Source organism: Serratia sp. CY55921 (assembly GCF_052167655.1).
Taxonomy (GTDB): Bacteria; Pseudomonadota; Gammaproteobacteria; order Enterobacterales; family Enterobacteriaceae; genus Serratia; species Serratia ureilytica.
In genome coordinates this window covers 505,870-563,540 of sequence record NZ_JBJNMU010000002.1, presented here as the reverse complement: position 1 = coordinate 563,540, position 57,671 = coordinate 505,870, and the positions used below count along the sequence as shown (strand labels likewise).

At 59.2% G+C, this 57,671-nt stretch carries 50 protein-coding genes and 1 tRNA gene (2 of these 51 only partly in view); 34 read left to right on the top strand and 17 right to left on the bottom strand.

What is annotated here, in order from left to right; genetic code table 11:
* From ACJ8M3_RS16490 to ACJ8M3_RS16480, 3 genes are all read left to right on the top strand, one after another.
* Window positions 1-1,678, top strand: partial view of a TonB-dependent receptor gene (locus ACJ8M3_RS16490; protein WP_033641581.1) — the 3' portion only. 416 nt of this gene lie to the left of the window's left edge; the window shows 1,678 of its 2,094 coding nt (coding positions 417-2,094); the start codon falls outside the window, past its left edge; its stop codon occupies window positions 1,676-1,678.
* 78 nt (window positions 1,679-1,756) lie between these two features.
* Window positions 1,757-4,666: a condensation domain-containing protein gene (locus ACJ8M3_RS16485; RefSeq protein WP_089197593.1), complete on the top strand. Its 2,910-nt coding sequence runs from the start codon at window positions 1,757-1,759 to the stop codon at window positions 4,664-4,666.
* 47 nt (window positions 4,667-4,713) lie between these two features.
* A complete protein-coding gene (locus ACJ8M3_RS16480; protein ID WP_089195371.1) occupies window positions 4,714-5,946 on the top strand; it encodes a YncE family protein in 1,233 nt (410 codons plus the stop codon).
* 220 nt (window positions 5,947-6,166) lie between these two features.
* Here ACJ8M3_RS16480 and ACJ8M3_RS16475 read toward each other — a convergent pair whose 3' ends face one another.
* Window positions 6,167-8,449 carry a TonB-dependent siderophore receptor gene (locus tag ACJ8M3_RS16475; protein ID WP_047573056.1) on the bottom strand — a complete coding sequence of 761 codons (2,283 nt, stop codon included), beginning with the start codon at window positions 8,447-8,449 and terminating at the stop codon, window positions 6,167-6,169.
* A 282-nt stretch (window positions 8,450-8,731) separates the two neighbouring features.
* Here ACJ8M3_RS16475 and fes point away from each other — a divergent pair, with 282 nt between their 5' ends.
* From fes to ACJ8M3_RS16420, 11 genes are all read left to right on the top strand, one after another.
* On the top strand, window positions 8,732-10,111 hold the full coding sequence (gene fes / locus ACJ8M3_RS16470; RefSeq protein WP_089197594.1) for an enterochelin esterase: 1,380 nt from the start codon (window positions 8,732-8,734) through the stop codon (window positions 10,109-10,111).
* Window positions 10,086-10,292 carry an MbtH family protein gene (locus tag ACJ8M3_RS16465; protein WP_033644173.1) on the top strand — a complete coding sequence of 69 codons (207 nt, stop codon included), beginning with the start codon at window positions 10,086-10,088 and terminating at the stop codon, window positions 10,290-10,292. Before fes ends, ACJ8M3_RS16465 begins: the two co-directional genes overlap by 26 nt.
* A 32-nt stretch (window positions 10,293-10,324) precedes the next feature.
* On the top strand, window positions 10,325-14,269 hold the full coding sequence (locus ACJ8M3_RS16460) for an enterobactin synthase subunit F (protein ID WP_089197595.1): 3,945 nt from the start codon (window positions 10,325-10,327) through the stop codon (window positions 14,267-14,269).
* Window positions 14,270-14,445: 176 nt separating this feature from the next.
* A complete protein-coding gene (gene entS / locus ACJ8M3_RS16455) occupies window positions 14,446-15,702 on the top strand; it encodes an enterobactin transporter EntS (RefSeq protein ID WP_033641586.1) in 1,257 nt (418 codons plus the stop codon).
* Window positions 15,703-15,914: 212 nt separating this feature from the next.
* The gene (locus tag ACJ8M3_RS16450) at window positions 15,915-17,120 is read left to right on the top strand and encodes an isochorismate synthase (protein ID WP_046688082.1); all 1,206 of its coding nucleotides are present in this window, start codon (window positions 15,915-15,917) and stop codon (window positions 17,118-17,120) included.
* Between the two features lie 7 nt (window positions 17,121-17,127).
* Complete coding sequence (locus tag ACJ8M3_RS16445) at window positions 17,128-18,756, top strand: (2,3-dihydroxybenzoyl)adenylate synthase (protein ID WP_089197596.1); 1,629 nt, start codon at window positions 17,128-17,130, stop codon at window positions 18,754-18,756.
* A gap of 3 nt (window positions 18,757-18,759) precedes the next feature.
* The gene (locus ACJ8M3_RS16440) at window positions 18,760-19,620 is read left to right on the top strand and encodes an isochorismatase (protein ID WP_033641590.1); all 861 of its coding nucleotides are present in this window, start codon (window positions 18,760-18,762) and stop codon (window positions 19,618-19,620) included.
* Window positions 19,621-19,726: 106 nt separating this feature from the next.
* Complete coding sequence (gene yncE, locus ACJ8M3_RS16435; RefSeq protein ID WP_407028795.1) at window positions 19,727-20,746, top strand: 7-bladed beta-propeller protein YncE; 1,020 nt, start codon at window positions 19,727-19,729, stop codon at window positions 20,744-20,746.
* 120 nt (window positions 20,747-20,866) lie between these two features.
* Window positions 20,867-21,487 (top strand): DUF2238 domain-containing protein, encoded by a 621-nt coding sequence (locus ACJ8M3_RS16430; protein ID WP_089197598.1) that lies wholly within the window; start codon window positions 20,867-20,869, stop codon window positions 21,485-21,487.
* A gap of 326 nt (window positions 21,488-21,813) precedes the next feature.
* A complete protein-coding gene (locus ACJ8M3_RS16425) occupies window positions 21,814-22,548 on the top strand; it encodes a winged helix-turn-helix domain-containing protein (RefSeq protein WP_233503934.1) in 735 nt (244 codons plus the stop codon).
* Window positions 22,529-23,020, top strand: a complete 492-nt coding sequence (locus tag ACJ8M3_RS16420; protein WP_089197600.1) for a hypothetical protein — start codon at window positions 22,529-22,531, stop codon at window positions 23,018-23,020. The genes ACJ8M3_RS16425 and ACJ8M3_RS16420 overlap by 20 nt, the downstream gene beginning before the upstream one ends.
* 67 nt (window positions 23,021-23,087) lie before the next feature.
* Here the strand turns inward: ACJ8M3_RS16420 and ACJ8M3_RS16415 are convergent, their stop codons facing one another.
* Window positions 23,088-23,843, bottom strand: coding sequence for a winged helix-turn-helix domain-containing protein (locus ACJ8M3_RS16415; RefSeq protein ID WP_089197601.1), 756 nt, complete (start codon window positions 23,841-23,843; stop codon window positions 23,088-23,090).
* Window positions 23,844-24,258: 415 nt separating this feature from the next.
* Here ACJ8M3_RS16415 and ACJ8M3_RS16410 point away from each other — a divergent pair, with 415 nt between their 5' ends.
* From ACJ8M3_RS16410 to ACJ8M3_RS16365, 10 genes are all read left to right on the top strand, one after another.
* Window positions 24,259-24,819 carry a fimbrial protein gene (locus ACJ8M3_RS16410; RefSeq protein WP_033641595.1) on the top strand — a complete coding sequence of 187 codons (561 nt, stop codon included), beginning with the start codon at window positions 24,259-24,261 and terminating at the stop codon, window positions 24,817-24,819.
* An 85-nt stretch (window positions 24,820-24,904) separates the two neighbouring features.
* A complete protein-coding gene (locus ACJ8M3_RS16405; RefSeq protein WP_033641596.1) occupies window positions 24,905-25,450 on the top strand; it encodes a fimbrial protein in 546 nt (181 codons plus the stop codon).
* Between the two features lie 29 nt (window positions 25,451-25,479).
* Window positions 25,480-28,011, top strand: a complete 2,532-nt coding sequence (locus ACJ8M3_RS16400) for an outer membrane usher protein (RefSeq protein ID WP_046688089.1) — start codon at window positions 25,480-25,482, stop codon at window positions 28,009-28,011.
* A gap of 57 nt (window positions 28,012-28,068) precedes the next feature.
* Window positions 28,069-28,818, top strand: coding sequence for a fimbria/pilus periplasmic chaperone (locus ACJ8M3_RS16395; protein WP_046688090.1), 750 nt, complete (start codon window positions 28,069-28,071; stop codon window positions 28,816-28,818).
* Window positions 28,819-28,867: 49 nt separating this feature from the next.
* Window positions 28,868-29,482 (top strand): fimbrial protein, encoded by a 615-nt coding sequence (locus ACJ8M3_RS16390; protein WP_033641599.1) that lies wholly within the window; start codon window positions 28,868-28,870, stop codon window positions 29,480-29,482.
* A 127-nt stretch (window positions 29,483-29,609) separates the two neighbouring features.
* Window positions 29,610-30,062 (top strand): fimbrial protein, encoded by a 453-nt coding sequence (locus tag ACJ8M3_RS16385; protein ID WP_233500873.1) that lies wholly within the window; start codon window positions 29,610-29,612, stop codon window positions 30,060-30,062.
* Window positions 30,063-30,073: 11 nt separating this feature from the next.
* A complete protein-coding gene (locus ACJ8M3_RS16380) occupies window positions 30,074-30,601 on the top strand; it encodes a fimbrial protein (RefSeq protein ID WP_033641600.1) in 528 nt (175 codons plus the stop codon).
* Window positions 30,602-30,886: 285 nt separating this feature from the next.
* A complete protein-coding gene (locus tag ACJ8M3_RS16375; RefSeq protein ID WP_442514708.1) occupies window positions 30,887-31,789 on the top strand; it encodes an MrpH family fimbial adhesin in 903 nt (300 codons plus the stop codon).
* A gap of 138 nt (window positions 31,790-31,927) precedes the next feature.
* Window positions 31,928-32,473, top strand: coding sequence for a helix-turn-helix transcriptional regulator (locus ACJ8M3_RS16370; RefSeq protein ID WP_071845104.1), 546 nt, complete (start codon window positions 31,928-31,930; stop codon window positions 32,471-32,473).
* 137 nt (window positions 32,474-32,610) lie between these two features.
* Window positions 32,611-32,841 carry a hypothetical protein gene (locus tag ACJ8M3_RS16365; protein ID WP_442514707.1) on the top strand — a complete coding sequence of 77 codons (231 nt, stop codon included), beginning with the start codon at window positions 32,611-32,613 and terminating at the stop codon, window positions 32,839-32,841.
* A gap of 858 nt (window positions 32,842-33,699) precedes the next feature.
* Here ACJ8M3_RS16365 and ACJ8M3_RS16360 read toward each other — a convergent pair.
* The 6 genes from ACJ8M3_RS16360 to aspA all read right to left on the bottom strand — a co-directional run bounded on the left by ACJ8M3_RS16360 (window position 33,700) and on the right by aspA (window position 39,665).
* Window positions 33,700-33,775: transfer RNA gene (locus tag ACJ8M3_RS16360), tRNA-Phe, on the bottom strand.
* A gap of 160 nt (window positions 33,776-33,935) precedes the next feature.
* Window positions 33,936-34,511, bottom strand: coding sequence for a division control transcriptional repressor DicD (gene dicD / locus ACJ8M3_RS16355; RefSeq protein ID WP_015376374.1), 576 nt, complete (start codon window positions 34,509-34,511; stop codon window positions 33,936-33,938).
* A gap of 42 nt (window positions 34,512-34,553) precedes the next feature.
* Complete coding sequence (locus ACJ8M3_RS16350) at window positions 34,554-36,269, bottom strand: protein-disulfide reductase DsbD (RefSeq protein WP_442514706.1); 1,716 nt, start codon at window positions 36,267-36,269, stop codon at window positions 34,554-34,556.
* Window positions 36,245-36,568, bottom strand: coding sequence for a divalent cation tolerance protein CutA (gene cutA / locus ACJ8M3_RS16345; protein ID WP_333550451.1), 324 nt, complete (start codon window positions 36,566-36,568; stop codon window positions 36,245-36,247). The genes ACJ8M3_RS16350 and cutA overlap by 25 nt, the downstream gene beginning before the upstream one ends.
* A 109-nt stretch (window positions 36,569-36,677) precedes the next feature.
* On the bottom strand, window positions 36,678-37,979 hold the full coding sequence (locus ACJ8M3_RS16340; protein ID WP_033641606.1) for an anaerobic C4-dicarboxylate transporter: 1,302 nt from the start codon (window positions 37,977-37,979) through the stop codon (window positions 36,678-36,680).
* A 249-nt stretch (window positions 37,980-38,228) separates the two neighbouring features.
* Window positions 38,229-39,665, bottom strand: a complete 1,437-nt coding sequence (gene aspA / locus ACJ8M3_RS16335) for an aspartate ammonia-lyase (protein WP_089197604.1) — start codon at window positions 39,663-39,665, stop codon at window positions 38,229-38,231.
* 369 nt (window positions 39,666-40,034) lie between these two features.
* On the opposite strand from aspA, the gene ACJ8M3_RS16330 reads away from it, so the two are divergent.
* From ACJ8M3_RS16330 to ACJ8M3_RS16310, 5 genes are all read left to right on the top strand, one after another.
* Entirely contained in the window at window positions 40,035-40,523 is a 489-nt protein-coding gene (locus ACJ8M3_RS16330; RefSeq protein WP_004929660.1) for an FxsA family protein, read from the top strand.
* Between the two features lie 190 nt (window positions 40,524-40,713).
* A complete protein-coding gene (locus ACJ8M3_RS16325) occupies window positions 40,714-41,007 on the top strand; it encodes a co-chaperone GroES (RefSeq protein ID WP_004929661.1) in 294 nt (97 codons plus the stop codon).
* A 44-nt stretch (window positions 41,008-41,051) separates the two neighbouring features.
* Entirely contained in the window at window positions 41,052-42,698 is a 1,647-nt protein-coding gene (gene groL, locus ACJ8M3_RS16320) for a chaperonin GroEL (protein ID WP_004929662.1), read from the top strand.
* A gap of 225 nt (window positions 42,699-42,923) precedes the next feature.
* The gene (locus ACJ8M3_RS16315; RefSeq protein WP_089197605.1) at window positions 42,924-44,549 is read left to right on the top strand and encodes a methyl-accepting chemotaxis protein; all 1,626 of its coding nucleotides are present in this window, start codon (window positions 42,924-42,926) and stop codon (window positions 44,547-44,549) included.
* A 303-nt stretch (window positions 44,550-44,852) separates the two neighbouring features.
* Window positions 44,853-45,197, top strand: coding sequence for a DUF4156 domain-containing protein (locus ACJ8M3_RS16310; RefSeq protein ID WP_025305007.1), 345 nt, complete (start codon window positions 44,853-44,855; stop codon window positions 45,195-45,197).
* Between the two features lie 87 nt (window positions 45,198-45,284).
* On the opposite strand, the gene epmB is transcribed toward ACJ8M3_RS16310, so the two are convergent.
* Window positions 45,285-46,313: an EF-P beta-lysylation protein EpmB gene (epmB, locus tag ACJ8M3_RS16305; RefSeq protein WP_042783506.1), complete on the bottom strand. Its 1,029-nt coding sequence runs from the start codon at window positions 46,311-46,313 to the stop codon at window positions 45,285-45,287.
* A gap of 42 nt (window positions 46,314-46,355) precedes the next feature.
* Between epmB and efp the strand changes: the two genes are divergently transcribed.
* From efp to sugE, 4 genes are all read left to right on the top strand, one after another.
* Window positions 46,356-46,922 carry an elongation factor P gene (gene efp, locus ACJ8M3_RS16300; RefSeq protein WP_004929666.1) on the top strand — a complete coding sequence of 189 codons (567 nt, stop codon included), beginning with the start codon at window positions 46,356-46,358 and terminating at the stop codon, window positions 46,920-46,922.
* Window positions 46,923-46,992: 70 nt separating this feature from the next.
* Window positions 46,993-47,124, top strand: a complete 132-nt coding sequence (locus ACJ8M3_RS16295) for an entericidin A/B family lipoprotein (protein ID WP_004929667.1) — start codon at window positions 46,993-46,995, stop codon at window positions 47,122-47,124.
* A 120-nt stretch (window positions 47,125-47,244) separates the two neighbouring features.
* The gene (locus ACJ8M3_RS16290; RefSeq protein WP_004929668.1) at window positions 47,245-47,376 is read left to right on the top strand and encodes an entericidin A/B family lipoprotein; all 132 of its coding nucleotides are present in this window, start codon (window positions 47,245-47,247) and stop codon (window positions 47,374-47,376) included.
* Between the two features lie 192 nt (window positions 47,377-47,568).
* Entirely contained in the window at window positions 47,569-47,886 is a 318-nt protein-coding gene (sugE, locus tag ACJ8M3_RS16285) for a quaternary ammonium compound efflux SMR transporter SugE (RefSeq protein WP_033641610.1), read from the top strand.
* On the opposite strand, the gene blc is transcribed toward sugE, so the two are convergent.
* From blc to frdA, 5 genes are all read right to left on the bottom strand, one after another.
* Entirely contained in the window at window positions 47,880-48,413 is a 534-nt protein-coding gene (blc, locus tag ACJ8M3_RS16280) for an outer membrane lipoprotein Blc (RefSeq protein WP_033641611.1), read from the bottom strand. The two genes, sugE and blc, sit on opposite strands and share 7 nt — an antisense overlap.
* A gap of 84 nt (window positions 48,414-48,497) precedes the next feature.
* Window positions 48,498-48,857, bottom strand: coding sequence for a fumarate reductase subunit FrdD (gene frdD / locus ACJ8M3_RS16275; RefSeq protein ID WP_004929672.1), 360 nt, complete (start codon window positions 48,855-48,857; stop codon window positions 48,498-48,500).
* Window positions 48,858-48,869: 12 nt separating this feature from the next.
* Window positions 48,870-49,262 carry a fumarate reductase subunit FrdC gene (gene frdC / locus ACJ8M3_RS16270; RefSeq protein WP_025305010.1) on the bottom strand — a complete coding sequence of 131 codons (393 nt, stop codon included), beginning with the start codon at window positions 49,260-49,262 and terminating at the stop codon, window positions 48,870-48,872.
* 14 nt (window positions 49,263-49,276) lie between these two features.
* Entirely contained in the window at window positions 49,277-50,011 is a 735-nt protein-coding gene (locus tag ACJ8M3_RS16265; protein WP_033648713.1) for a succinate dehydrogenase/fumarate reductase iron-sulfur subunit, read from the bottom strand.
* Complete coding sequence (gene frdA / locus ACJ8M3_RS16260; protein WP_047573004.1) at window positions 50,004-51,800, bottom strand: fumarate reductase (quinol) flavoprotein subunit; 1,797 nt, start codon at window positions 51,798-51,800, stop codon at window positions 50,004-50,006. The genes ACJ8M3_RS16265 and frdA overlap by 8 nt, the downstream gene beginning before the upstream one ends.
* Window positions 51,801-52,185: 385 nt before the next feature.
* Here frdA and epmA point away from each other — a divergent pair, with 385 nt between their 5' ends.
* The gene (gene epmA, locus ACJ8M3_RS16255; protein ID WP_004929681.1) at window positions 52,186-53,163 is read left to right on the top strand and encodes an elongation factor P--(R)-beta-lysine ligase; all 978 of its coding nucleotides are present in this window, start codon (window positions 52,186-52,188) and stop codon (window positions 53,161-53,163) included.
* A gap of 71 nt (window positions 53,164-53,234) precedes the next feature.
* Here the strand turns inward: epmA and mscM are convergent, their stop codons facing one another.
* The 3 genes from mscM to rsgA form a co-directional block, all read right to left on the bottom strand.
* Window positions 53,235-56,582 carry a miniconductance mechanosensitive channel MscM gene (gene mscM, locus ACJ8M3_RS16250; RefSeq protein ID WP_042783512.1) on the bottom strand — a complete coding sequence of 1,116 codons (3,348 nt, stop codon included), beginning with the start codon at window positions 56,580-56,582 and terminating at the stop codon, window positions 53,235-53,237.
* A gap of 13 nt (window positions 56,583-56,595) precedes the next feature.
* Complete coding sequence (asd, locus tag ACJ8M3_RS16245; protein ID WP_033641616.1) at window positions 56,596-57,489, bottom strand: archaetidylserine decarboxylase; 894 nt, start codon at window positions 57,487-57,489, stop codon at window positions 56,596-56,598.
* A 76-nt stretch (window positions 57,490-57,565) separates the two neighbouring features.
* A protein-coding gene (rsgA, locus tag ACJ8M3_RS16240) for a small ribosomal subunit biogenesis GTPase RsgA (RefSeq protein ID WP_033641617.1) crosses the window boundary here: on the bottom strand, window positions 57,566-57,671 show its 3' portion. The gene runs 944 nt beyond the window's last position; 106 of the gene's 1,050 nt are visible here — the last part of the coding sequence; its start codon lies beyond the right edge, outside the window; the stop codon is at window positions 57,566-57,568.

Genomic DNA, 57,671 nt, shown 5'->3' with positions numbered 1-57,671 from the left:
CAATCTGTCATTGGACGGCCGTTCGCTGACTTATAACGAACAGGCGTTCGGTCCGCAGTCGCTGTGGGATCTGGATCGCGTCGAAGTGTTCCTCGGCCCGCAAAGCTACATCCAGGGGCGCAACGCCATCGCCGGCGCCATCGTCATGGCCAGTAAGGATCCGACCTTCGAGTGGGAAAGCGCCTTCAAGGGCGGGGCCGGCAACCAGCACTCTTCACAGTTGGCGGCCATGGCGTCCGGCCCGCTGGTGGAAGATCAGCTGGCGTTCCGCGTCAGCGTCGATCGCCAGCGCCGCCGCAGCGAAGCCGATCTGCCGGCCTATGCGCCGGTGGGCGATCCGCGCGAAGTGGAAGCCACCACCGCCCGCGCCAAGCTGTTGTTCAACCCGGCCGGCCTGCGCGATCTGACCACCAAGCTGACCTTCAACCACTTCGGCAGCACCGCGCCGCAGAACGAAAGCCTCAACCCGCAGCCGCATCCGACCAACCCGCGCCACGATCCGCGCCGCGCCGTGTTCAAAAGCAACATGAACAGCACCATCTGGGATCTGGCCTGGGAGCAGTCCGACGCACTGACGTTGGAAAACCGCGTTATCTACACCGACTTCAACATCAACCGTCCGACCGCATACAACATCCAATACGCCGAGATCGACGGCCAGGAAGTTCACGTGGAGCCGGTAGTGCGCTTCGGCGGCGCGGACAGCCGCCTGCACGGGCTGGCGGGGCTGCGTTACTTCCACGGCACGCAGGATGAGTTCGTCAACATCTTCGGCGGCTCGACCTTCAAGGATAAGACCGATACCCATTCGGCGTTCGCCGAGCTGACCTATGCGCTGACGCCGCAGGTGGACGTGACCGCCGCCAGCCGTCTGGAGCGCGAACATCGTCGCCGAGACGGCGGCAGCCAGGCGGTGCGCATCGATTTCGATGAAACCTACACCGTGTTCCTGCCGAAGCTGGACGTGGCCTGGAAACCGACGGATACCCAAACCTACGGCGCCAAGATCGCACGCGGCTATAACGCCGGCGGCGGCGGCATCACGATCGGCACGCCGGTGGTCAGCTACACCTACGGTTCCGAGTATGTCTGGAACTACGAGCTGTACACCCGCCATCACCTGAAAGACGCCAATGTGGTGCTGACGGGTAACATCTTCTACAACGATTACAAGGATATGCAGCTGCCGTACTCGCTGGGCGAGAACTCCAGCGTGATCCGCAACGCCGACAAGGTGGAAACCTACGGCGCGGAAATCGGCGCTACCTGGCAGCCGCGCTGGGATTTCGAACTGTTCGGCAACCTCGGCCTGTTGAAAACCGACATCAAGAAGTTCTCGGGCAGCGGCGTGGAAGGGCATGAGCTGGCGCGCGCGCCGGCTTACACCGCCAACATGGGCGCCAAATATCAGTTCCTGAAAGGGTGGGAGCTGAGCAGCAATGTGGCGTTTACCGACTCCTACTATTCGCAATACGACAACGACTCGCGCGGGCGCATCGGCTCCTATTGGACGGCCAACGCCCAGCTGGCTTACACCTTCGACTACGGTCGCGCCACGCTGTATGCGAAAAACCTGTTTGATTCCGACCGCCGCGAGATGGTCAGAAGCAATGACATTTACACGGCGACGCTCCAGCGAGGCCGCCTGGTCGGCGCAGCGGTTGAGCTGACTTTCTAACGCTATCGCGGTGACGGGGGACGAATGTCCCACGTTTTATGCGCTATCCCGGCACGGCCGGGCAAAGGAGATAACGCAGTGATCGGTGATTTTGACAGCATTCTGAGCGATGAAGAGGCCCAGCGGCTGGAGAGCGCGTTTCAGGCGCTGGGCGCGGGGGCGGCGAACGGCGAGCGGCCGGTAAGCGAAGCCGAAGAGCGGGCATGGTTTGCCCATCTGCAGCAGGGTGACGCACGCGGGCAGCGGGCGCTAGCCTGGCGCCTGACGGGAGAGGTGGATATCGCCCAACTGACGGCGGCGCTGCAGGCGCTGGTGCGGGAAACGCCGGGCGTGAACGTGCATTACGTTTTTGATGACGAAAACGGTCTGATTAAACGCGCCGCCGATTCGGCGCCGTTGCCGGTGAGCCTGCGTCAGGTGGCGGATGAACAACACGCCATGGATTGCCTGCTGCAGGCGCAGGCGGCGCCGTTTGAACTGGAAAGCGAAGCGCCGCTGCGCTTCTTGCTGTTGCTCACGCCGGGCGGTGATGTGATGTTGGGCGCGGTATTGCATGACATCCTGGCGGAAACGCTGCCGTGGCGCCACCTGCCGGCGATGTTGTCCGCCCGTTATAACGGAGATGCGATGCCTCTGCCTTTCGCGGCGGAGCCGGTCGAGCCGCCGGAAACCCCGGAGCCACAGCTGCCCTGGGCGCGCCAGGCGGTCGCGCTGCAGGATTATCGCAGCCCGGCGCAGCGTGTTGAAGCGTTGCCACCGGTGGGCGCGCGCGTGGTCACGCGCATTGCGCGCTCGCTGTTGCCCGCCAACGACACGCCGCGGGCGTTGATGGCGGCGGTGGCGGCGCGTTTTGCCGAGTTCGTCGCCGCGCAGGCCGGCGGCCAAGCGGTGCAGCTGTGCGTGCCGGCGGCAGAAACTGCGGAGTGCGTCGGCCTGGAGTTGGGCCTGACGGCAGCGCCGCTGATGCGCCTGACCGTACAACATGGCGAGGGCGACATCGGGCAGCGGCTGCTGGCGCAGGCCGTGGCTGAACAGCCGGATCCGCAGCGGGCGCAGCTGCTGGTGGCCTGGCGCGACGATCTGGCTGCAGAGTGGCGGTTGGAAGGCGTTCACGCCGAACGCCTGTTGCTGCCGCCGCTGCATACGCCGTTTGAACTGGCGCTGCTGTTGAGCTCGCCCGAGGCGGAAACGCTGACGCTGGAGCTGGTCACCGATCCGCGTCTGTCTCCGCACGCGGCGCCTTTCCTGCTGGAGCAGTTCAGCGCGTTCCTGGCCGGGCAGCGGATTGCCGTCGCATTGCCGGCGGCTGAGGCCGTTTCCCCGGCGATGGCCGCGCCGGCGGCGAACGGCGACGCGGACGAAAGCATTGCATCACTGATTTTGCAGGCGTTCCGTGAGGCGCTGGCGGCGCCGGAAATGACCCTGGATGAAGACTTCTTCGATCGCGGCGGCCATTCGCTGGTCGCCACCCGGGTGATCGGCCGCTTGCTGAGCCTGCATCAGATCGAAATCAACATTAACGATCTGTTCAGCCATCCCACGGCGCGCGGGCTGGCGGGGTACGCCAAACGCCTGAACGTCGCGCAGCCGAATGCCGCACCGACGACCGCCGACGATCATGATCGGGCGCAGGCGCCGCTGTCGTTGGCGCAGGAATCGTTGTGGAAGGTGTATGAAGCCTTTGGTCATGACGAGATCTTCAACCTGCCGTTCTCTCTGCGTTTCTTCGATGAGGTGGATGAAACGGCGCTGCGTCAGGCGTTTATCGACGTCATGACTCGCCATACCGTGCTGCGTTCACGCTTCGTCGAGCAGCAGGGCGAGGTGGTGCAGGTGGTGGTGCCGGCTGCCGAACTGTCAGATTACCAATGGTTCCGTTTCTCTCAGGAAACGCCGGCGGGCAACGCCGCCGCCCTGTTGGCCGACGCCGGCCAGCACCGTTTCGATCTGGCCGCCGAGCTGCCGCTGCGCGTCACGCTGCTGCGCGATGCGGACAACGGCCAGCAGCTGCTGTCGCTGCTGTTCCACCACGTGGTATTGGATGAATGGTCGCTCAACCTGATGATGGATGAGCTGGGCGTCGCCTATCGCCATCGCGTCGTCGGCCAGGCGCCGCAGTGGAGCGGACAGCCGCCGCAGTTCCACACCTTCGCCCGGCAGCAGCGGGCCTCCGGGGTGCAGCAGCAACATCTGGATTACTGGCTCGACGCGCTGCGCGGCGCGCCGGTCGGCCAGCCGATCTTCCGGCAAGAACCGTCCACCCATCCGGCGGTGCCGGCGCCGGCGGACGTCAACGGCGGCTGGCTGGAGTTCGAGGTCGATCCCGCCGTGGCGGAAGGCCTGTATCAGCTCGCTCGCCGCAACAACGCTTCGTTGTTTAACGTAGTGTATGCCGGGATTACCTCGGCGCTGCGCCTGCTGGGCGGCCCGGCGGATCTGCTGGTGGGCACCTCGACCTCCGGCCGTAACGACGCCGAGTTCTTCGATACCGTCGGCTACTTCACCACCGTGGTGGTGCACCGCGTGCGCTTCGACGAAGGGCTGACGGTCGCCGGGTTGGTCAGTCAGGTGAAAAACACCATCAATGGCTCGCTGCCATACACCGACATTCCGATCGACCTGGTGGAAGAAGGGCTGTTCGGCGTGGATGCCGACCGCAAAAACCACATGTTCGAAGTGTTCATCCAGATCCACAGCCGCATCAAGCTGAACGGCGAGTTCCGGCTGCAGGACGGCCGTGCGATCGCCTACCGTCAGGTGGAGCCGGAGAAAGCCGAATCGCTGCTCGGCCTGCAGTTTGAGGTGATGGAAGACGATCTGGCCGGGAAGAAATCCCTGCGGGTGATGATGACCTATCGCCAGGATCACTACAGCAGGGAGCAGGCCACTCTGATCGCCGACGGCGTTCAGCATGTCTTTACCCAGTTTGCGCAGCACATCGCTGGTGATATCGCTCTGGCGGCGCTGCCGCCCGGGCCGCAGGCATGACGTTGTTTCACTCTAACCGAAAGCATGATTTTCAAGGAGATAAAAGGATGTCTGGAACCCTAGCAACCCCGCGCGCGTTACTGTCGCTGCTGGTGGCGGCCTCTCTGGTGGTCGCCGGCGCCGCGCAGGCGGACGATGCCGGCATCAAACCGCAGGACATCAAGCGCCAGGCGCTGTCGTCGGCGGTGGTGGAGATGGCCTACAGCACCTCGCAGCAGGCGCTGTTCGTCAGCGCGCCGGACTGGAAGGAAGAAGCGCGCTCCCGCGTGCTGCGGCTGGATCCCAACACCCTGGCGATCAAGGCGGAGATCCCGCTGAAGGTGAAAGGCTTCGGCGTGGCGCTGAACGATGCGGGCAACCGTTTGTACCTGACGCAGGCCTTCAACGGCGAAGTCGGGGTGGTGGACACCACCACCAACCATGCGCTCGACAGCATCAAGCTGCTGGATAAAGCGGTGCTGGAGCAGGCCTACAAGCAGGCGGGCATCAGCGGCAAGCGCCTGGATTTCCTGCTGGCGGAGCTGAAGAAGTTCAAGATCACTGAGGACTACCTGTACCGCATCCGCGAGATTAAATATGACGCGCAAAGCGGCCGCCTGTTCCTGCCGGGGCTGGGCTTCGGCGTCGACAGCGTGCTGTACGTGGTCGATACCAAGGCCGGCAAGCTGGAGAAAGTGATCCCGGGCTTCGGTTACAACGCGGTGGGCATCACGCTGGATGAGAAGGGCCGCAGGGTGTTCGTCTCCAATATGCAGGGGCAGGTGATCACCCTGAACGCCGACACGCTGGCGATCGCCGCCACGCACGAGGTGCAGGCCGATCAGTTGCTGAACCTGGTGTATGACCCGGCGAGCAACCGCCTGTTGGGCGTCGATCAGGGCATCGACCGCGACGACTACCGCAACCATCATCTGGGGCGCGACTACGTGAAGCGCAGCAGCGGCCACCGGGTGTTTGCGCTGGATGCGGACAGCGGCAAGGTGCTGGCCAGCGAACTGACGGATGAAGTGCCGATCGGTCTGCTGCTCGACGAGCGCAGCCAGCGGCTGTATGTCGCCAACCGCAAGGGCGTGCGCGTGGATCACGGCGCCGGGACGCTGACGGTGTTCGACGCCAAGACCCTCAAGCGCCTGCAAACCGTAGACCTGCCGCCGCACCCTAACAGCCTGGCGTTGGATCCGAAAGGCGATGCGCTGTTCGTAACGGTGAAAAACGACGGCGCTGCCACCAAGGCCGGCAAACCCGAAAGCGTGGTGCGCATTCAGCTACACACCAAATAACTGAATGGAAAGATAAAAAAAGGGCGCCGCGGCGCCCTTTCTCGTGGCTGACAAAGGAGGAAAAAGCGTGGTTTTTCCTCCTTTGTGGTTATCAGCCGAAAATCAATGAATTGATTTTCCTTGTTTTCTATCTGTCGCCTAATGAAAGCCCGGCAACGTCATCCGCTTTGTCATTTACCTCAAGGGGTGCAGAGCACCCCTTTGTCGTTGGTTCATGTCATCAGAAGTGGGTGTTGATGCTCATGTAGTAGGTGCGGCCCGGTTCGTTGTAGGTGGCCGCGCCCGCACCGGCGATGTTGATCGCACCGGTGTTCGGGTCGCCGACGTTCTGCGCGTTGCCGGCGCGGAACTGGCGTTTATCGAACAGGTTGTCGATGCCGGCGGTGAGGCTGACGTTTTTGGTCAGATCATAGGTCGCGCTGGCGCCGACGACGGCGTAAGGGCTAACCTCGCGGGTTTCGCCGCCGGTGGCCGGTTTACCCTGGTAGTTGTACTTCTTCGGCTTCTGACGGCCGTACCAGGTCAGGGTGGACTGCATCGACAGATCCTGCGTGGCCTGCCAGCTGAGGGTCGAGTTGACGGTGAACTTCGGGATCACCGACAGGTAATCGCCGGTGGTCTTGTTCTTGTTCTCGATCATGTAGGTGGCGTTGTTGCTCCAGGTGACGGTCTCGCTGACCGGCACGTTCAGCGAGCCTTCCAGCCCTTGCACCACCGCCTTCGGCACGTTTTCCCACTGATAGACCGCCGTGCCGGTGCTGCTGGTGGCGATGCGGGAGTTACCCGCTTCAATCTTGTTGTGGTAATCGTTGCGGAAGTAGGTCACGCCGGCCAGCCAGCCGTCGTTATGGAACTCCAGCCCGATCTCTTTGTTGACGCTGGTTTCCGCCTTCAGATCGTCGTTGCCGAGCAGGTAGCAGCCGTTTCTGGTATCGCTACCGGCGCATCCCTGGCCTTTGCTGTACAGCAGATAGTTGCCGTTGGTCTGGAACAGGGTCGGGGCTTTATAGGAACGCGCGATGCCCATCTTCAGCGTGAAGTAGTCGCCCAGTTCCTGCGACAGGTTCAGCGCCGGGCTCCAGTTGTTGCCGGATTCCGAATGCAGATCGTAGCGCAGACCCGGCGTCAGCATGGTGGTGTCGGTCAGTTCAATGTTGTCTTCGGCGAACAGCGAGAAGATATGCGCGGAAGCGTAAGGGCTGCGCGTACCGGCCGTCATGCCGGGAATGGTGCCGCCCATCAGCGTTTGGCTGGTGGAGGTGCCGTCCTTCATGCGTTGTTGGCTCCACTCGGTGCCCAGCGTAGCGGTTTGCGCGACGCCCAGCTCGAACGGCACGCTGACTTCGCTGTGCGCCAGGAAGTCATCCAGCTTGGTGGTGCCGAAACCGGTGTTCTTGGTATCGAAGATGCCTTCGGTGCCGCCGGCCAAGCCTTCGTTCAGGCGGGTGTTGCGGGTGCGTTCGAACTGCACGTAGTTGTTGGTGCTCACGCCGTTGTCCCAGGCGCCGCGGTGGGTCAGGCCGAAGGTTTCACGGTAGATGCGGTTGGTCTCTTTGCCGTAGTTGCTCTGCACCAGGGCGTTGGTGTTGGTGTTCTGAGTATCGCCGGCGTACAGGTTGCCCTGGCGGCCATAGGCGTATTCGAACTCCAGCGACTGCAGATGAGCGAAATCCCAGTGCAGCAGGGCGTCGATGTTTTTATCGACCACCCCTTCGCGCCCGGCGGGCACGCTGTTGGCGTAGGCGCCGACGCGTTCGGATTTGTGCGATTCGTTAATGTCCCAGGCATCGGCCTGCGTTTTGCTGTAGCCGCCGAACAGGCGGAAGCTCAGGGAATCGCTCAGCGGGCCGGACAGGCTGAAATCGGTACGCTTGGTGGCGCCTTCCTGCTTGTGCTGCGGCACGTTGAAGTAGCCGTTCAGCGAGCCGTGCAGCGCATCGCCGGCCTTCTTGGTGATGATGTTGACCACGCCGCCCGCGGCGCCGTTGCCATAGCGCGCCGCAGCCGGGCCGCGCAGCACTTCGATGCGTTCGATCATTTCCGGCGGCACCCAGGCGGTATCGCCGCGTGAGTCACGTTCGCCGCGCCAGCCCTGACGCACCGAGTTGCGGCTGGAGGCCGGTTTGCCGTCGATCAGAATCAGGGTGTTTTCCGGGCCCATGCCGCGGATATCGATCTGGCGGTTGTTGCCGCGCTGGCCGCTGGTGGAGTTGCCGGTCAGGTTAACCCCGGGCATGGTGCGGATCAGCTCGCTGATGTCGCGCGCCGGCGGGCGTTTCTTGATCTCGTCGGCGGTGATGGTGGATACCCCCGGCGCCTGTAGGTTCTGCCGGGCGGCGGTCACGACGATGGTGTCTTCGCCGCGCGGCTTTTTATCCGCTGTGCCGCTGTTTTCTTCCGTGGTGGGGGTGTCGGTCTGCTGCGCGGCGTTGGCGAACGCGGACGCGCCCAATCCCAAGCCGATAAGAGTGGCCAAAGAATAACGTGATAGCTTGCTTTTCATTTGAGTGCCCTACCTTGCTGCCCTCCCTCGCCGAATGGGGGAAAGGCGGTTGTAGTTTTTGTGTAGTCGGAATAGAAAATCGGCTGCGGCAAGGGATGCCATTGATGTATCCCCGATCCCTGTCCGTTGCGCGCAATACCAGCACGATCTCCAAGCCTTACACACTATTGCAAATGCAAATTATTATCAATAGTATTTGGCCTACAGTGTGTTCGGGCGGTGGCCGGCGATAGGGAAAAGTCGACGTTCCCGGTGCCGCCAACTACAAAATGGGTAGGCGTTGTGAATACAGAACTAGAGTCAGAAAGCAGCAGATTATTGGCCAGCAGCAATGCGGGCAGTCCAGGGTGGTGGTTGACGGTGGCACGACGCGGTACGCCATGGGTAGAACCGGCGGGTAACGGCCGGTGGCGAACCACCTTTTTCTGGCGCGATCCGCAGGGATGCGAATTGACTTCCGCCTACCGCCGGGTGTGGATCAACATCAACTGCCTGACCGACCATCATCAGCCGAATCCGCCGCAAAGCCTGCTGCGTTTGGCCGGTACCGACGTATGGTACTGGCAGACCGAGCTGAACGGCGCCTGGCGCGGCAGCTACTGCTTTATTCCTTGTTTTGACGAGCGGCCGCCGGCGTTCAGCGACGACGACGCGCACGCCAACATGCACAACCTGCGTCACTGGTGGCACCAGGTGTTCGCCTGCGCCACTCCCGATCTGCTCAACCCCTATCGCTCCTGGCAAAGCACCAGCGGCCACAGCGTTTCCGGTCTGCACATGCCGGATGCGCCGCCGCAGCCGGTGTGGCGCTCGTTCGATGAGTATGAGATCGCCAGCGGGCGCTGCACGCCGCCGCTGCCGGCGCGTTTGCAGCGCCATACCTGGCAGAGCGAGCGTCTGGGCAACAGCCGCGATGTCTGGATCTACACCACCGGCGACAGCAAGCCGGCCGAACGCCCGCTCGCGATCCTGCTCGACGGCCAGTTCTGGGCGAAGCAAATGCCGGTCTGGGCGCCGTTGATGCAACTGACCCGCGAGGGGGCGTTGCCGGAAGCGGTGTATGTGCTGATCGACATTATCGATCTGCCGCACCGGGCGCGTGAGCTGACCTGCAAGGACGATTTCTGGCTGGCGGTGCAGGAAGAACTGATGCCGCAACTGGCCGAATGGGCGCCGCACAGCGACAATCCGACCGAGACGGTGGTGGCGGGGCAAAGCTTTGGCGGCCTGGCCTCTCTGTACGCCGGGCTGCGCTGGCCGCAGCGCTTCGGCGCGGTGATCACCCAGTCCGGCTCCTATTGGTGGCCGCGGCGCGACATGCTGCAGCTGCCGAGCATTCCCGACGACGCCTGCTGGCTGATGCAACAGGTCGAACGCCACGGCCTGGGCAACCACGGCGCGCTGAAGGTATTTATGGAAGCCGGTACGCAGGAAAAGCTGGTGCATCAGGTCAGCGGGCAAATGGCGGCGCGCCTGAGCGAAGCCGGCCATCGGGTGCACTACCGGGTGGTGGAAGGCGGGCACGACGCGCTGTGCTGGCGCAGCGGCCTGACCGACGGGCTGCAGGCGGTGTGGGCTTCCGCTTTCGCTACCGCTTATCCGGCATCGGTAACGACAGCGGCACAAGGAACGCAGGATGGAAAGCCTGAATCCGTTCGATGATCAACAGCAGCGCAGCCTGGTGCTGCGCAACGTACAACAACAATACAGTTTGTGGCCGGATTTCCGCGCCATTCCACCCGATTGGACGATCGTATTTGGCCCGGCGGCGCGCACCGAGTGCGCCGAGTGGCTGGAACAGCATTGGCAAGATATTCTGCCGGTCGCAGCACGCAAGGCGTGACCGGCGCCTGGTAATCACGGGAGCAATAAGCAGTGTCACACACCCCTAACTCTCTCAGCGGCCCGGCGCTTGCGGGCGAATGGCCGCTGGTCGCGGCGCAACCCGGCATTTGGGTCGCCGATCAAATCTCCCCGCATCGCAATGCTTACGCGGTGGCGCATGCCATCGAACTCAACGGCCCCGTCGCCGTGGAGCCCCTGCTGCAGGCCATCACCCAGGGCCTCGGCGAGGTGGACATGCTGCGGCTGCGTTTTGCGGAACGCGACGGCGTGCCGGTGCAATGGCTGGACGACGCGCTGGCGGTGCACGCGCCGGAACGGGTCGATCTGACGACGTCGCCGGATCCCGAAGCCGCCGCTCGCGCGCTGATGGACATCGATCTGGCGAGCGATCTGCGCGCCGGCAGCGGCGCACCGCTGTATCGCCATGTGGTGATGCGCCTGGCGGACGATCGCTGGTTCTGGTATCAGCGCTATCACCATCTGTTGGTGGACGGTTTCAGCTTCACCGCCATCGCTCGCCGCGTGGCGGCGATTTATACCCATCTTTGCCGCGGCGACGCGCTGGAGCCGACGCCTTTCACGGCGTTCAGCGACGTGGTGGCGGAATACCAGGCTTACCGGCAGGCACCGGCCTGGCAACGCGACGCCGATTTCTGGCGCGAAAAAGCGCGGCAGCTGCCGCCGCCGGCCACGATCTGCCCGCAGCCGCTGGCCGGGCAAACGCCCACGCCGCGCATCCACCGGCTGGAACAGCGCTGCGATCCGCAGGCCTTCGCCGAACTGGTGCAGCGTGGCGCGCAGCAGAAGCTGAACGCCGCCGATATGGCGGTGGCGCTGGTGGCGCTGTGGGTATCGCGCCTGAGCGGCCAACCGAGCTTCAGCGCCGGTTTTATCTTCATGCGTCGTACCGGCTCGGCCGCCTTGTGCGCCGCCGGCCCGGTGATCAACGTGCTGCCGATGGAGATGCATCTCGAGCCGCAGGCCACGCTGTATGAGGCCGCCGCCCGCATCAGCCGCGAGCTGAAAACGGTGCGCCGTCATCAGCGCTACGACGCCGAACAGGTGCAGCGCGATCTGGGGCGCATCGGCGACGGCGAACCGCTGTACGGCACGGTCTTCAACTTCAAAATGTTCGATTACCAGCTGGATTTCGCCGGCATCGAGGGCATTACCCACGATCTGGCCTCCGGGCCGGTGCGCGATCTGGAGATTGCGCTGTTTATCGATGAACACCACCAATTGAAGGTGGAGCTGCTGGCCAATGCCGAACGTTACAGCCGCCAGGAGCTGCAGGCGCACCTGCAACGGTTGCCGCTGCTGCTGGCGCAGTTCGCCGCGCAGGCAACGTTGCCGATCGGCGAGGCCGATATGCTGACCGCCGACGATCGCGCGCTGCTGGCGCGGATCAACGACACGGCGCATGCGGTGCCGGCGACCACGCTGAGCCAATTGCTGGCGCAGCAGGCGCAAGCCACGCCGGACGCGCCGGCGTTGGCGGATGCGCATTTCAGCTTCACCTACCGCGAAACGCGCGAGCAGGTCACGGCGCTGGCGCGCCAGCTGGTGGCGCAGGGCGTGCGGCCGGGCGACATCGTGGCGGTGGCGCTGCCGCGCTCGGTGTTCCTGTCGCTGGCGTTGATGGCGATCGTCGAAGCGGGCGCCGCCTACCTGCCGCTGGACACCGGTTATCCGGACGAGCGGCTGGCGATGATGCTGGAAGACGCCGCGCCCCGCTTGCTCATCACTCACCCGGCGCAGCAGGCGCGTTTCGCCGACAAGGGTGACATGTTGCTGTATGACGCGCCGCTGGCGGCCGATCACGCCGCCGGGGTGGCGATCGCGGGCCCGACGCCGGACCATGCGGCCTATATCATCTTTACCTCCGGCTCCACCGGGCGCCCGAAAGGCGTGCTGGTCGGCCATCAGGCGATCGTCAACCGCCTGCTGTGGATGCAACACCAGTATCCGCTGGGGGCGGACGACGCGGTGCTGCAGAAAACGCCGTGCAGTTTCGATGTCTCGGTGTGGGAATTCTTCTGGCCATTGATGGTCGGCGCCCGGCTGGTGATGGCGCCGCCGGAGGCGCACCGCGATCCGCAGCAGCTGCAACAGCTGATCGCTCAACACCGCATTACCACGATGCACTTCGTACCGTCGATGCTGGCGGCTTTCGTTGCCGCCCTGGACGACGACGCGGCGGTGGCGAGCTGCGCCGCGCTGCGCCAGGTGTTCTGCAGCGGCGAAGCGCTGCCGGCGGAGCTGTGCCGCCTGTGGCAAAGCCGCACGGCGGTGCCGCTGCACAACCTCTACGGCCCGACCGAAGCGGCGGTGGACGTGACCTGGCATCCGGCCTACGGCGAGGCGCTGGCGAAGGTGACCGGCGCCAACGTGCCGATTGGCCTGCCGGTGTGGAACACCGGGCTGCGCATTCTGGACGCGCGTCTGCGGCCGGTGCCGCCGGGCGTGGCGGGCGATCTGTATCTGACCGGCGTCCAGTTGGCGCACGGCTACCTTGGCCGGCCGGATCTGACCGCCAGCCGCTTTGTCGCCGATCCGTTCGGTGAGGGCGGGCGCATGTACCGCACCGGCGACGTGGCGCGCTGGCTGCCGGACGGCGCGGTGGAATATTTGGGCCGCAGCGACGATCAGCTGAAGATCCGCGGGCAGCGTATCGAGCTGAGTGAAATCGACCACGCCCTGCTGTCGCTGCCGGGCGTGCGCCAGGCGGTGACGCACGCGCGGGTGCTGCAGGGCACGCCGGTGGACGCCGGCGGCGATGCGCGCCAGCTGGTGGGTTATCTGGTGATGCAGCCTGGCGCGAGCTGGGATGCGGAAGCCCTGCGCGCGGCGCTGGCCGACCGTCTGCCGCCGCACATGGTGCCGGTGGCGTTGGTGGAAATGCGCGATTTGCCGCTGAGCGCCAACGGCAAGCTGGATCGCAAGGCCCTGCCGCAGCCGCAGGGCGGTGAGCGCAAGGCAGGGCGTCCGCCGCAGGCCGGGTTGGAAAGCGAGATCGCCGCAGTATTTGCCCGCTTGCTGCAGCGCGAGCAGGTGTTCGCCGACGACGATTTCTTCGCGCTGGGCGGCCATTCGCTGCTGGCGATGCGTCTGGCGGCCGAGCTGCGCCGCGATCTGGGCAAGGCGGTGTCCGTCGGCCAGGTGATGGTGGCGTCGCGCGTCGAGCAACTGGCCGCCTTGCTGGCGGAAGATCGCACGCAGGAAGAGGCCGATCGCAGTGGCTTCGACAGCGTATTGCCGCTGCGCGTCACCGAGGGGCCGACGCTGTTCTGTCTGCATCCGGCGTCCGGTTTCTCCTGGCAGTTCAGCGTATTGCCGCGCTATCTCGATCAGCACTGGTCGCTGGTCGGCATTCAGTCGCCGCGGCCGGACGGCCCGCTGGCGCTGAGCGAAGACATGGACCAGGTGGTGGAGGCGCACCTGCAGACGGTGCTGCAGGTGCAGCCGCACGGGCCGTACCACTTCATCGGCTACTCGCTGGGCGGCACGCTGGCCCAGGGCATCGCCGCCCGGCTGCAGGCGCGCGGCGAGCAGGTGGCGTTCCTCGGCCTGCTGGATACCTATCCGCCGGAGACCCAAAACTGGGACGTAATGCTGGACGACAACGTGTTGAAGGAAGTGCAGCGCGAGCGCGAACAGTTCCTGGCGGTGTCGCAGGATACGCTCGATCCGGCGCTGGGCGAGACGCGCACCATGATGTTCGACAACATCGAAGCCAACTACGCCGATTCGGTGCGGTTGCTGTCGCACACGCGGACCGCCCGCTTCCACGGCCAGGCGACGCTGTTCGTCGCCAAACGCACGCTGCAGGCAGGGATGGACGTGCAGCAGACCTGGTCGCAGTACGTCGATGCGCTGCAGGCGCACGAACTCGACTGCGCGCATGTCGATATCGTTTCGCCGGCGTCGTTCAAAGTGCTGGGGCCGCTGCTGAACCGGATTTTGCGCACGCTGTAATGACGCCCGTCATCTCGCCGCCAGGCACGGGGATTGCCCCGCGTTTGGCGGCGTTTCTTGCGTCCGCTCACAATTGAATATCAATGATTTCTATTATCATTATTGATTTCGTTATCTGTGCTAGCATAGCGCTCCGCAACTGCAGAATCCCCGTTTAAAGATGTGGTGAACAACCGATGAGTAGCAAACCCTCCATCCTGCTTGATTTTAGCCTGCTGAAAACCCACCGGGCCTTTCGCGCGGTATTCTGCGCGCGTTTCATCTCCATTGTGGCGCTGGGGCTGATGGCGATCGCCATCCCGGTGCAGATCCAGGCGCTGACCGGTTCCACCCTGCAGGTCGGGTTGGCGGTGACGCTGGCCGGCGGCGGCATGTTCGCCGGGCTGCTGATGGGCGGCGTATTGGCCGATCGCTATGAGCGGCGCCGGCTGATCCTGTTCGCGCGCTCCACTTGCGGCATCGGGTTCGTCGGCCTGTGCCTCAACGCCCTGTTGCCGTCACCTTCGCTGGCGGCCATTTATCTGCTGGCGGTGTGGGACGGTTTCTTCGGCGCCGTGGGGGTGACGGCGCTGCTGGCGGCCACGCCGGCGCTGGTGGGCCGCGAAAACATCGTGCAGGCGGGCGCCATCAGCATGCTGACGGTGCGCTTCGGCTCGATTCTTTCCCCGGCCATCGGCGGCCTGGTGATCGCCCATATGGGCATCGCCTGGAACTACGGCCTGGCGGCGTTCGGCACCCTGCTGACGTTGCTGCCGCTGCTGAGCCTGCCGCAGCTGATGCCGCCGCCGCAGCCGCGGGAACATCCGCTGCGCGCGCTGGCGGGCGGTTTCGCCTTCCTGTTCCAGAACAAGGTGATCGGCATGGTGGCGCTGATCGGCGCGTTGCTGACCATGGCCAGCGCGGTGCGCGTGCTGTACCCGGCGATGGCGGAAAGCTGGCGCATCGACGCAGCCCACCTCGGTTATATGTACGCCGCCGTGCCGCTCGGCGCGACTATTGGTGCGTTCACCAGCGGGCGCGTGGCGCACGTGGCGCGCCCCGGTTGGGTGATGCTGCTGACGGCGATCGCGGCTTTCGCCTCTATTGGCCTGTTCGGCCTGATGCCGTGGTACAGCCTGGCGTTGCTGTGCCTGGTGGCGTTCGGCTACCTGAGCGCGCTGAACTCGCTGCTGCAATACGGCCTGATCCAGGGCCTGACGCCGGACAATTTCCTTGGCCGCATCAACGGCCTGTGGACGGCGCAGAACGTGGTGGGCGATGCGCTGGGCGCGTTGCTGCTGGGGGCGATGGGCGCCTTTATGCTGCCGGCAATGAGCGCCAGCGGTTTCGGCTTCGGCGCGGCGCTGCTCGGCATCCTGTTGCTGTTCGCCATGACCGGTTTGCGCCAGGTTACGCTGCACAAACCGGAGCCGCAGCCCGCCACAGAAAAGTAGTCGAACGCGTTAAAACAACGCTGTGGGATCAAATAGCAATGCTTATCATCGGCATGCGTAAAACCCACAGCGTTTATGTCATGATTTCGAAATGAAAGAAGTGCTTACGTTTATTGACATAGCAAATATCGGCGAGTAATTTAGCGCGGAATCAACTCAAATGATAATCATTATTATATTGGTTATCACTTCAAATTCTTGAGGGCGAAGCGATGGTTACTGCCGTGAACGACATCAATCGAAAGGAAATGCAGGAGCGCGAAGAACACCGGTTCGCCGCTGATTTTTCTCCGGCGTCGGGCTTCTTCTTTACCTCCCCTTACCGCAGCTTGACCACCACCGGTTGTTTCAGCCGCATTCGCCTGCCGGCCGCGGACGGCGCAGATCTGAACGGCGAGTTCCAGCGCCGCGTGCGGCAGGCGTTTGCCGAGGCCCGTCAGGCCGGCATCAAAAAGCCGCTGCTGTGTGGCGCCATTCCGTTCGATACCCGGCAGCCTTCGGCGCTGTTTGTTCCCCAGCAGAGCCGCTGGTTCGACCGCGCCGCCTTTATGGCCGGCGTTCGGCCTTCGGCGAACGGCCCTGAACTGGCCGGGGTGACGGAGCTGCCGCCGCAGCAGACGTTCATGAACATGGTCAGCGACGCCGTTGCCGCGATGAAGGCCGGTGAGCTGGATAAAGTGGTTTTGTCGCGCCTGCTGGAGATCGAAACGCGCCAGCCGGTGGATCGCCATGCGCTGATGGCGCGCGTGATCGCCCAGAACCCACACGGTTTCCACTTCCATGTGCCGCTGGAGCAGGGCGCGCTGTTGGGCGCTAGCCCAGAGCTGCTGCTGCGTCAGGACGGCGGCCGTTTCTATTCCAACCCGCTGGCCGGTTCCGCCCGGCGGGAGGCCGATCCGCAGCGCGATCGCGAAGTGGGGGAGCGGCTGATGGCCTCGGCGAAAGATCGCCACGAGCACCGCATCGTCACCGAAAGCATGCGCGACGTGCTGGCTGGCCGCTGCCGCTACCTGAACGTGCCGCACACCCCTGAACTGCTGACCACCACCACGCTGTGGCATCTCTCCACGCCGATCGACGGCGAGGCGGCGTCTCCGGACGAAAACGCCCTGTCGCTGGCTTGCCTGTTGCACCCGACGCCGGCGCTGTGCGGTATGCCGACGGCCGAGGCGCACGCCCTGATCGGCAAGCTGGAGCCGTTCGATCGCGGCCTGTTCGGCGGCATCGTCGGCTGGTGCGACGACGAAGGCAACGGCGAGTGGGTTGTGACTATCCGCTGTGGCACCGTTGACGGCAACCGGGTGCGGCTGTTCGCCGGCGCCGGCATTGTGGAAGACTCTTCACCCGAATCTGAATGGCATGAAACAGGTACCAAACTCAGCACCATTCTGCGTGCCTTTGGTATGAATCAAGGATAACGACAAGATGAGCATTGCCTTTACCCCCTGGCCGGCGGAGTTCGCCAGCCGCTATCGCGAGCGCGGCTACTGGATTGACAAGCCGCTGACCGAGATCCTCGACCGCCAGGCCAACAACGACGCTCCGGCGATTATCGACGCCCAGGGCAGCCTGACCTACCGCGAGCTGCAGCAGCGCTCCGATCGCCTGGCGGCCGCTTTGCTGCGCCGCGGCGTGAAATCCGGCGACACCGCGCTGGTGCAGCTGGGCAACGTGGCGGAATTTTATATCGTGTTCTTCGCGCTGCTGAAAATTGGCGTGGCGCCGGTCAACGCGCTGTTCAGCCATCAGCGCAGCGAGCTGAACGCCTATGCCGAGCAGATCAAACCGGCGCTGCTGATCGCCGATCGCCGGCACGCGCTGTTTGCCGACGATCAATTCCTGAGCGCCTTCCGCGATGCGCATCCTTCGCTGCGTGCCGTGGCGCTGCGCAGCCAGCCCGAGGGCGAGCTGGCGCTGGCCGCCTGGCTGGAAGAAGCCAGCGACGGTTTTGTCGCGCAGCCTTCCGCGGCCGATCGGGTGGCGTTCTTCCAGCTTTCCGGCGGCAGCACCGGCACGCCGAAGCTGATCCCGCGCACCCACAACGATTACTACTACAGCATTCGCCGCAGCGTGGAGATCTGCCGTTTCGACGCGCAGACCCGCTATCTGTGCGCGCTGCCGGTAGCGCACAACTACCCGATGAGTTCGCCGGGCGTGCTGGGCGTGTTTTATGGCGCTGGGCTGGTGGTGTTCGCCGCCGATCCGGACGCCGCGCAGTGCTTCCGCCTGATCGAACAGCATCAAATCAACGTGACGGCGCTGGTGCCGCCGGCGGTCACGCTGTGGCTGCAGGCGATCGAAGAGTGGGGCGGCAATGCCCAGCTCGCCAGCCTGAAACTGCTGCAGGTGGGCGGCGCCAAGCTGGGCGAAACGCTGGCGGCGCGCATTCAGAACGAAATCGGCTGCCAACTGCAGCAGGTGTTCGGCATGGCGGAAGGGCTGGTGAACTACACCCGGCTGGACGACGACGAACGCCACATCCTGACGACGCAAGGGCGGCCGATGTCGCCGGACGACGAAGTGTGGGTGGCGGACGACGACGGCAATCCGTTGCCGGCGGGTGAGATCGGGCGGTTGATGACGCGCGGGCCTTACACCTTTCGCGGTTACTACCAGAGCCCGGCGCACAACGCCGACGCCTTCGACGCCGACGGTTTCTACTGCTCCGGCGATCTGATCAGCATTAGCGAAGACGGTTACATCACCGTGCAGGGGCGGCAGAAAGACCAGATCAACCGAGGCGGAGAGAAGATCGCCGCCGAGGAGATCGAGAACCTGCTGCTGCGTCATTCGGACGTGATCAACGCCGCGCTGGTGTCGATGCCGGACGCGCTGATGGGGGAGAAGAGCTGCGCCTATATCATCGCCAACGCGCCGCTGAAGCCGGTGGTGCTGCGTCGCCACCTGCGCGAACAGGGCGTGGCGGACTTCAAACTGCCGGATCGCTTTATTCAGGTGGACAGCCTGCCGCTGACCCCGGTCGGCAAAGTGGACAAAAAACGGCTGCGCGAGCAGCTCGACGCGCAACTACAGACTCAGGCTCAGGGAGATTAATTGATGGCCATTCCAAAACTTAATGATTACGCGCTGCCGACGGCGGACGAACTGCCGCAAAATAAAGTCACCTGGCAGGTAGAACCGCAGCGCGCCGCGCTGCTGATCCACGACATGCAGCAGTATTTCCTCAATTTCTGGGGCGAAGACAGCGCGCTGATTAAACAGGTGGTGGAGAACATCGCCAACCTGCGTCGCTACTGCAAACAGCAGGGCATTCCGGTGTTCTATACCGCTCAGCCGAACCAGCAGAGCGATGAAGATCGCGCGCTGTTGAACGACATGTGGGGGCCGGGCCTGAACAAACACCCCGAGCAGCAGGCGGTGACCGCCGCGCTGGCGCCGGACGAAGACGACACGGTGCTGGTGAAATGGCGCTACAGCGCTTTCCACCGCTCGCCGCTGCAGGAGATCCTGCAGGAGTCCGGCCGCGATCAGCTGATCATCTGCGGCGTGTATGCCCACATTGGCTGCCTGACCACCGCCATCGACGCCTTCATGCGCAACATCCAGCCTTTCATGGTGGCCGACGGCCTGGCGGACTTCTCGCGTGACGAACACCTGATGGCGCTGCGCTACACCGCCGGCCGCTGCGGCCGGGTGGTGACCACCGCGTCTCTGCTGCCGGCGACCGGCATCGCCAGCATCGACGCGTTGCGTCAGCAAATCCTGCCGCTGCTGGACGAAGACAGCGAAGACATGGGCAACGATGAAAACCTGATCGATTACGGTCTGGATTCGGTGCGCATCATGGAGCTGGCGACCCGCTGGCGCAAGATCCGCGGCGATATCGACTTTATCGCGCTGGCGCGCAACCCGACCATCGACAGCTGGTGGGCGCTGCTTTCCGAAGAGAAAGCCTGATTTTAATAATGAAAAGAGGGCTGCCGCGCGGTCGCCCCGTTAGCTCTATAAGGAAATTTCGATGAATGCTTTGATCACCAAGGGAAAACGGGCGGCATTTCCGCTGATGCTGCTGTCCACGCTGCTGTTCTCCAACACCTTGCAGGCGCAGACCGCGCCGGACGTGCTGCGCAAACCGGTCGGCAAGGGCGCCTATGAAATGGCCTACAGCCCGAGCGAGAACGCGCTTTACCTGGCGACGTCGCAGAGCCGCAAGCTGGATAAGGGCGGCATCGTCTACCGCCTGGATCCGACCACGCTGGACGTGACCCAGATTATTCATAACGACATCAAGCCGTTTGGCGCCGCCATCAACGCCAAGACCGGCACGCTGTTCTTCGGCAACACCGTCAATAACTCGGTGACCGCCATCGACGCCAAGACCGGTGACGTGAAAGGCCGCCTGGTGCTGGACGCGCGCCAGCGCTCCGAGACCGTCAAGCCGCTGGCGCCGCGCGAGTTGGTGGCGGATGCCGACAGCGATACCCTGTATATCACCGGGCTGGGTGAATCCAGCGTGGTGTGGGTGGTGGACGGCAAGGATCTGACCCTGCGCGCCACCGTGGCCGACACCGGCAAATACGCCACCGGCCTGGCGCTGGACGCCGCCGCCAAGCGCCTGTACGTCACCAACGCCGACGGTGAGCTGGTCACCATCGATACCCAGAGCAATAAGGTGCTGTCGCGCAAGAAGCTGGATGCGTCCAAAGAGCACTTCTTCCTGAACCTCAGCCTGGATACCGCCACCCATCGCGCCTTCATCACCGATTCCAAGCAGCCGCAGGTGCTGGTGGTGGATACCCGCAACGGCAACATCCTGAGCAAGATCGACGTGCCGGAATCGCTGGCGGTGCTGTTCAACCCGGCGCGCAATGAAGTTTACGTGACGCATCGCCAGGCGGGCGAAGTGAGCGTGATTGACGCCAAGAGCTACAAGGTGCTGAACACCATCAAGACGCCGACCCATCCGAACAGCCTGGCGCTGTCGCCGGATGGCCAGACGCTGTACGTCAGCGTCAAGCAGGCTTCCAGCCGCGAAAAAGAGGCGACCGCGCCGGACGACGTGATCCGCGTAGCGCTGAAGTAATCCCGCGCAGAATAACCCCCCTCGAACAGGCGAAGCGGCGACGCTCCGCCTGTTTTTTTTCGCCGTGCGATCTGCGGTATAAAGTGTGGATTGCCTTATTGATCCGAAGGAACGTTGGTTATGCCTGCCTCACGCACACCGCTGTTGTTGTCCGTTATCACCCTGCTGCTGCTGGCCGCGCTGATCCACAGCGGCATCAGCCCTTACGATCGCACCACCTGGTTGATGGAGGTGGCGCCGGTATTGATTGTTTTGCCGCTGCTGTGGCTGACCCATCGCCGTTATCCGCTGACGCCGCTGCTCTATACGCTGATTTTCTTCCACGCGCTGATCCTGATTTTCGGCGGCATGTACAGCTATGCCCGCGTGCCGCTGGGGTTTGAGGTGCAGCAGTGGCTGGATCTTGGCCGCAACCCGTACGACAAACTGGGGCATTTCTTCCAGGGGCTGGTGCCGGCGCTGGCGGCGCGCGAGATCCTGCTGCGCGGCGGATATGTGCAGGGCCGCAAAATGCTGGGCTTCGTGGTGTGCTGTATCACGCTGGCGATCAGCGCGGTGTATGAGCTTATCGAGTGGTGGGCGGCGCTGGCGCTGGGCCAGGGCGCCGATGAGTTTCTCGGCACCCAGGGCGACCCGTGGGACACGCAGTCCGACATGTTCTGCGCCTTGCTTGGCGCGATAGCCGGTCAATGGCTGTTCGGTGGCTGGCAGGATCGGCAACTGCGGCGTTTAAAGGCGTAAGCCCGGCGGCGGTTGAGCCTGGTGAAAATGGATATTTCTCGTGCCGCCCGGTATTTGCCGGGCGGCATTTTTAATATCGACATGATAAAAATCGACAATCATCAGTTAAATGTTTGGCGCCCTGTGAGACAGCGCAATGTTATTTCCTATATTTATGTTTATTTAGCTTTTTATGCGTTTTTCTAGGAATTTTCTTAACTCATGCCGTGTGCTACTATTCTCATGTTTAACAAGGGCTAATTATTATTAATTAGTTTTTTGAGCGGGGAACAATGAGATACGTAATTAATAATAAGATTAAATATCATGAGGATAGATCAGAGTTGGTGGATCTCAACGCTGAGCTGCCGCCTCAACCGCTCACCGCTACCCTGAACCGCCTGCTGTCCGCCTTGGTCAGAAACAATAACCTGATGGTTTCCCGCGATACCCTGCTGACGCAGGTGTGGGAAGCGCACGGTCAGGTGGCCTCCGGCAATAACCTCAATAACACCATTTCCATTCTGCGCAAGATGTTTGCCGCCCTGGGTGAGGACGACATCATCGTCACGCTGCCGCGCCAGGGATTCATGTTCACCGCCGCTTCGTTGGAGACGGCGGACAGTCTGGCTGAAAGCTTGCTGGACGAGCCGATCCCGGCCGCGGCAGAGAGCGCCTTGCTGGCCGTGCCGCGGCGAATGCAGCGATTTAGGCGCTTCGGGTTGGCCGCGTTGTTGCTGTTGGCGGCAGGGAGCGGCCTGTGGGCCTGGCAGGACGCTGGCTATGCGCCGCTCAGCGCGGTAAGCGTAGGCAATATTGGCAGCTGCGAGGTGAAGTTCGTAGCTTCTTATCATAAGGTGGGCCCCGGCGAGGCCGATCTGGCGCATTTGAAAAATATGCTGGCGCAAAATAAGTCGGTTCGGTGTACGGAACCGGCGACGCTGCTGTACTACGACAGCGGATCGGTGATGTCGGAGGCCGTTGGGCGGGCCCGGGCTTCTTATTACTTCTATTGCCCACAGGCGGAAATGGCCGCGGGCAAAGTGCAATGCGAGAACTATTATGAAAGCCGGGTTAAGTAAGCGCCTCTGGCGCTATCGTTACGCGCTGTTAGGCGCGATGGCGATCGCAGGCTGCGGCGTTTCCGCCTATTTCTTGTTTTTCAAACCGCAAATCCCGGAGTGCCGTGCGGTGCTGCGTTCAACCGATCAGTTGCCTGACCAATTGATGCAGCGCGTGTTGCTGGTCAGCGTCGTGCCTGAGGGCGCGCGGAGCGTGACCCTGTTGCTGAGCGGCAGCTTTTTTGACGGCGATACGCGTTATACCATCGAGCGGGCAATGATCATGGACTATCAGCGGCAAGGGAGTAATTACACGCTGCGCCGTAAGGAAACGGTCAGAAAGTCGCAAGACAATTTGGATAATGAAGCGCTTAACCGCCGTTTGCCTATGTCGGCACCATTGATCCATTGGCGAATTGAAAAAGTCGATGAGCGTCACTATCTGTTCAGTGGTAACCATGCGCCGCTGTTCGTGTGCACCACGGCCTCCTGAGCGGAGAATGTCCCCGGCAACGCCGGGGGATTGTTTTTCGTTGGCCCTGGGGATAAATGGCGCAATGTTATGGTTGTTTATTATTGATGTAATTGTTAATGCAGGGGCTATTGCTCGCCCGCGGGCAATAGGTTAACCACTGTTCGTCCTTTTCTGCGCCCTCATTGCGAATGTTGTCATAGTAATAGACATCCGCCCGGTATTGGCAGTTGAAGCCGGCTTGCCGTATCTCTCGCTTAATGTTTGCCAACTCACCGCTGCCTAACCGCATGGTGTAAATTTGGCAATTTTGCTCATTGCCCAACGGATAAACGCTGATGCGCGTGCTGTTTTGGTAAAGCACAATTGCGGCAAACGGCACTAAACAAGCGGCCATAATCATAATTAAACGCTGTACAGAGCGACGAAAATTCGGCGTCCGAGCAACCGGCGGCGGTGTTGAGGCTATTTCTGTCTTGCTATAATCATTATTATTAATCTCATCGGTATTTATATCCATCTGTTGAATGTTTAAGGCACTAAATTTAAACCCCTGACGGGGGTAGGTAACAATAATATCCTCTACGCCGAACTGCGCCAATGACTTACGTAAACCTGAAACGTAATTATTCAGGTTGTTATTGGAGGCTTTGAGCCCATGTTCAACCCAGACGTCATTAAGCAACCTCTCTCGCAGCAGCAGTTTATCATTATTGCGAATAAACAACGAAAGCAATCTGCTGGTCGGTTTAAGTAACGCTATTTTATTACTGGCATTATCGACATGCGACAGCGTGCCCTCATCCTCATTAAAGAGGATGTCTTCATTTATGATAAAAATCATTTCATTTACCCATCAACTTTCCTGTCGAGGGATTATTCTGAGACCTGATGCGGCTTTTTTCAATCCTTCACCCTGCGTGTAAATAGGATTTTTCTCTCTATACGTATAATTGACATGAAATGTTTATCTGCTTACAAGTTTTTTTATATAAATAGTGATAATTAACTTCTATTTTTTGGGTTTAAAATCTATTTAATTATTATTTTATCGATAATAATCCTGTGTTTTTGTCTTTTTTCGACATAACGTTTCAAACAAAGCTCGGGGAGTGTAAATTTGTTCCCACTGATACGGAACGCGGAAACGCAGCGTATTAGCCACGGATACAACGCTCAGGAATAAAGCTGCTGCATTGCATGCGTGACTTAAGAATTTAATTTACTCCACTTCTTACTAAGGAATGTAAGGGACTTCTATGAAACTGAATAAAATTATGATTGCAGCGGTATTGGCCTTTGGTGCTTCTTCCATGATGGCGCAGGCGGCAAATCAGGGTAGCGGTACTGTCACTTTCACGGGTGAAATCATTGATGCGCCATGCTCTATTGCACCGGGCAACATCGATCAAACCGTTCCACTGGGTCAGATTTCCAACCTGAGCCTGAAAGACGGCCGCGAGTCTGAAGTCAAAGAACCGTTCAGCATTAAGTTGGAAGACTGCACTAATGCTACGGCACAAACCGTCAAGACGACCTTTACCGGTGAGGCCGGTGGTTCCGCCGGTACCGATAAGAAGATGATTGCCCTGGGCAGCGGCAGCACCGCCAAAGGTGCGAGCATTGTTATTACCGATACCCTTAATTCTAACGCCGTTGTAGAGCTGGGCACAGCGACCACCGGGCAGAAGATCGAAATTGGTGATACTGGTGCCGAACTGGCATTCAAAGCCTTCCTGAAAGGGAACGGCGGCACTCTGGATACCATCATTCCTGGTGCATTCACCAGCGTGGTTAACTTCGCGCTGAGCTACCAGTAATCGTTTTACTCCATTAATGCCGGCATGCGGGATATCCCGCATGCTTTTTCCCAGTATGGAATCTTAATTATAATGGACAACGCATATGGCTCCCGTTGAAAAAAATAGAGTGGCGCCTTCCCTATTGGCCATGCTTTTTATAGCTCAGACGATGCCGGCAGCGGCGGCGGTTATTGGCTGGGGAAGAGTCAATATGGAAGGCGCTATTGTTAATGCCGCCTGTGCCATTGAATCGGCAAGCCGTGATCAAACGATTGATATGCAAACATTACCGATAGAACAAATTGCCCGGGACGGCCATGGCTTGACTAAGCCATTCAGTCTGCGGCTTTTAAATTGCAGTTTGGCAGACATGGACAAAGTGCAACCAGGCCGCCAGCATTTTCAAATGACGTTTGATGGTCGAGTCGATAGTGAATTCTTTGGGGTGACGGGGGAGGCAAAAGGAATTGCATTACGTATTTCAGATAGCCTCGGTAATGTGATTTACCCAGGTTTAGCTATGCCAATAGGCGGTACCATCATCAATGAGAGCTACTTAAATTATTCCATGCAACTGGTAGCTAATCGCCAAGTGTTACGTGCCGGGGATTATAGAACCGCTATTCGATTTAAATTGAATTACTACTGATTATAAATAAGTTAAAGGTTGGCGGAGCCATGAAATCGAACGCGAACAAATCGAAAACGCCTCTGTTAAGCCTGCTGGGAATGTGCATTTCTTTGGCGATATATAGTTTGCCTGCTCAGTTGCAGGCAAGTGACGGGGTACAGTTTAACATCGACGTGTTAGATTTAAATGACAGGAAAAATATCGATCTGAGCCAATTTTCGCACGGCGGTTTTATTATGCCTGGGAAATATATCATGTCGGTTAATCTGAACACACTGGTGTTGCCTGAAGAACCTGTCGCATTCTATGCGCCGGAAGATGAGGGCAAGGGAAGCGTGGCCTGTATTTCGCCAACACTGGTTGAAAAACTCGGGCTTAAGTCAGATGCCTTAGCGAAATTACGTTGGTGGCATGACGGGCAGTGTTTGGATCTCGGCAGCCTTAATGGTCTGGAAGCCAAAGGCGATCTGGCGTCATCTACCTTGTATTTGAATATTCCGCAGGCCTACCTGGAATATTCATCGCCGGATTGGGATCCTCCATCTCGATGGGATGAAGGTATTCCAGGGTTGTTGCTGGATTATAATCTAAATTCACAGGTGCAGCGCACCCAGCAGAATAGCCAACAATCCTATAATCTAAGCGGGAACGGAACAGCGGGGGCCAATCTGGGGGCTTGGCGTTTACGTGCTGACTGGCAGATGAATATCAATCATCAAACCGGCACAGGCTTACCAACGCAGCAAGATTTTGACTGGAGTCGATATTACGCTTTCCGCGCGCTGCCTAAGTGGGGTGCTCGCTTGACTATGGGTGAGGATTATCTGGCGACGGATATTTTCGACAGTTTCCGCTATACCGGTTTTAGCGTGACTTCGGATGACAATATGTTGCCGCCCAATCTTCGCGGTTATGCGCCAGAAGTGACGGGGATAGCCAAAAGCAATGCCAAGGTCGTTATTAGTCAGATGGGCCGTGTGTTGTATGAAACCCGGGTTGCGGCGGGTCCATTCCGCATTCAGGATATTAATGATTCCATCAACGGGCAGCTGGATGTTCGGGTAGAAGAGCAAGATGGCAGCGTGCAGGAGTTTAAAGTAGATACCGCAAATATTCCTTATCTGACACGCCCTGGTACGGTGCGTTTCAAATTCGCGGGTGGTAAACCTTCTGATTGGAATCATCATGTGCGTGGTCCTCTGTTCGCTACTGGAGAGTTTTCCTGGGGGGTGAGCAACGGGTGGTCATTATATGGCGGCACTTTGGGTGGGGGCGATTATAAAGCGTTATCTATGGGGCTAGGCCGCGATCTATTGGCATTTGGCGCGCTGTCTTTTGACTCCACGCAATCACGAGCGGAATTACCCCAACAGGGCGGCACCAAAACCGGTGGCTCCTATCGGGTAAGTTATTCGAAGAGTTTTGATGAATATGATAGCCAAATCACCTTCGCTGGTTATCGTTTCTCTGAACAGAACTTTATGACGATGAGTGAATACCTCGACGCTCGTTATGATGAAAGTCGCCTCGGGAAAAGCCGAGAAATGTATACCGTCACGCTGAATAAGCAGTTTCGCGATTTAGGATTAAGTACCTATCTCAACTACAGTCATCAGACTTATTGGGACCAGCCTGTTAGCGAACGTTATAGTTTGGCTCTTTCGCGGTATTTCGATTTGGGAGCCATGAAAAATATCAGTGCGTCGCTCACGGCTTTTCGGAATAAATTTCAGGGGGCCAAGGATGATGGCATGTATTTATCCTTTACCTTACCGTGGGGGGTTAATTCTAACTTCAGTTACAGCAGTTCGTGGAACCGTAATGAAAATACGCAGCGGCTTGGTTATTACGAAAGGCTGGACGAACACAATAACTATCAGTTGAGCACCGGGCTTTCACGCCGGGGCGGTTCAGCAAGTGGCTTTTATACCCATGAGGGTGATAACGCGCGCATCGGCGCCAATGCCAGTTACCAAGGGGGAAGTTACTCATCCATGGGGTTCTCATTGCAAGGTGGGATGACGGCCACCGCCAAGGGCGCGGCGCTACACCGCAACAGCACTTTGGGCGGGACGCGGTTGCTTTTAGATACCGAAGGCGTGGGCGATGTGCCGGTGCGTGGATTTGGTGCGACGGCGCGCACCAATATGTTCGGTAAAGCGGTGGTGGCGGATATCAACAGTTATTACCGCAGCAAGGCGAGTATCGATCTCAACACATTGCCGGATAACGTTGACGCTACGCAGTCGGTGGTACAGGCGACATTAACCGAGGGAGCGATTGGCTATCGGCGCTTTAATGTGATTTCCGGGCAAAAGGCGATGGCGGTGATTAGCCTGGCCGATGGCAGCGCCCCGCCGTTTGGTGCGGTGGTATACAACAGTCGGCAGCAACAGACCGGCTTGGTGAATGATGGCGGGAGTGTGTATCTGAGCGGAATTAAGCCCAATACAGAGATGACGGTGAATTGGGACGGTAAGGCCCAATGCCGGATCACATTGCCGACAATTCGTACGGATATTATGTTGAGCAACTTACTGTTGCCATGCCGAGTGAATACTGAGGCGAGAGCGGAATAAGCCGCCGAGCCCGTGACTATTTTAGTAAGAACAAGCTTTATAAGACGGAACAATTTTATGCAAAAGAACATGGTAAAAATATTCTCAGTCGCCGGTATGTTGTCGGCAATGGTATTGAGCAGCCAGGCCCAAGCCGCTATTGCGCTGGATCGTACTCGTGTAATTTTTAACGGCGCCGAGAAATCGGTAAGTCTGAATATCAGCAATAAAAATACTCAACTGCCGTATCTGGCGCAGGGATGGCTGGAAGATGCCGAAGGCAAGAAGATTAACAGCCCGCTAGTGGTATTGCCGCCGGTACAGCGGCTGGAACCTGGAACACAGAGCCAAATAAAAGTGCAGTCGACGCCGGCAGTGAATTTGTTGGCGCAGGATAGGGAGACGCTGTTCTATTTCAACCTGCGAGAAATACCGCCTAAAAGCGAGAAAGCCAACACATTACAAATAGCGTTGCAGACGCGCATCAAGCTGTTCTATCGCCCGGCGGCGATTACGCCAGGCAAAGGCAGTGCTTTTACGCCGTGGCAGGAGCAGTTAACGCTGACTCGTCAGGGGATGGGCTTCCAGGTGAATAATCCAACGCCTTATTACATCACGCTGGTTGATGCCAGCAACAGCAAGAAGGGAAAAACGGCACAGGGTTTTGAACCGTTAATGGTGCCGCCTAAGGGAAGCATTGCGCTGGGTGCCTCTGGGTTAGGCAATGCACCGGTGCTGACCTACATCAATGATTACGGTGGCCGCCCAGAGCTGACATTCAAATGCGGCGCCAGTGATTGCCAGGTCGTGCCTGACGCAAAAGGATAACAGAAACCGGCGGTACGTTTTACCGGTTGAAGCGAGCGGGGAAGAAGTCATGCAAAAAATGGACAACGGTTACAGCAATCTGAAGGGCAGATCTTTGGCGTGTCAAGCAGGCATGGTCTCCATGCTGTTGTTGGTCTTGCTGGCGGCCAATTCTGCGAAAGCAGAAGACGGAAATCACGGTGTGTTGTTTGTTCATGGTGCATTGACCGAGGGGGCTTGCCGGCTGGATATGGTGTCGGCGCGCCAGGACGTTTGGTTGGGGGAAACGGCGACCGGCAACCTGGCCAAAGTGGGGGAGCGTACAGAACCGGTCGCCTTCCAGCTTCGCCTACGAGATTGCTTGCGTACTGGGGCAGCCATGCAGGACGAACGCAGGGGCAATAAAGTTTGGGATGCTTATCAGCCAGCAGTGAGCGTGAGTTTCAACGCCCCTGCGGATGCGGACAATCCGCGCTTGGTGAAGGTACGAGGCGCTGGCGGGATAGCGTTGCGATTATTGGACAGTGACAAAAAAGATGTACGTCTGGGGCACCGTAGCCGGCCTCAGTTGTTGGCGATAGGAAGCGACGCGTTGAATTTTTACGTGATGGCGGAACGCACGCGTGCGCCTATGGTGGCAGGAGCCTATCAGGCCGCAATTGATTTTCGGATGAACTATGACTGAGGCGAAAGCAATGGGCAAGTTATGGCGCTGTATGTGGCGAAAGGTGGGGACAAGCCTACTGCTCTCTCTCTCCTTAGCGGCCACTATGACGGTAACCTCGGCCTTAACCTTATCGGGAGTGTTGTTGGTGAGCCAGGTTGGTTGGGCAGCGACGGCGACGGTTACAGTCAAAGGTGCCGTGGTTGCCAAGCCCAAGTGTGAAATTAACGGCGGCCAGGATATTTTTGTGTCCTTCAATGAACTGATCACCACAAAAATTGATGGCGAAAAATACGGTAAAAGGCTTATCCCCTACGAGGTTAGCTGTAGCGGCAATATGTCCGGCAACGCCGGGTTGTTGAAAGTGAGCCTGCAAGGATTATCGCCGGACTTTGGGGATGGTTTGCTGCACACCAACAATAACGATTTGGCGATTAAGCTACTGCAAGAGAATGGTCAACAGCTGAGGTTGAATGCCTGGATGAATTTTACTTATCCGCTTACGCCAAAGTTATACGCAGTACCGGTGAAGCGCAGCGGCGCCACGCTGAGAGGAGGGGACTTTTCCAGTTCCGCCACATTGCTCGTAGAGGTTCAATAAAGGAGATGCAAATGAAGATAATGAATATGGAAAAAATGAATATGGTGCGTGGCTCAGGCTTGGCCGCCATGATCTGCGTGGGGTTACTAACCATGGGGGCTGCGCAAGCGGTAAATGTAAAGTTTACCGGAAAGTTGGTTGAGCAACCCACGTGTACGCTGAATGAGGGTAAAGATATTAGCGTGGATTTTGCCAACGTAGCCATCAATAAAATAGACGGCGTCGCGTACAAAAAAATGGAAATTCCGTATAGCGTATCTTGTAACGGCGGTTCTGCGGGATACGGCGATCTGAAAGTCAAACTGGGGTTTGCACCGGTGTCCTGGGGGGACAGCAAACCGCTGCAGTCAAGCGTGGGTAACCTTGGCTTGCGTATTACACAAGGTACAGGCGACACCACTTACGTCAGCGATACCAAATTAATTATTGACGCTGCCAACCCTACTAAGCTTTACGCGGTGCCTATTGCGCGGCCAGGAACCATGCTGGTGGGGGCAGATTTTACTGGAACCGCGACGTTAACGGCGGAGTATGAATAATAAGGGTTTCTGCAACTGGGTGGGCAAAGCCCGGTTGCAGGAAACAAAGGCAGCAGCGTTAAACTAACAAGAAGCCAATACGTTACTTCATTGTAAAATCGGTATGCCGTTGATGGGTAATGTTTTTTATTTCTGTGCTTAACCGAAGATAGCAAGCGCTTTTTTCGTGTGAACTAATGTCATTTTTTTATTATTTTTAATACGTCCATGAGTGCAAAGAGAATTTATGGTTAATTATAAAGCGGTTTTTTTAAAAATAAATTCCCATGGGCGAGACGTGCTATTTTGTCTTCCCTTTTGGTTTTTATTTATATCTGCAAAGCAAATGCAGGTATGGTGTGGGAAACCACCAATGCGCCTATTGTGAATGGGCTTATTAACTCCGGGAATTATGCTGGTGCAGGCGCCTCAGGCCGGCTTGTGAGCATTGATGTTAATGATCAGACGCAGAACCCTTGTTTTCAGCGCTCTTGTATAGTCACTATTGGGGTCTTTACCAATTTCAATCAATTCCTAGCCCCTTATGTAGGGACATCCTTATCTCCTACATGGCAAGCAACTCTTTATCCTGAGATGAACACCGCCTGGACAATGGGGGAGCTATATAAAATTATAACTAAAAAAGTTAAAAACCCCATAGATGTTGGGTTTAATGCACGTGGGTACCCTAATTTTAGTTATTATTGCGATCCTGATTATAGCCCCTCATTTTGTATTATTAAAAAAAAATGGGAGGCCTACTCAAAACTGTGCTATGCGCTTGTTTATCAGTTTTCGTCATCTGTATATTATAATGCTTTCCCTGGGCAAAGCTGCATTGGTCCCACGCCGCCAAATAATGAATGCAACATCGATGCAGGGGCGGTAACACTGGATCACGGTCAGTTAAGTACTGACGAAGTTAATGGCCATAAGAAAAAAGAGAGCGTGAGGCTTTCTTGTACTTATCCGGCTAACGCGGATATTTCTGTGGTGAGCAATAATGCCAGTGAGAAAATAGAGCTAAAAGCTGACGGGAGTCTTTTCTCGACCGTCACTATCGATGGTGTTCCCGGCATCACTGGCAAGAAAATCAACATTCCTACTGGTGGGGTCGCTATTGATCTGGAATCGACCTTGCACACCACCGGAAATGTTGAGGAAGGGCCATTCAGTGGTAATGCCATACTTATCATTAATTCATATTAATTATATGGTTTTTGCGTAATTGGCTAAAGTAAGACGGCCGATTATCCTTTAATTAATTGATTAGGCATTAATAACGACAAGCGAAAGTGCCCTGCAATTTTTGTAGGGCATATCGGCATATGATTTTTTGAGGCAAAGATGAAGGTTATCAATATTATCATCGATGATGACAATCGTTATTTTTCTGCTGGTCTGAAAAGCAGTTTAAATCAGTATGCTCAAGCCAATAATAAGGTGCTTTGTTTTTTAAATCAGGATGCAGTAACCCGACCTGATGTGATATTCGTTTCATCAAGACGAATTGCTCATCGTTGGCGAAGCGCGGCGCATGAAAATGGGTGCACGCCTGTCGTCATGATAAAGGAAAGGCCGATTATTTCTGATGAAGTTTCCCGCGTGCTGTATCGAACGGATAGCATTGATAAATTGTTCGTACTGTTGGCAAAAATACTGAGTGATAGCCGAGCCACAACGCGATTTGTATATCAGCCTCTAACCCGTCGCGAGCGTCAGGTAGTGAACTATCTTAGAAGAGGGTTTGACCAATCGCAAACCGCCAGGGTAATGGGGGTGAGCGTTAAAACGGTGCACAGCCATAAACGTTCGGTAATGGGTAAGCTGATGCTAAACCGCAGCCATGATTTTATTTATTGGCTGCTATCCCCAGAGGCAGAGTATTCCTAACCGTGATGGGGAATAATTTTAGTTGTTCTCATCTGCTATCTTTATAATGCTAAAAGATAATGGATTATGATTAATATTCCCCAAGGGAATATTAAATCTTGTTTTATTCAATTGCTAAATAACACAAAGGGAAAAGTATGAAAAAGACAGCAACTTTGCTTCTCGGCGCCTGCATCATGATGGCGTCTTACGCGCACGCCGGTTTTAACGGTAATCAGAATGTGCAGGGCAATAATGGCAACGCCAGCGGTGCCGGCAATAGCGACTTTGGCCAATGCATCAATGGCCAGGGGAAAATGGCGGGCAATGTGGTGGCAATACCAACTCAAGCGCCAAGCCAAAAGAGAAAGATAAAGGTGATATCGTGAATGCGATCTGCGAATCGCCGTTTATGAAAAAATACTCACCGATATGCCAGTAATATTGATTTTAAATGACAAGCAGGGGTATCCCCTGCTTTTTTTGTGCTCATTGACTAAATGGCCTGTTGTTTCGACTAAGACCATAAGCTCGGTGAATTTTTTCGTTGGCAGTGATGGTGGCTTGCGTCATTTTCGCTGGGCATTATCTACACCAAGGGAAAGGTGAAGTGAATTTGTTTTATTTCGCGATATTTTTATTCTGCTTAAGCATGTATTCATTCTACAAACATGCGCAGCATATGAAGAAAAGGCAGTTGTCTATTCAAGGCTACGGCCATGCTTCCAGGTGGTTGGCATTACGACGTCATCATTGACGTCGCTTCGGAAATGTATGGCGTAGCATTTTTACCAGAGAGTGAGTTCCGCCTCAACGAAATTGGGCACGACTCGCCTGGTGCCGCCACTTTCACGCTTAATGCCGAGAATACGGTAACCCGGTTATCCTTGAAGCCAACGTTTGTGTGGGGGGAGGGAGCCAAGTAGGCAAGGGAACATTCGCCCTATGTCGCTGGCGCCGGGTTGAACAGCGCTTCAGCGCTGGCCCGCAGGGTGAGGCCTTTAGGCCGAATAATCGAACGCAGTTCGATGGAGAGTCCGTATCTCAGAAAGCAAAAAACCCGCCATAGGCGGGTTCTTCTGAAGATGGTGCCCGGACTCGGACAACCGGCGCTGGCGCCGCGTTGAACAGCGCTTTAGCGCTGGCCCGTAGGGTGAGGCCTTTAGGCCGAATAATCGAACGCAGTTCGATGGAGAGTCCGTACCCCAAAAAGTGAAAAACCCGCCATAGGCGGGTTCTTCTGAATATGGTGCCCGGACTCGGAATCGAACCAAGGACACGGGGATTTTCAATCCCCTGCTCTACCGACTGAGCTATCCGGGCAACGCGCAGCATTAAACCGTATTGGCCGAAAGCCGTCAACGGCTTTATGCGTGAAATACGCGAAAATGGCTCCGGTTGCTGGCTTTTCAGGCAAAGGGCGCAAAAAATGCGCCTGTTGGGGCTATCGCCTCGGGTTGGCTGTGCCGTCAACCCTGCCGATTCAGCTCAACGCCCCGTTGCGGCGGCACTGCGCCACCTGCAAGATGTCTTCCGCCAGCCGTTTGGCGACCGATACGTCCTGGAGCTGGCGTTTTACCAGCAGTTTGCTCAGGCAGCCTTCCTGAATCAGCTCCATTTGCTGCGCCACCATGTCGGCGTCGTCGGCGTCCATGTCGCGCAGCAGCTCGCGGGTCAGCTCCAGCGAGGTCAGCTTCTGTTGCTCCGCCAGTTGGTGGATCGGGTGATCCGTTTCCGGGAAGAAGCTGCAGGCGGCGATAAACAGGCAGCCGGGGTAGCGGTCTTGCTGCACGTATTCCGCCAGCACGTCATAGCGCGCCAGCAGTTTTTGCTGCGGGCTCAGGTTTTCGTCCAGCAGCAGCTGGCGGCGCCAGGTGTCGATCTGTTGGCCGTGGTAGCGCAGGCAGTCGTACAGCAGCGCTTCGCGATCCGGCCAGAACCGTTTGAGATCGCCGGGCTGAACGTCGAGTTTTTCCGCCAGCATCTCTAATGTGGCGGTCGCCAGGCCCTGTTGTTCCAACAGGCCCAGCGCGGTATCAAGGACGTGTTCACGTTGCACTTGTGCTTCCTCCCATTCGCTTCCGATCTTCAGTGTCAGTTATCACATCACTTTCTGCAAATGCGCGTTGAAGGCTTCCGCCTTCATAAAACCGGTGACCCGCTCGGCCGTCAGCTCGCGGCCTGCCGGATCGAAGAACAGGATCGTCGGCAGCCCCAACACCTGCAGGTGCTTCAGCAGCGCCGCCTGTTCCGCACCGTTGGCGGTCACATCCGCCTGCAGCAGCACCGCGTTGGCCAGGCTTGCCTGCACCGCGGCGTCGCTGAAGGTGTATTTTTCGAACTCTTTACAGGCCACGCACCAGTCGGCGTACAGATCCAGCATCACCGGCTTGCCCCGCGCCTGTTGCAGCGCGAGATCGAGCTGTTCGACGTTGTTGATGCGGGTAAAGGCCAGGTGCGGCTGAGCCGCCTGCTGCGCCTGGTCGGTGCCGAAAGCCCAGTCCTGCAGCGGCCGTGCGGCGATCACCGCCGCCGCCAGCAACAGAAGTTGCAGGGCGCGTGCCCAGCCGCGCGCGCTTCTCAGGCTCAGGGCGAAGGCCCAGCCGAAGAACGCCAGGCCGAGCAGGCTCCACAGGCGCATGCCCCACAGATCGCCGATCACCCGCTCCAGCAGGAACACCGGCAGCGCCAGAATGACGAAGCCGAAGGCCTCTTTCACGTACTGCATCCACGGGCCGCTGCGCGGCAGCAGGCGGTTGCCGAACAGGGTGACGATCACCAGCGGAATGCCCATCCCCAGCGCGTACAGGTACAGCGTGCCGCCGCCGGCCCACAGATTGCCGCTCTGGGCGATATACAGCAGGATGGCGCTGAGCGGCGCGGTGGTGCAGGGGGAACAGATCAGCCCGGCCAGCGCGCCCATCAGGAACACGCCGGTCAGTGAGCCGCCGCGCTGGGTGTTGCTCCAGTTTGCCAGCCGGGTTTGCAGCCCCGAGGGCAACTGCAGGGAATAGAGGCCGAACATCGACAGCGCCAGCGCGATGAACAGCGCCGACAGGCCAATCAGCACGTAAGGATGCTGCAGCGCCGCCTGGAACTGCAATCCGGCGGCGGCCACCACCAAGCCCAGCAGGGTGTAGGTGAGCGCCATGCCCTGCACGTAAACCAGCGCCAGCGCCAGAATGCGGCCGCTGCTTTGCGGCCGGTCTCGGCCGAGGATGATGCCGGAGATCAGCGGATACATCGGCAGTACGCACGGGGTGAAGGCGATGCCGATGCCGATCAGCAATGCCCACAGCGGCGAGAACGGCAGGCTGGCCGGTGCGGCGGGGGCTTCAGCCGGTGCAGAGGCCGAGAGCGGCGTGGCTGCGGTGGCGCTGACCGCGTCCAGCGGGATGGTTCGGGTTTCCGGCGGGTAGCAGAAGCCGGCCTCGGCGCAGCCCTGATAGGTGACGCTGAGGCTGGCGTTGGCCGCCGCCTGTTGCAGCGGCACCTGCAGATTCAGCTGCTGTTTGAAAATCGCCACTTCGCCGAAGAACTCGTCCTTGTGGCTCAGCCCTTCGGGCAGGGTAAAGGCGCCGAGCGTCGCCTGCTGCGGCACCAGTTTGATCTGCTGGCGATACAGGTAATAGCCGGGGCGGATCTGCCAGTTCAGCGTCACCTGGCCGCCTTGCTGTTTGAAATCGAAGGCGAAGGCCTGATCGACGGGCACGAACTGGCTGCCGCCCTTCGGCGCGAACAGCGAAGCCTGCGCCGCCTGCGGCAGGAAGCACAGGCTGCACAGCAGCAAAATCAGTTTAATGAAGCGTTGATCCATAACAGGTAGTCTTTATCTCCGGCCATCACCGGCAAGACCAGCAGCTCAGGCGTTTGGTATGGGTGATGTTGTTTCAGGGTGTCGAGCAGGGCTTGCTGACGGCGGCGATCGCTTTTGAACAGCATCTGCACTTCGTATTCCTGTTCCAGCTTCCCTTGCCAGTAATACAGCGAGGTGGCGCCGGGCAGCAGCGTGGCGCAGGCCGCCAGCTTATCGCCCAAGACCCGCGCCGCCAGTTCCTGGGCGCTGGCTTCATCGGGTGCGGTACAGAGTATGACGACAGCTTCGCAATCAGACATCTTCAGCCCTCTCATCGGTTCGAATGGGCACTATACCCTGAAGGCGGATTGGCTAGAAGGCGAGTTTATCGCCAGAAAGAAAACCGGGGCCGCAGCCCCGGTCGACGCCTTACAGCATGACGCTGCCGAGCAGGAAGCCGAATACCACCGCGAAAATCACGCCCATGGTGCCGGGAATGAAGAACGGGTGGTTGAACACGAAGCGGCCGATGCGCGTGGTGCCGGTATCATCCATCTGCACCGCGGCGACCAATGTCGGGTAGGTCGGCAGGATGAACAGGCCGGAAACGGCGGCGAAGGAGGCGACGGCGGTCAGCGGCGACACGTTCAGCGCCAGCGCCATCGGCATCAGCGCCTTGGCGGTGGCGGCCTGCGAGTACAGCAGCGCCGAGCAGAAGAAGAAGATCACCGCCAGCAGCCACGGGTGCGCCTGAATGACGCTGCCGGCCGTCTCTTTGATCCAATCGATGTTGGCCTGGACGAAAGTATCGCCCAGCCAGGCGACGCCGAGGATACAGATACAGGCGCTCATGCCGGCCTTGAAGGTGCTGGAGTTCAGCACCATGTCGGTGTCGACGCGGCACAGCAGGGTGGTCAGCGTGGCGACGCTCAGCATGATGATCAGAATGGCGTTGGTGGTGTTCATCAGCGGCTTGGCCACCAGACCCAGGCCCGGGCTGTTGATGATGGCGTAGGCGACCACGCACAGCACGCCGAGCAGGAACAGCAGCACCGAGGTTTTGGCGCGTGGTTTGATCGCCAGCGCGTTGTTGCCGCGCAGGGTGATCAGGCCTTCTTCCAGGCGTTTCAGGTACACCGGATCGTTAGACAGTTTGGAGTCGAACAGCCAGGTCACCAGCAGCGACATCAACAGCACCGCGCAGAAGGTGGACGGGATCACCACCATCAGCAGGTGCAGGTAGCTGACGCCGTGGCCCTCCATCACCGAAGACATGTACACCACCGCGGCGGAGATCGGCGAGGCGGTGATGGCGATCTGGGCGGAGACCACGGCGGTCGACAGCGGGCGGCAAGGCTTGATGCCCTGTTCTTTCGCCACCTCGGCGATCACCGGCAGCGCCGAGAGTGAGATATTGCCGGTGCCGGCGAAGATGGTCAGGAAGTAGGTGACGATAGGGGCGAGAATGGTGATGTGCTTGGGGTTCTTGCGCAGCAGTTTTTCGGTCTGCTGCACCAGGTAGTCCATCCCCCCGGCGACCTGCATGGCGGAGATCGCCGCAATCACCGCCATGATGATGGAGATGACGTCGAAGGGAATGTTGCCCGGTTTGACGCCGATCAGCGCCAGCGCCAATACGCCCAGTCCCCCCGCGAACCCGATACCGATACCGCCCAACCTGGCCCCTAAAAAGATGGCCAGCAGAACGATAACCAATTCTACGGCTAGCATAGTGTTTACTCCTTAAAATGAGATTTCCCGTCATCCTTGAAACTGCATCGGTGTTGGCTGCGAGCGCTCACCCCAGTCACTTACTTGAGTAAGCTCCTGGGGACTTGCGCTCTTGCCGCCTTGATGCAGTCCCAATGATTTAGGGTGTAAATTGAAAATAAAACGTTAAAATTTTGTGGGCGCCTAAAAGTAAAAAGGCACGCTATCCAGAGGATTTAGCGTGCCTTTCAGGGCTACCGGGTAGGTCTGTTATTGTTCATTTTCATCCGTATAGCGTTTGGCTTTATAGGCCGGGTGCATCAGGTTCTCCACGGAGAAGATGTCATCCAGCTCGGCTTCGGTCAGCAGGCCGCGTTCCAGCACCACTTCGCGCACGCTCTTGCCGGTTTCGGCGCAGATCTTCCCGACGATGTCACCGTTATGGTGGCCGATGAACGGGTTCAGATAGGTGACGATACCGATCGAGTTGAAGACGTAGTGTTCGCAGACTTCTTTATTCGCGGTGATGCCGTTAATGCATTTTTCCAGCAGGTTGTAGCAGGCGTTGGTCAGGATGTGGATCGACTCGAACATCGCCTGGCCGATCACCGGCTCCATCACGTTCAGCTGCAGCTGGCCCGCTTCGGCCGCCATGGTAACGCAAGTGTCGTTGCCAATCACCTTGAAACACACCTGATTGACCACTTCCGGCACCACCGGATTCACTTTGGCCGGCATGATGGACGATCCCGCCTGCAGCTCCGGCAGGTTGATTTCGTTCAGGCCGGCGCGCGGGCCGGAGGAGAGCAGGCGCAGGTCGTTACAGATTTTGGACAGTTTTACCGCCAGGCGTTTGAGCGCGCTGTGCACCATCACGTAGGCGCCGCAGTCGGAGGTGGCTTCGATCAGGTCTTCCGCCGGCACCACCGGCAGGCCGCTGACTTCCGCCAGTTTTTGCACCGCCAGCGGCTGGTAGCCTTCCGGGGTGTTGAGCGCGGTGCCGATGGCGGTGGCGCCGAGGTTCACTTCCAGCAGCAGCTCCGCGGTGCGGTGCAGGTTGCGGGTCTCTTCGTTCAGCAGCACGCTGAAGGCGTGGAATTCCTGGCCGAGGGTCATCGGCACCGCGTCCTGCAGCTGGGTGCGGCCCATTTTCAGGATGGTTTCGAACTCTTTCGCCTTGCGATCGAAGCCTTCGCGCAGCTGGTTGATGGCGTCGATCAGTTTCTGGTTGGAGGCGTACACCGCGATGCGGAACCCGGTTGGGTAGGCGTCGTTGGTGGACTGGCATTTATTGAGGTGATCGTTCGGGTTCAGGTACTGGTATTCGCCTTTTTGATGGCCCATCAGCTCCAGGCCGATGTTCGCCAGCACTTCGTTGGTGTTCATGTTCAGCGAGGTGCCCGCGCCGCCCTGGAATACGTCCACCGGGAACTGATCCATGCACTTGCCTTTATCCAGCACCTCGTCGCAGGCCTGGATGATCAAGTCGGCGATTTTGCGCGGGATGGTTTTGAGTTCTTTGTTGGCCATCGCCGCGGCCTTTTTCACCATCACCATGCCGCGAACGAACTCGGGGACATCGCTGATTTTGCTGTTGCTGATGTAGAAGTTTTCAATCGCACGCAGAGTGTGAACTCCGTAGTAAGCGTCTGCGGGGACTTCACGTGTTCCTAACAGGTCTTCTTCGATACGAATGTTGTTTGACATGAGAACCTTCTCTATGTGTTGCTGCCGAATTAATAATTTGTCAGGTCAAGGCTAGTAAGGGCACAGCCTAAATTAATATTGCCGAAGGCTTGGGGCGTGAAACGATTAACCAAATCGCCCGTAGCTGCCCAGATCATATGCTGGTTGGTAAGAAATGACTGAATCCAGATCACCTTATGGTGTTTAAGGATATGCCCTTTTTCGGTTCTGTGACTTCTTTCACGTTTGTGAACTTTAGCAATAAAAACCGGCTCTCGGTTGAAATGGTGGGGGGATGCCCTCATTGTAATAGTGTCGGCCGTTTACGGCCTCTTTTTTCGCGCCGTCGCCCCGTGGCGGCCGTGCCTTACCTACCGATAGGAGAACCAGGTGCGCTGGTTACCGCTACTGCTGATATTTCTGCTGGCTTACATAGAAATATCCATCTTTATCAAAGTCGCCGCCGTGCTCGGCGTGGCTGTCACCCTGCTGCTGGTGGTGTTCAGCTCCTGCGTCGGCATTTCGCTGGTGCGCAATCAGGGCATGAAAACCTTCGTGCAGATGCAGCAAAAACTGGCGGCCGGCGAAAGCCCGGCGGCGGAAATGGTGAAAAGCGTTTCGCTGGTGCTGGCGGGCTTCCTGCTGCTGATACCGGGTTTCTTCACCGATTTCCTCGGCCTGTTGCTGCTGCTGCCGCCGGTGCAAAAATCGCTGACGCTGAAACTGATGCCGCACCTGTCGGTGTATCGCCCCGGCGGTTGGACGGGCGGCGACGCCGCCAACGGCAATACCTTCGACGGCGAATTCCAGCGCAAGGACGACGAACGCCCGGTGCTGGAACACCGCCCGGACGAGGATCGCAAACCTCACGATCGTTAAGCAAACGCGGCTCTGGCCGCGTTTTTCATCTCTGCGGCACTCGTCGGACCAAAAATGCGAAATTTTTTTTTGTTCGCCCCCTTGAAGGGGGCTGGAACGCCCCCATCTCAAATGCCACGAGGCCGGTAATAACAACCATCCGGTGTACAACCCTAAATCTGATAGAGACCTTCTTACAGGAGAGCGTTCAATGAGTATTCGTCCATTGCATGACCGCGTTATCGTCAAGCGCAAAGAAGTTGAATCAAAATCTGCTGGCGGCATCGTCCTGACTGGCTCTGCTGCGGGTAAATCCACTCGCGGTGAAGTGGTTGCAGTGGGTAAAGGGCGTGTGCTGGAAAACGGCAACATCCAACCGCTGGATGTGAAAGTTGGCGATATCGTGATTTTCAACGACGGCTACGGCGTGAAAGCAGAGAAGATCGACAATGAAGAAGTGTTGATCATGTCCGAAAGCGACATTCTGGCAATTGTTGAAGCGTAATTGCGCTTTATCTTCTGAACTGAACGAGTTGAAGGGAAATACCAATGGCAGCTAAAGACGTAAAATTCGGCAATGACGCTCGCGTGAAAATGCTCCGCGGCGTGAATGTTCTCGCTGATGCAGTAAAAGTGACCCTGGGCCCGAAAGGCCGCAACGTAGTGCTGGATAAATCTTTCGGCGCACCGACCATCACCAAAGACGGCGTTTCCGTTGCGCGTGAAATCGAACTGGAAGACAAGTTCGAGAACATGGGCGCACAGATGGTGAAAGAAGTGGCCTCCAAAGCGAACGACGCGGCGGGCGACGGCACCACCACTGCAACCGTACTGGCTCAATCCATCATCACCGAAGGCCTGAAAGCGGTTGCTGCAGGCATGAACCCGATGGATCTGAAGCGCGGCATCGACAAAGCGGTTGTCGCTGCGGTTGAAGAACTGAAAAAACTGTCCGTACCTTGCTCCGATTCCAAAGCTATCGCTCAGGTCGGCACCATCTCCGCCAACTCCGACGAAACCGTGGGTAAACTGATCGCGGAAGCGATGGAGAAAGTGGGCAAAGAAGGCGTTATCACCGTTGAAGAAGGCACCGGCCTGCAAGACGAGCTGGACGTGGTTGAAGGTATGCAGTTCGACCGCGGTTACCTGTCCCCATACTTCATCAACAAGCCGGAAACCGGTTCTGTTGAGCTGGAAAGCCCGTTCATCCTGCTGGCTGACAAGAAGATCTCCAACATCCGCGAAATGCTGCCGGTGCTGGAAGCCGTTGCCAAAGCAGGCAAACCGCTGCTGATCATCGCTGAAGACGTTGAAGGTGAAGCGCTGGCGACCCTGGTGGTCAACACCATGCGCGGCATCGTGAAAGTGGCTGCCGTTAAGGCGCCTGGCTTCGGCGACCGTCGTAAAGCCATGCTGCAGGACATCGCTACCCTGACTGCCGGTACCGTTATCTCTGAAGAGATCGGTCTGGAGCTGGAAAAAGCCACCCTGGAAGACCTGGGTCAGGCGAAACGCGTTGTCATCAACAAAGACACCACCATCATCATCGATGGCGTGGGCGACGAAGCGACCATCCAGGGCCGCGTTGCTCAAATTCGTCAGCAGATCGAAGAAGCGACCTCTGACTACGATCGTGAAAAACTGCAGGAGCGCGTAGCGAAACTGGCCGGCGGCGTTGCCGTTATCAAGGTTGGCGCAGCCACTGAAGTTGAAATGAAAGAGAAGAAAGCCCGCGTTGAAGACGCCCTGCACGCGACCCGCGCCGCAGTGGAAGAAGGCGTGGTTGCCGGCGGCGGCGTAGCGCTGATCCGCGTTGCAGGCAAAATCGCCGCGCTGAAAGGCGACAACGAAGACCAGAACGTGGGTATCAAAGTTGCGCTGCGCGCAATGGAAGCCCCTCTGCGTCAGATCGTGGTCAACGCCGGTGAAGAAGCTTCCGTTATCGCCAACCAGGTGAAAGCGGGCGAAGGCAGCTACGGCTACAACGCTTACTCTGAAGAATACGGCGACATGATCGCGATGGGTATCCTGGATCCAACCAAAGTGACCCGTTCTGCTCTGCAGTACGCGGCTTCCGTGGCTGGCCTGATGATCACCACCGAATGCATGGTCACCGACCTGCCGAAGGCTGACGCACCAGATCTGGGCGCAGCAGGCGGCATGGGTGGCATGGGCGGTATGGGCGGCATGATGTAATCATCCCCCACACGCTTGTGTGCTGAAAGCCCCGGTCAAATGACCGGGGTTTTTTTTAGCTTAAAAATCAATAAAAAGAATGTTTATTTAGCTTGTTATTAGTTCACTGAATGAATTATTGCATTATTTTGCTTTTACCCTAAACCGTTGTCGTTTCGTACCGATATAGCCCTTACCGAGCGGGGAATTTCCCCTCGCCGGTGTGACTGTCAACGGAGACGACTTATGCTGAAAAATATGAAAATAGCCACCTGGCTGATGTTGATGCTGTTGCTGCTGGGCTTGATGCCCATGGGAACCGGCGCCATCGCCTTCTATTTCATGCAGCAAAACGGCCACAGCATCGACAGGATGAGCACCTTCTCCGACGAGGAAGCGGCGCTGAACCGCAGTTGGCGTGCTTTGCTGCAAACGCAGACGCTGATCGACAACATGGCGTTCGAGCGCTGGGCGCAGACCAGCAGAGCCGATATTCAACAGGGTATCGATGAGGCGCGCGGTGAGCTGCGCAGCGCCGACGTCGCGTTCAACCTGTTTTGGGAGACGCCGGGCCTGACGGTATCGCGCCCGGATCTGGGCGAGGCGATGAAAAAGGTCTACCTGGCGCAGCTGGCGGTGCTGAAGCAAGAACTGACGTTGTTGGCCGACACGCCGCAGGCGGCGCTGATCGAGCGGCTGCACGCCATGGCGGCAGAGAAGCGCCAGGTGCGCCAGCGGCTGGATAACCAGTTTGCCGACTACATGCGGGCCACGGTGGCCGCCCACCGTCTGGCAGTGGAAGAGGCGGAGCAGACCCAAAAAGTCTTCGCCCGTCTGCTGAGCGGCACCCTGGCGGCGATCCTGCTGCTGCTGGTCGCCGTGCAGCGTGATTTCCGCCGGCGCTTGATTCTGCCGCTGCGCCAGATCGCCGAACATTTGCAAAAGGTTGGGCGTGGCGATCTACGTAGCGAGATCGCGGTACGCAACAACAATGAGATCGGCATGCTGTTCGCCAGCCTGCGGACGATGCAGCAGGAGCTGAGTGCCACCGTGCAGCAGGTGCGTGACGGTGTGGAGTCGATCAACCACGGTACGCACGAGATCGCCGTCGGCAACGCCGATCTCTCCAGCCGCACTGAAGAACAAGCCAGCGCGCTGACGGAAACCGCCGCCAGCATGGAGCAGATCACCGCCACGGTGCGGCAAAACGCCGATAACGCCACTCAGGCCGCCGGCATGGTCAATCAGACCGCCGCCATTGCCCGCAACGGCGAAACGCTGATGGCCAGCGCGGTCGACAAGATGCGGGCGATCAACGACAGCGCGCGTCAGGTGGGGGATATCACCAGCGTGATCGACGGCATCGCCTTCCAGACCAACATTCTGGCGCTGAACGCCGCCGTCGAGGCCGCGCGTGCCGGGGAGCAGGGGCGGGGTTTTGCGGTGGTAGCCGGCGAAGTGCGCAATCTGGCGCAGCGCTGCGCGACTTCGGCCAAGGAGATCAGCGGTCTGGTCGACGGCGTAACCGGCGATATCGCCGCCGGCGTGCGGCTGGTTGAACAGGCGGGCGAGACGATGAATGCCATCGTCGGCTCGGTGAACCAGGTGACGTCGCTGATGGATAACATCTCCTATGCGTCGGAAGAGCAAAGCAAAGGCGTCGAGCAGGTCGGGGTGGCGGTGACCCAGATGGATCAGGTGACCCAGCAGAATGCCGCGCTGGTGGAGGAGGTGGCGACCACCGCCGTCGGCGTGGAGGAACAGGCGGCCCTGCTGGCGCAGGCGGTGGCGGTATTCAAACTGGCGGAGGGGGAACCGCGTCAGGGCGAAGAGCTGGCGCAGGCATCGGCGGCCGTTGCCGGTTGGGTATAACGCCGCCGCACTGTATTTGATGATATTTTTGCCGCCCGGGGCGATTTAGCTGGTAAACTGGTAAGTCATCAGCTGTCGCTCAAGACGTTGGCCCGCTCGCGTGGCAACGGATGCTTAAGAGATGGCATCGCTTTCTGATATACCCTATGAATTTCAAGTTGTAGCTAGGCGGCCAGCTCGTGAGTCCCCAGGCGCTTACTTGAGTAAGTAACTGGGGTGAGCGAGTGCAGTCAACAACGCTACAGCTTGAAAGGCGACGGGTAGAAGATTTTGCGTAATTCTCAACATCGAATGGGGAACAAGATGCGGATTAAAGCCTTACTGGGTCTTTCGGCAGCGATGCTGCTGGCGGGTTGCAGCACCACTCATGAACTGACCGCTGCGGGTCAGCAGATCAAGTTCACCGACAGCAAGCCGGCGGCGGAATGCCAGCTGCTGGGGGAAGTGACCGGCACCCAGAGCAACTGGCTGTCCGGCAACGGCGGTGAAGGCAGCTCCATGCGCGGTGCGGCCAACGATCTGCGCAACAAGGCAGCGGCGATGGGCGGCAACGTCATTTACGGCGCCAACAGCCCAAGCCAGAACCTGCTCTCCAGCTTCGCGCCGCTGGACAGCAAAATGGTCGGCCAGGTTTACAAGTGCCCGTAAGGCGCTGAGGCCTAACGCCGCGAAGAGATAAAAAAGAGGAATGCCACGGCATTCCTCTTTTCGTTTCGTCGAGCCCTGTGGCGCGCGTCACTCCTGCATCAGGCGCAGGTCGATCGGCGTTTTGCTCGGTTCGCCGCCCACTTCACGCGTCAGGCGCGGCACCAGATAACCGGACACTTTGCTCAGCAGCGCCTGCATGATGACGCGCGCTTCATCGTCGCTGACCATGAAATGCGCCGCGCCCTGCACCTTGTCCAGCACGTGGATGTAATAGGGCAGGATGCCGGCGTCGAACAGCGCGTTGCTGAGCGCCGCCAGCGTATCGGCATCGTCGTTGACGTCGCGCAGCAGCACGCTCTGGTTGAGCAGCGTGACGCCGGCGAGGCGCAGCTGGGCCATGGCGCTCTGCAGCTCGCGGTCGATTTCGTTGGCGTGGTTGATGTGGGTGACCATCAGCACCTGCAGGCGCGAGGCCGACAGCAGGCGGCACAGCGCCGGCGTAATGCGCGCCGGGATCACCACCGGCAGACGGGTGTGAATGCGCAGGCGTTTCAGGTGCGGGATGGCCTCCAGCTCGCCGACCAGCCACTCCAGCTCGCTGTCTTTGGCCATCAGCGGATCGCCGCCGGAAAAAATGATCTCGTCCAGTTCCGGGTGTTGGCGGATATAATCCAGCGCCTGCCGCCAGTTGTTCTTGTTGCCCTGATTATCCTGATAGGGGAAGTGACGGCGGAAACAGTAACGGCAGTTGACCGCACAGCCGCCTTTGACCAGCAGCAGCGCGCGATTGCGGTATTTGTGCAGCAGGCCCGGCACCACGCTGCGCTGTTCATCCAGCGGATCGGTGGTGAACCCTGGGGCGTTGATGAACTCCTCTCTGGCGGTCAGCACCTGGCGCAGCAGCGGGTCGTTGGCATCGCCGGGGCGCATGCGCGCAGCGAAGGCGCGCGGCACGCGCAGGGCAAACAGCCGACGGGCATCGCGCCCCTGCGGCAGTTCCGGGTGCGTATTCAGTGACAAAAGCTGCAGTAATTCATCGGGATCGGTAATAACATCGGCGAGTTGATGCAACCAATCTTCTCTATGTGCCGTACTTTGGGTTATAATGTGTGCCATTTTTTTGGCTAAGCTACCAGTTCAAATATTCAGAGGGCCATCATGGCGACTTATTCTAGCAACGATTTCCGTCCGGGTCTTAAAATCATGTTCGAGGGCGAACCTTACGCCGTCGAAGCCAGTGAGTTCGTTAAGCCGGGCAAAGGCCAGGCGTTCGCGCGCGTGAAAATGCGCCGTCTGCTGACCGGCACCCGCGTGGAAAAAACCTTCAAGTCTACCGATTCTTGCGAAGGCGCAGACGTGATGGACACCAACATGAACTACCTGTACAGCGACGGTGAGTTCTATCACTTCATGCACCCTGAGTCTTTCGAACAGCATCAGGTTGACGGCAAAACCGTCGGCGACGCGGCCAAATGGCTGCAGGATAACGCAGAGTGCATCATCACCCTGTGGGATGGCCGTCCAATCGCCGTTCAGCCGCCGAACTTCATCGAAGCGGAAATCACCGATACCGATCCTGGCCTGAAAGGCGATACCGCAGGGACTGGCGGCAAGCCGGCTACCCTGAGCACCGGCGCCGTGGTAAAAGTGCCGTTGTTCGTCCAGATCGGCGAAGTGATCAAGGTTGACACTCGCTCTGGCGAATACGTCTCTCGCGTTAAGTAAGTTTCAAAACAGAGGAACCCCCGCGGTTCCTCTGTTTTATCCCATCCCCGTTCGTTGGCAGAAAATCCGCATGTTCAAGAAAACGCTGTTGGCCGTGCTCTCCCTGTTGTTCCTTTTCTCCCTCAGCAGTTGCAATACGTTTCGCGGTTTCGGCGAAGACGTTCAGCATCTCGGCGGCGCCATCTCCCGCACGGCCAGCTGATCCCGCCTTTAACCCGATGTATTTGCGCCACAAAGCCGGTCACGATCCCACACCCTCCGTCAATTTTGACTACGCTTAGAAAGCCGTACTTTTTCATCAACGACAAATAAGGACTTTCTTATGCTGAAGAAAAGTATTATCGCGATCTTCTCTTTGATGATTTTGAGCTCGCTGACCGCCTGTAATACCACCCGCGGTGTGGGTGAAGACATTCAGGCCGGCGGCAAGGCTATTCAGCGCAGCGCGGAATAATCCGCATTCCACCCGGCGGCGTTCCGGCTGCGGAGAGCCGCCACATTTCTATCCCTTGCCTGAGCGTTAACGCTGCTGCTATCCTGCCGCAGTGCGGGTGAGGTTACCCGTCATGCATCACCTCGCTAAACGGGACGACCCGTTTACGCGTCATTTTATCGGGGACGACCCCAGTGGTAGGGAGGCCGTCTCATGGCCTGGATTATTCTGCTTATCGCCGGTTTGCTCGAAGTGGTTTGGGCTATCGGTCTGAAATACACCCACGGTTTTACCCGGCTGACGCCGAGCATCATCACCATCGCCGCGATGGTGGTCAGCATGTTGCTGTTGGCCAACGCCATGAAAACGCTGCCCGCCGGCACCGCCTACGCGGTGTGGACCGGCATCGGCGCGGTGGGCGCGGCCATCATGGGCATGGTGCTGTTGGGCGAATCGACCAATATCGCGCGCATCATCAGCCTGTGCCTGATCGTGGTCGGCATACTCGGGCTGAAGTTCAGCAGTCAGTGATCGGCGGACTGCTGCACCCAGATCAGCTTGTCGGTGGCGAAACCGTAGCCTTTGGCTGTCTGCAATAAACGGTCGCGCACGGCGGCGTCAAGCGTCGGCGTGCGCGACAGGATCCACAGATAGTCGCGGTTCGGGCCGCAAACCAGCGCGTAGCCATACGCCGGATCCAGGGCAATCACGTTGTAGCCGCCATAGAAAGGGCCGAAGAACGACACTTTCAGCGCCGCGACCTGCGGTGAACCGATAAAGTAGGCTTTGCCTTCGCTTTCTTGCCATTGCTGTTTCTGCGGATTGAAGCCGCGATTGATGACGTTCAGTCCGCCGTCGGCGCGCGGGCTGTAATGGGCGGTCACCTGCTGCAAACCGCGTTCAAAACGATGATCCAGACGTGCGATCTCATACCAGGTGCCGAGATAGCGCTGGCTGTCGAAATTGTTCACGACCTTGATGTCTTTAGGCGGGGAGACGCTGCAGGCGACGGAGAGCAGGGCGGAAAGCATGACGCAAAGCTTTGACCATAAACGCATCGGTGACTCCTGTTTACCGGGGGCGAGTAGACAGTGTAGCCGATGAGAAAAGGGCGGCCAACGGGCGTTGGCCACCCGAGCGGTTTACAGAGTGACGACGCCGATGACGGTGACGACGCTGAGGATTGCCGCCAGACCGTAGAACACCCACTTGCCGGCCGGCACGTGGATCTTCAGATCGTGCATCGCATGGTGGATGCGGTGCAGGCCGCACCACAGCGGCAGAATGATCATCAGCAGCAGGAACAGGCGGCCGATCAGGCTCTGGCAGAACGCCAGCACGCGCTCGTAACCCAGCGCTTCACCGGGGAACAGCCCCAGCGGCAGCAGGATGCCGACCAGCAGCACGATAGCCGGCGCGACGATCGCGCCCCACATGCCGCCGGCGCCGAACAATCCCCAGAAAACCGGCTCGTCGGAGCGTTTAGGTGCTTGATTTATCATGTTTCCTCCGGATTAGAACAGGGCCACGGCCAGGATGACCACGCTGACGACGATCGTGACGGCCCACAGCCCTTTCACGATGGGGCCCGGTCCCATTTTCTCGCTGTTGACCACGATATTGGCGGCCTTCGGCGCCAGATCGAACCAGGTTTTGGTGTGCAGCGCCGCCGCCAGCAATGCGACGACGTTGATTAACAGCACCAGCGGATTCTGCAAGAAACCGACGAAGCCGGCCCAGCTCTCGGCGCCGCCCTTCAGCGCGAACACGCCGTAGAGCAGCACGATGCTGAACCAGACCGCCAGCACCGAGGTGCCTTCGCGCAGCATGTAGAAACGGTAGAAGCCGAGCTTTTGCCACCAGGTGGGCGTCATGGTGCGCACATAGGGCTTACGTTGAGTTGTCATGGCAATTTTCTCCCTTATTGCGGCTTCAACATGGCGATCATGAAGTCTTTGGCGCTCTCCACCTTGCCTTGCTGGATAGCGGCGGCGGGATCGACGTGTTTCGGACAGACTTCGGAGCAATAGCCGACGAAGGTGCAGCTCCAGACGCCGTTTTGGCCGTTGAGCTGCGGCATGCGCTGTTTCTTGCCGTGGTCGCGGTTGTCCAGGTTATAGCGGTGCGCCAGCGTGATCGCCGCCGGGCCGATAAACTCGGGGTTGAGGCCGAACTGCGGGCACGCCGCATAGCACAGGCCGCAGTTGATGCAGCCGGAGAACTGGTGGTATTTGGCCATCTGCGCGGGAGTCTGCACGTTCGGGCCATCCTCCGGTTTGCGATCGTTGCCGATGATGTACGGTTTGATCGCCTCCAGGCTTTCGATGAAGTGGGTCATGTCGACCACCAGATCGCGCTCGATCGGGAAGTTGCCCAGCGCTTCGACCTTCATGCCGCCGACGTAGTCGCGCAGGAAGGTTTTGCACGCCAGCTTCGGCACGCGGTTGACCATCATGCCGCAGGAGCCGCAGATCGCCATGCGGCAAGACCAGCGGTAGGAGAGGTCCGGCGCCAGGTTATCCTTGATGTAGCCCAGCGCATCGAGCAACGAGGTCTGTTCGTCGTAAGGCACGGCGTAAGTGACGAAATGCGGCTCGGCGTCGCTTTCCGGGTTATAGCGCATGACTTCGATCTTCAGGGTTTGCATCTCAGCCATTTGCCTGCTCCTTATTCTTTTTCTCCTGCGCTTCGGCTTCTGCGCCGTAGACGCGTTTGGCCGGCGGCAGCTTGGTGATTTTCACGTCGCTGTATTCAAGACGCGGCGCGCCCTGCGGATTGTGGAATGCCAGCGTATGCTTGAGGAAGTTGACGTCGTCACGCTCGGTGCAGCCTTCGTCCAGGCGCTGGTGGGCGCCGCGCGACTCTTTGCGGTTAAATGCGGAGTGCGCCATGCATTCAGCGACGTCCAGACCATAACCCAGCTCGATGGTGTACAGCAGATCGGTATTGAACACGCTGGTGTTGTCGGTGATTTTGACGCGCTTGAAACGTTCTTTCAGCTCGGCCAGCTTATCGATGGTTTTTTGCATCAGCTCCGGCGTGCGGTAGATGCCGCAGCCTTCTTCCATCGACAGCCCCATTTCGTCGCGGATCTTCGCCCAGTTTTCGTTGCCTTCCTGCTTCATCAGGTTGCCCAGGCGGGTTTCGACGTCGCGGGTTTGCGCATCCAGCGCGCTGCCGTTGGCCGGCGCGGTTTCCAGCGCGCGGCGCGCCGCGTGCTCACCGGCGACGCGGCCGAACACCACCAGTTCCGCCAGCGAGTTGGAGCCGAGGCGGTTGGCGCCGTGCAGGCCGACGGAGGAGCACTCGCCGACCGCGAACAGCCCCTTGATGCGGGTTTCACAGTTCTGGTCGGTTTCAATGCCGCCCATGGTGTAGTGCGCGGTAGGGCGCACCGGGATCGGATCTTTCACCGGATCGACGCCGACGTAGGCCTTGGCCAGTTCGCAGATGAACGGCAGCCGCTCCAGCAGCTTTTTCTCGCCCAGATGGCGCAGATCGAGGTAGACCACGTCGCCGCGTGGGGTGGCGATGGTGCGGCCGGCGCGCCATTCGTGCCAGAAGGCCTGGGACACTTTATCGCGCGGGCCCAGCTCCATGTATTTGTTCTTCGGCTCGCCCAGCGGGGTTTCCGGGCCCATGCCGTAGTCTTGCAGGTAACGGTAGCCGTCTTTGTTCACCAGAATGCCGCCTTCGCCGCGGCAGCCCTCGGTCATCAGGATGCCGGAACCGGGCAGGCCGGTCGGGTGATACTGCACGAACTCCATGTCGCGCAGCGGTACGCCGTGGTGGAACGCCATGCCCATGCCGTCGCCGGTAACGATGCCGCCGTTGGTGTTGTAGCGATAAACGCGCCCGGCGCCGCCGGTGGCCATCACCACCGCGTTGGCGCGGATCTGCACGCGGGTGCCTTCCATCATGTTGAGCGCCACCAGGCCGCGCGCCTGGCCGTCATCCACCAGGATATCCAGCACGAAGTGCTCGTCGAAGCGTTGGATTTGCGGGTATTTCAGCGAGGTCTGGAACAGGGTGTGCAGCATGTGGAAGCCGGTCTTGTCGGCGGCGAACCAGGTGCGTTCGATCTTCATGCCACCGAAGCGCCGCACGTTGACCGAACCGTCCGGTTTACGGCTCCACGGGCAGCCCCACTGCTCAAGCTGGGTCATCTCGCGCGGGCACTGATGCACGAAGTGATCGACCACGTCCTGCTCGCACAGCCAGTCGCCGCCGGCGACGGTGTCGTGGAAGTGATAGTCGAAGGTATCGTGATCCTGGGTGACGGCGGCGGAGCCCCCCTCGGCGGCGACCGTGTGGCTGCGCATCGGGTAGACCTTAGAGATCAGCGCGATTTTCAGTTGGGGATTGGCTTCCGCTGCGGCTATTGCTGCACGTAAACCAGCGCCCCCGGCCCCAATAATGGCAAGATCGGCGTTAAAGGTTTGCACTGCATTCCTCCAATGTTCTTGTTAAGAACGGCAAGTTAAATATCTATGCTTAAAATTTAGCGAACTCTTCGGGTGCTAACTAATTGAACCGATTAATGTTGCTTAAAGGTTAAGGATAGATATCTCCCACCAATAATGGGGAATTAACTATACCTAAAGTTAAGTAGTCGAAATTTGATGTGATCGATTGTTTTGTCGATTAACGCTTGCCCGGCAGGCTTGTCTGTTTTTTTGCGCGTTCGGCCGGCTTTACCCTTTTTAACGCGCTTTTGCCGCCCTTTTATCGGAAATTGGCGTTATCGCCGGTTGCGCATCCTGAAGAATTTGTTTGGCTGCAAGGATGCGAGTAGACTGCATCCCCTGTTTGATTTCGGAGTTAATTACCATGAGCGAAACGGCAAGCTGGCAGCCTAGTGCACCCATCGCCAATTTGTTGAAACGCGCAGCGATTCTGGCTGAGATCCGGCGTTTCTTCGCCGATCGTGGCGTGCTGGAAGTTGAGACGCCCACCATGAGCCAGGCGACGGTCACCGACGTTCACCTGTTCCCGTTCGAGACGCGTTTCGTCGGGCCGGGGGCGGCAGAAGGCCTGACGCTATACATGATGACCAGCCCGGAATATCACATGAAGCGCCTGCTGGCGGCGGGCAGCGGCCCGATCTACCAAATGGGGCGCAGCTTCCGCAATGAAGAAGCCGGGCGGCATCACAACCCGGAATTCACCATGCTGGAGTGGTACCGTCCGCACTACGACATGTACCGCCTGATGAATGAAGTGGACGATCTGCTGCAGCAGGTGCTGGACTGCGAGAGCGCGGAGACCCTGTCCTATCAGCAGGCGTTCCTGCGCCATCTGGACATCGATCCGCTGTCGGCGGAGAAGGCGCAGCTGCGCGAAGCAGCGGCCAAACTCGATCTGAGCAACATCGCCGATACCGAAGAAGATCGCGATACGCTGCTGCAGCTGCTGTTCACCGTGGGCGTGGAACCGCATATCGGCCGTGAAAAACCGGCGTTCGTGTACCACTTCCCGGCTAGCCAGGCGGCGTTGGCGGAGATCAGCACCGAAGACCACCGCGTGGCGGAGCGTTTCGAGGTGTACTTCAAGGGTATCGAGCTGGCGAACGGTTTCCGCGAGCTTACCGACGGCCGTGAACAACAGCAGCGCTTCGAGCAGGACAACCGCAAACGCGCGGAGCGCGGCCTGCCGCAGCAACCGATCGACTACAACCTGTTGGCGGCATTGCAGCACGGCATGCCGGAGTGTTCCGGCGTGGCGCTGGGCGTGGATCGTCTGGTGATGCTGGCGCTGGGCGCCGAGAGCCTGAGCGACGTATTAGCCTTCCCGGTCGGGATCGCCTGACGTTTCAGGCGGCGAAAAAGCAAAAAGGGGGTCGGCATTTGCCGACCCCCTTTTTTTATCGCGAGAAGCGCTTATAGCCCCCCGGCGTCGCGCTTGGTGTTCGGCGCCGGCGTGGACGGCGGCGTGCGGCCGTTGTTGGTTAGCCGCGACAGCGTCTCGGTACGCACCTGGAACGGCGGGTACGGCAGCGTGATGCCGTGCTCGCGGTAGCCCGCCAGGATCAGTTGGTGGATCTCATGGCGCAGCGGCATACGGTGGCCCATCTCGGCGGCGTAAATACGCATCTCGAAGATCTGAATGCCTTGTTGCAGATCGACCAGATAGACCTCCGGCGCCGGGTTATCCAGCACCAGCGCGCAGCGCTCGGCGGCGTTCATCAGGATCTTGGTCACTTCTTCGCTGTTGGCCTCGCCCGGCGCCGGTACGGTCAGCACCACACGGGTCAGGGTATCCGACAGCGACCAGTTGACGAACTGCTCGGTGATAAACGCTTTGTTCGGCACGATGATCTCTTTGCGGTCCCAGTCCGAGATGGTGGTGGCGCGGGTATTGATCTTGGTGACGGTGCCGGTCAGATTGCGGATCGTCACGGTGTCGCCGATGCGGATCGGTTTCTCGAACAGGATGATCAAGCCGGAGATGAAGTTGGAGAAGATCTCCTGCATGCCGAAGCCCAACCCCAGACTGAGCGCGGTAACCACCCACTGCAGTTTCGACCATTCGATGCCGATCCAGGCGAAGCTGAGCACCGCGCCGAACAGCAGCAGCAGGTACTTGGTGATGGTGGTGATGGCGTAGCCGGTGCCCGGGGACAGATCCAGGTGCTGCAGCACCGCCAGCTCCAGCAGCGCCGGCAGGTTGCGCACCAGCTGCATGGTGATGATCAACACCAGAATGGCGATCAGAACCGCGCCGAGGGTGATCGGATGGGCGGTTTCCACGCCGTTCACCGTCGAGGTTACGTCCCACAGCGAGATGTTTTCCAGGAAGGCGAACGCGGAGTGGATCTCCGACCACAGTACGATCACCGACACCAGCGCGATCAGCGTCAGGATCGAACGCACCAGCCGCAGCGACTGGGCGCTGATGGTGTCCAGATCGAAGTCCGAATCGTCCGGATCGATGGCGCCTTCGGTGCTGTTCGGGGTATGTGAAGTTTCGTCTTCGCCGCGGGCGCGCTGGGCCAGAATGTCGGCGCGGCGCTGCTTGGCGCGATCGAAGGCGATGCGCCGCCGCTGGATCAACATCCAACGGCGGATGATGTGGTAGACGACCAGCAGCAGGAACCAGATCGCCACCGAAGTTTCCAGACGCGCCAACAGCGCCTGCGCGGTGGTGAGGTAACCGACGGTCGAGGCCAGCGCCGCCAGCAGCGGCGCCGACAGCAGCAGCCCCCAGAAGGCGCTGTTGAGCATGTTGTCGCCGGAGCCGTTTTTATCCAGATACAGCGGAATGCCGGCGCGTTTCAGGCTGTGGGTGACCAGCGCCAGCGCCAGACACAGCAGGATGAAGCACAGCCGCCCCAGGGTGTTGGCGAACTCGCGTTCTTTCAGGCTATCGAAGGTGATCAGCGCCATGATCAGCGGCACGATCAGCCAGATCGACATCTTGTAGTAGCGCATGGCGCGCGAAACCTGCTTCGCCGGCCAGCGGAAGTGCACGATGAACAGCCCCTGCGGGTGGGCGAAGGCGGCGCAGATCATGCAGATCCACAGGATCGGCAGCGTGGCGGTTACCCCTTTGCCGATCGCTTCCGCCACCGGGTAGTTCCAGGCGCTTTGCAGGCCGTAACCGAGCGCGGCCCACAGCACCGGCAGCGGCATCGCCACCAGAATCGACCAGAACACGGTGCGCACCGTCAGGAAGAATTCGTCCTGCGTCACCTTGCCGACGCGGCTGCTCGCGCGCTCGAGGAAGGCGTGGTAGTGCTTGCGCGAGCTGATGCTGAAAATCACCAGCAGCAGGGCGCCGAAGATCGGGATCAGCGTTTCGCGGCTGGTCACCATCATCATGAAGGCGCCGCCGAGTTGAGACAGCGTGTCCAGCGACAGGACGCGCGTCAGATCGTGCGCCACGTTGAGCGGGTAGGAGAAGTTGATCGGATTGACGTCCGGCACCCAGAACAGATAGCGGTGGGTGGCGTCGCGAATTTCGTTCAACGCTTCGATCAGCTGGGTGTTGGCCACCTTCAGCTTGGTCAGCTCGAGGATTTGGGTGTCGCACCCGGATAACAACGAGTTGAGCAGCTCGCGCTGGGTGCGCAGCTGGGCATCGACGATGCGTTGCTCCTGATTGGTCAGCGCGCTGCCGTCGTCGCGTTTGAATTCGCGCTGCGACAGTTTTTCCAGCTGGTTTTCAAACTGCAGGCGCTGCACGCGCAGCTGGGCCATGTCGCCGTCCAGCTGTTGCGGCTTGGGCATTTCCGGCAGTGTCGCCACCTGGGCGCGCAGGGTTTCCCCCAGCGCCGACGACGAACCGAGCCACTGGGCCTGCTCGATGATGGTGCTCAGCGCCTGGCGCACCTGCAGCGTCTGCGCCGCCGCCTGCCGCTGCTGCGATGAAATCAGATCCATGCGCTGCGCCTGGCTGTTCAGCGCGGCGGACAGTTCGCGGTTGATCTGCAGCTGCTGGCTGATGCTTTTTGGCAAATCGCCGTTCTGCTCGGCCAACTGCTCGGTTTTTTCCAGCGCCAGCTCTGCTTCGCGTTGGCGTTGGGCGTTGAGGTTATTGCGCAGCGCCTGCAGCTGAACGTCTATTTTCTCGTGGCGCTTTTTATAGACCTCGGCGCGCATGCGCGCCAGCTCCTGACGGTTGTTGGCCGACAGCTGCGCCAGCTCCAGCTCGTCCACTTTGGCTTTGCGCGCCGCGGCTTCGGCCTGCAGCAGGGCCAGGGCGGCCTGCGCATACGGTGTGGTCGGGTTGGCGGGCTGCGCCTGCAGGCGGCGCTGCACTTCCGTCAGCGCACGGCGGGCGTCGGTCTGCTGCTGCGGCAGCTGGCCGAGCGAATCGCTGATCTCCCGCGTGCGATCCTGTTCTTGCTGCAGCAGGCGCGCCTGTTCCAGCAGCAGGCTGCTGGTTTGCAGGATCTGCTGTTCCAGCTCGGCGGCCGGCAGATCGTCGCCGTTAGGCAAGATCTTGTTGCTTTCCAGCACCAGCTGACGGCGCAGCTCCTGCGTCATCTTCGGAAAATCGTCGATCACCCTCTGATACTGTTCGGAGCGAGTCTGCGACTCTTTGCGCTCCGTCAGCCAGTTGAGGGCGCTTTGCAGCGCCTCGGTGGTTTCCGCCTGATTCGGCGCGTTTTTGCTGCTTTCCGCCTGCTTCAGCTCCTGTTTGAGCTGGGTCTCGGTCGGCACGGGGGCGGCCAGCGCCGGTTGCCACAGCAGGCAACCGAGCAAAAGCGTGATGAAAAGGCGCACGGCGTCGATTCCTTTAGAGCGGGGTCTGTGGCGTTTCAGCGGCGGCCGGGATTTCGGCGAAGGCTTCACCCATGCGGGTGACGGTGCCGTTATGCAGCTGCGGCGCAAACTGCACGCTGCCTGCGGTAAACAGGTTGATCACCGTGGAGCCGAGTTTGAAACGGCCCATCTCGGCGCCTTTTTCCAGCGCGATGGCGCCTTCTTCGCCGGCGGCCGGGTAGGTCCAGCGCTTGATGATGCCTTCGCGCGGCGGCGTGACGGTGCCGGCCCAGACGGTTTCGATGCTGCCGACGATGGTGGCGCCGACCAGGATTTGCACCATCGGCCCGATGTCGGTGTCGAATACGCAGATCACGCGCTCGTTGCGCGCGAACAGATTAGGCACGTTGGCGGCGGTGAGCGGGTTGACCGAGAACAAATCGCCCGGCACATAGATCATTTCGCGCAGCACGCCGGCGCACGGCATGTGTACGCGGTGATAGTCGCGCGGCGCCAGATAGGTGGTGGCGAACAGGCCGTTGCGGAACGGCTCGGCCAACAGATAGTTGCCGGCCAGCAGCGCTTCGAGGCTGTAGTGGTGGCCTTTGGCCTGGAAGATTTGATCGTCGCGGATCGGGCCGAGCTGGCTGATGGCACCATCGGCAGGCAGCGCCAGCCAGTTGGCGTCGGCGACGATGGGGCGCGCGCCGTCGCGCAGCGGGCGCACGAAGAAATCGTTGAAGGTGGCGTAAGACGCCAGGTCCGGATTTTGCGCTTCCTGCATGTCCACGCGGTAGAAGCGGGCGAAGGTTTTGACCACCAGTTGGGTCAGCCAGCCGGCCCGTTTGTCGGCGCCCCAGCCCGCCAGGCGGGTCAGCGCCAGCTTCGGCAGCCAATATTGCAGTTTAATCTTGATGCTATCCAGCACGTTAACCTCGTGAATCAGGGTAAAGGGCGCGCATTGTAACGAGGGCTCCGCCGTCGTCAATGCTCGCTCGTCAGTGTCAGTCTGCGGCGTCCGTGAAGTTCTTGCGAACCTTCACCTGCGCCATGCTTTCCAGAATACGGTGATAGTTGTCGAACCGCTCTTGCGCGATATCGCCTTTCTCC

Bases quoted from the DNA above. Each gene is read 5' to 3' on its own strand.
- ACJ8M3_RS16480 (WP_089195371.1), top strand. From the start codon at position 4,714: ATGTCTGGAACCCTAGCAACCCCGCGCGCGTTACTGTCGCTGCTGGTG.
- ACJ8M3_RS16475 (WP_047573056.1), bottom strand. From the start codon at position 8,449: ATGAAAAGCAAGCTATCACGTTATTCTTTGGCCACTCTTATCGGCTTG.
- ACJ8M3_RS16465 (WP_033644173.1), top strand. From the start codon at position 10,086: ATGGAAAGCCTGAATCCGTTCGATGATCAACAGCAGCGCAGCCTGGTG.
- entS (WP_033641586.1), top strand. From the start codon at position 14,446: ATGAGTAGCAAACCCTCCATCCTGCTTGATTTTAGCCTGCTGAAAACC.
- ACJ8M3_RS16450 (WP_046688082.1), top strand. From the start codon at position 15,915: ATGGTTACTGCCGTGAACGACATCAATCGAAAGGAAATGCAGGAGCGC.
- ACJ8M3_RS16445 (WP_089197596.1), top strand. From the start codon at position 17,128: ATGAGCATTGCCTTTACCCCCTGGCCGGCGGAGTTCGCCAGCCGCTAT.
- ACJ8M3_RS16440 (WP_033641590.1), top strand. From the start codon at position 18,760: ATGGCCATTCCAAAACTTAATGATTACGCGCTGCCGACGGCGGACGAA.
- yncE (WP_407028795.1), top strand. From the start codon at position 19,727: ATGCTGCTGTCCACGCTGCTGTTCTCCAACACCTTGCAGGCGCAGACC.
- ACJ8M3_RS16430 (WP_089197598.1), top strand. From the start codon at position 20,867: ATGCCTGCCTCACGCACACCGCTGTTGTTGTCCGTTATCACCCTGCTG.
- ACJ8M3_RS16420 (WP_089197600.1), top strand. From the start codon at position 22,529: ATGAAAGCCGGGTTAAGTAAGCGCCTCTGGCGCTATCGTTACGCGCTG.
- ACJ8M3_RS16415 (WP_089197601.1), bottom strand. From the start codon at position 23,843: ATGATTTTTATCATAAATGAAGACATCCTCTTTAATGAGGATGAGGGC.
- ACJ8M3_RS16410 (WP_033641595.1), top strand. From the start codon at position 24,259: ATGAAACTGAATAAAATTATGATTGCAGCGGTATTGGCCTTTGGTGCT.
- ACJ8M3_RS16405 (WP_033641596.1), top strand. From the start codon at position 24,905: ATGGCTCCCGTTGAAAAAAATAGAGTGGCGCCTTCCCTATTGGCCATG.
- ACJ8M3_RS16400 (WP_046688089.1), top strand. From the start codon at position 25,480: ATGAAATCGAACGCGAACAAATCGAAAACGCCTCTGTTAAGCCTGCTG.
- ACJ8M3_RS16395 (WP_046688090.1), top strand. From the start codon at position 28,069: ATGCAAAAGAACATGGTAAAAATATTCTCAGTCGCCGGTATGTTGTCG.
- ACJ8M3_RS16390 (WP_033641599.1), top strand. From the start codon at position 28,868: ATGCAAAAAATGGACAACGGTTACAGCAATCTGAAGGGCAGATCTTTG.
- ACJ8M3_RS16380 (WP_033641600.1), top strand. From the start codon at position 30,074: ATGAAGATAATGAATATGGAAAAAATGAATATGGTGCGTGGCTCAGGC.
- ACJ8M3_RS16370 (WP_071845104.1), top strand. From the start codon at position 31,928: ATGAAGGTTATCAATATTATCATCGATGATGACAATCGTTATTTTTCT.
- ACJ8M3_RS16365 (WP_442514707.1), top strand. From the start codon at position 32,611: ATGAAAAAGACAGCAACTTTGCTTCTCGGCGCCTGCATCATGATGGCG.
- ACJ8M3_RS16350 (WP_442514706.1), bottom strand. From the start codon at position 36,269: ATGGATCAACGCTTCATTAAACTGATTTTGCTGCTGTGCAGCCTGTGC.
- cutA (WP_333550451.1), bottom strand. From the start codon at position 36,568: ATGTCTGATTGCGAAGCTGTCGTCATACTCTGTACCGCACCCGATGAA.
- ACJ8M3_RS16340 (WP_033641606.1), bottom strand. From the start codon at position 37,979: ATGCTAGCCGTAGAATTGGTTATCGTTCTGCTGGCCATCTTTTTAGGG.
- aspA (WP_089197604.1), bottom strand. From the start codon at position 39,665: ATGTCAAACAACATTCGTATCGAAGAAGACCTGTTAGGAACACGTGAA.
- ACJ8M3_RS16325 (WP_004929661.1), top strand. From the start codon at position 40,714: ATGAGTATTCGTCCATTGCATGACCGCGTTATCGTCAAGCGCAAAGAA.
- groL (WP_004929662.1), top strand. From the start codon at position 41,052: ATGGCAGCTAAAGACGTAAAATTCGGCAATGACGCTCGCGTGAAAATG.
- ACJ8M3_RS16315 (WP_089197605.1), top strand. From the start codon at position 42,924: ATGCTGAAAAATATGAAAATAGCCACCTGGCTGATGTTGATGCTGTTG.
- ACJ8M3_RS16310 (WP_025305007.1), top strand. From the start codon at position 44,853: ATGCGGATTAAAGCCTTACTGGGTCTTTCGGCAGCGATGCTGCTGGCG.
- epmB (WP_042783506.1), bottom strand. From the start codon at position 46,313: ATGGCACACATTATAACCCAAAGTACGGCACATAGAGAAGATTGGTTG.
- efp (WP_004929666.1), top strand. From the start codon at position 46,356: ATGGCGACTTATTCTAGCAACGATTTCCGTCCGGGTCTTAAAATCATG.
- ACJ8M3_RS16295 (WP_004929667.1), top strand. From the start codon at position 46,993: ATGTTCAAGAAAACGCTGTTGGCCGTGCTCTCCCTGTTGTTCCTTTTC.
- ACJ8M3_RS16290 (WP_004929668.1), top strand. From the start codon at position 47,245: ATGCTGAAGAAAAGTATTATCGCGATCTTCTCTTTGATGATTTTGAGC.
- sugE (WP_033641610.1), top strand. From the start codon at position 47,569: ATGGCCTGGATTATTCTGCTTATCGCCGGTTTGCTCGAAGTGGTTTGG.
- blc (WP_033641611.1), bottom strand. From the start codon at position 48,413: ATGCGTTTATGGTCAAAGCTTTGCGTCATGCTTTCCGCCCTGCTCTCC.
- frdD (WP_004929672.1), bottom strand. From the start codon at position 48,857: ATGATAAATCAAGCACCTAAACGCTCCGACGAGCCGGTTTTCTGGGGA.
- frdC (WP_025305010.1), bottom strand. From the start codon at position 49,262: ATGACAACTCAACGTAAGCCCTATGTGCGCACCATGACGCCCACCTGG.
- ACJ8M3_RS16265 (WP_033648713.1), bottom strand. From the start codon at position 50,011: ATGGCTGAGATGCAAACCCTGAAGATCGAAGTCATGCGCTATAACCCG.
- epmA (WP_004929681.1), top strand. From the start codon at position 52,186: ATGAGCGAAACGGCAAGCTGGCAGCCTAGTGCACCCATCGCCAATTTG.